Consider the following 46220-nt stretch of genomic DNA (forward strand, 5'->3'; position numbering starts at 1 on the left):
AGTGTGGGGTTTCCCCATGTGAGAGTAGGTCATCGTCAAGATTAAATTCCAGAAACCCTCATCGCTTACGCGTTGAGGGTTTTTGTTTTTCTGCTGCACAAAAACTGCCATGAAAATACGTTTTCGTTTCTATGCAGCATGCCTCTGCGTGGCTATTATGCGCGCCTCATTGCCGGGCGACTCCAAATGCTGACCTTGTTAAAGCTTCTTGCCGATGGTGCATTTCATTCTGGACAGGTATTAGGCAATGCCCTTGGCATAAGCCGCAGTGCGGTCTGGAAGCAGCTTCAGCAGCTTGAAGCTGACCTGGGCATAGAGGTGCATAAAGTGCGCGGACGGGGATATCGACTGGCAACGCCTATTTCGCTTTTAAGCCCCGCTGGCATAGCTCAGTGCGGATTCCCCGCCAGCTGGTCTGTACGCACTTACGACACTATCGACTCAACCAATGCAGAGGCCACGCGTCTGATTGCTCACGGGGCTCCCATGCCTTTACTGGTGGTGGCCGAGCAGCAAACCTCGGGAAGGGGGAGGCGGGGTCGAAAGTGGGTAAGTCCATTTGCCGAGAACCTTTATTACAGTCTGGTCCTGCGCATTGATGGTGGAATGCGTCAGCTGGAAGGTCTCAGCCTTTTGGTCGGATTGGCTGTGATGAACGTACTGCGCGACATTGGGGTTCAAGGCACGGGCCTGAAATGGCCTAATGATGTGCTGGTCGGAAGACAGAAGATTGCTGGCATTTTGCTCGAGCTTGTTGGGGATCCGGCAGACGTTTGTCATGTGATCATCGGGATAGGGGTGAACGTGAACATGCGGTCATCGAGCGAAGTGGATCAGCTATGGACGTCGATTCGACTCGAAACGGGCAGCATTGCTGATCGGAATCGGATTGCAGCCCTTATAAGCAGTCAGCTTGAGTCTCTTCTGGCAGTTCATCGCAAAGAAGGCTTCGTGGCTTTTCAGGATGAGTGGGAGCGCGGACATTTGTGGCAGGGAGCTGCTGTCAGATTGCTTTCAGGCGCTGAGGCAGTTGAAGGGGTAGTGTTGGGGGTCGACTCGCTTGGAGCGTTGCGTTTGGAAGTGAATGGGGTAGAAAAGAGCTTTAGTGGTGGCGAGCTCAGCCTGAGGTTGCGAGATGATTCTTGAGCTCGACTGTGGCAACAGCTTCATCAAGTGGCGGATAACGGCGAAGAACGATGCGGCAGTGATTAGCGGCGGCGTTGTGGACTCCGATGCTGCCTTGCTGATGCACTTGAGTAATCTGCCTGACACATCATTCACTGACTGCCGTCTGGTGAGTGTGCGTAGTGCCGAAGAAACGGCGAGGCTTGTCTCTTTGCTGGCTGACACCTTTTCCGTTGCGCCTGTCTGCGCGGAACCTGCTCAAGAGCTTGCTGGCGTGATAAATGGCTATGACGACTTCGCGCGTCTGGGGCTGGACCGCTGGCTGGCTTTCGTAGGTGCTTACCATCTCGCCAGAAGCGCGTGCCTGGTGATTGATCTGGGAACTGCTGTGACGTCTGATTTTGTCGACGCCGGTGGTGCGCATCTCGGTGGCTTTATCTGTCCTGGAATGCCCTTGATGCGCAATCAGTTGCGTACCCATACCCGTCGCATCAGATATGACGACACAGAGGCTGAAAAAGCCCTTGCCCGTCTTGTTCCAGGGCGTGCAACTGCAGAGGCTGTAGAGCGCGGCTGCTCGTTGATGCTTCGTGGGTTTGCATTGACTCAGATTGAGATAGCGCAGGGGTACTGGGGCAACGATTTTGCTATTTTTGTGACTGGCGGGGATGCTGCGCTGGTTGCGGATGTACTGCCGGGGGCTCGTATTGTTCCTGATCTGGTCTTCGTGGGTCTGGCTCTGGCTTGCCCTTTGCGTTGAGGTCTCTATGCGTTGGTTATTTCTTCTGCTGTTGATGCTTAATGCCTTTTATTACCTCTGGCATCAGCAGGAGGCTCCGCTCAGGGCTAAAGAGGTCATGCCATTGTCCTTGCATCGCGCTCCCCAGCAGGATATTCGCCTGCTTAGTGAGTCGGATGCGGGGCGCATGTCGCATGATGCCGACACGAAGTGCCTGTATGTCGGTGGCTTTGCGAGGCAAGAGGATGCTCGCCTGGTGGAGCAGCGCTTGAACAGTCTGGATATCCAGTCTCAATTTCAGTCGCTGCAAACGAATGGGGCGACGGCCTACTGGTTAAGGATTGCCCCGGAAAGCCGACGTCTTGTGGAGGCAGGTGTGATCAATCAATTGAGTCAGGATTTCCCACAATTAAAAAATCAAATAATGTCGTGCGAGGGCATTGCAACTGCTGAGTAGTTTACATAGAATGGCGCCCGCTTCGCAGCGAGGTGAAAGTCTCGCGAACGGGGTGGTAGTAGTCAGCGCATGTAACCTCAGGTTTTTACTGAGAAAAAGGTTGACAGAAGGGCAGCATGAGTTGAGAATGCTGCCTCGCTTAGGAGGGGTTCCCGAGCGGCCAAAGGGATCAGACTGTAAATCTGACGTCTACGACTTCGAAGGTTCGAATCCTTCCCCCTCCACCAGATTTAGCGCGATCTGCAAATTGCGCGGGTATAGTTTAGTGGTAGAACCTCAGCCTTCCAAGCTGATGATGCGGGTTCGATTCCCGCTACCCGCTCCAGGTTTGTGGTTCATGTATTGTGTTTTGCTCTTGTAGCTCAGTTGGTAGAGCACACCCTTGGTAAGGGTGAGGTCAGCGGTTCAAATCCGCTCAAGAGCTCCATTGCTAAAGGCGGATATGAAAATATCTGCCTTTGTTTTAGGTGGTTGCGCTGTGCGTGATCTGCTTGAAGCTTGTTCGGAGTGCGTCACCTGTAAGGCGCTCCCTGAATAAGGTGTTGAAAAACTCTCGTCAGGTCCGCATAATGGTCGGCCTGATTTTGCTTTTAGGTCAGTAGCTCAATTGGCAGAGCGACGGTCTCCAAAACCGTAGGTTGGGGGTTCGATTCCCTCCTGACCTGCCAGATTTCCTATATGTAATCTGGCTTTCTTTTCACAGGATCTCCGTAGATGAATCCCAAGGCTGAAGCATCAGACTCTCGCTTTGATATGCTGAAGTGGCTCCTGGTAGTCGTTTTGGTTGTCGTGGGTGTTGTCGGTAATCAGTATTATTCTGCTGAGCCGATCCTGTACCGCGTTCTTGCTCTCCTTGTGATTGCTGCTGCAGCTGCATTTGTCGCGCTGCAGACCGGTAAGGGTAAAGCCTTCTTTGTTTTGGCGAAAGAAGCTCGCGCTGAGATTCGTAAAGTCGTATGGCCTACTCGCCAAGAAACCACTCAAACCACGTTGATCGTTGTGGCAGTTGTGCTGGTTATGGCGTTGCTGTTGTGGGGGCTTGATTCCCTGCTCGGCTGGCTTGTTTCCTTGATAGTTGGCTAAGGGTGTCCCGTGGCTAAGCGTTGGTACGTAGTGCATGCTTACTCGGGTTACGAGAAGCATGTCATGCGCTCGTTGATCGAGCGTGTGAAGCTGGCAGGTATGGAAGATGGCTTCGGCGAAATTCTGGTTCCCACTGAAGAAGTGGTTGAAATGCGTAATGGCCAGAAACGCAAAAGCGAACGCAAGTTCTTCCCAGGTTATGTGCTTGTTCAGATGGACATGAATGAGGGTACTTGGCACTTGGTCAAGGACACCCCGCGTGTCATGGGTTTCATCGGCGGTACCGCAGATAAGCCTGCTCCGATCACTGACAAAGAAGCAGAAGCAATTCTGCGTCGCGTTGCTGATGGTAGCGACAAGCCGAAGCCGAAAACGCTGTTCGAGCCGGGTGAGGTTGTTCGTGTCACCGACGGTCCGTTCGCCGATTTCAATGGCACGGTTGAAGAAGTTAACTACGAAAAGAGCCGGATTCAAGTGGCGGTGCTCATTTTCGGACGCTCTACCCCGGTAGAGCTAGAGTTCAGTCAGGTCGAAAAGGCATAACTGAGCTGGAATCCCATACCCCGCAGCCCAAGGCTGTGGGGTTTTTTCGTCACTGGGATATACGCGTAAGTAACCGGGGAGCCTTTATTGGCGCTTGAACCCGTAATTGGAGTGCCTCATGGCCAAGAAGATAACCGCATACATCAAGCTGCAAGTGAAAGCCGCTCAGGCTAACCCAAGCCCGCCAGTTGGTCCTGCTCTGGGTCAGCACGGTGTGAACATCATGGAATTCTGCAAAGCGTTCAACGCCCGTACTCAGGGTATTGAGCCAGGCTTGCCGACTCCGGTGATTATCACTGTATACAGCGACCGTAGCTTCACTTTCGAAACAAAAAGTACCCCTGCATCGGTTCTGCTGAAGAAAGCTGCAGGCTTGACCAGCGGCTCGGCTCGCCCGAACACCGTTAAAGTTGGCACCGTGACTCGTGCTCAGCTGGAAGATATCGCTAAAGCAAAAAACGCGGATCTGACTGCAGCTGACATGGAAGCGGCCGTGCGTACTATCGCCGGTTCCGCTCGTAGCATGGGCCTTAACGTGGAGGGTGTGTAATGGCTAAGCTGACCAAGCGTCAAAAGGCAATCGCCAGCAAGATCGAAGCTGGTAAGTCTTACAATTTCGTAGACGCCGCAGCCCTGCTGACCGAGCTGTCGACCGTCAAGTTCAGCGAGTCTGTAGACGTTGCTGTTAACCTGGGTGTCGATCCTCGTAAGTCCGACCAGGTTGTTCGTAGCGCTACCGTACTGCCGCACGGCACTGGTAAAACTGTACGCGTTGCAGTGTTCACCCAGGGCCCTGCTGTTGAAGCTGCTCTGGCTGCCGGTGCTGATCGCGTTGGTATGGACGATCTGGCTGCTGAAATGAAAGCGGGCGATCTGAACTATGACGTCGTTATCGCTTCCCCGGACGCAATGCGCGTTGTGGGTCAGTTGGGTCAGGTTCTCGGTCCTCGTGGTCTGATGCCTAACCCGAAAGTCGGCACCGTTACTCCTGACGTGGCTAACGCCGTCAAGAACGCCAAGGCTGGTCAGGTTCGTTATCGCACCGACAAAAACGGCATCATCCACACTTCCGTTGGCAAGGTCGGTTTCGACGCTGTCAAGCTGAAGGAAAACGTTGAAGCCCTGATCGCTGACCTTAAGCGTATCAAGCCTGCTTCTTCGAAAGGTATTTACGTCAAGCGCATCACCCTGAGCACCACTATGGGCCCAGGCCTGGTCATCGACCAGGGTTCGTTGGAAGCGTAAGACAGAAGCGGTGCGGTTTTGACGCCGTACCGTTTGAAAGATTGGGGTCCCTGCCTGGCGGGGGGCTATCCAAGACCGTAGGCGACGCAAGTCTTAAACCACCAAGCCTACGCAGATGGTGCTCCCGGTTCCTTACCGAATCAGACACCAAAACGACATCTGACTCCGGTCGGATGAAACGGTAACAAGCAGGAGTTAAACCCGTGGCAATTAAACTCGAAGACAAGAAGGCCATCGTCGCTGAAGTCAACGAGGCTGCCAAAGCTGGTCTGTCCGCTGTCGTGGCTGATGCCCGTGGTGTGACGGTCGGCGCTATGACCGGACTCCGTAAAGAGGCTCGTGAAGCTGGCGTTTACGTACGTGTTGTACGTAACACCCTGCTCAAGCGCGCTGTTGCTGACACTGAATTCAGTGTCCTCAACGACGTGTTCACTGGCCCGACCTTGATTGCGTTCTCCAACGAACATCCTGGCGCTGCTGCCCGTCTGTTCAAGGAATTCGCCAAAGGTCAGGACAAGTTCGAGATCAAGGCAGCTGCGTTCGAGGGCAAGTTCCTCGCAGCTAATCAGATCGATGTATTGGCAAGCCTGCCGACCCGTAACGAAGCAATTTCTCAGCTGATGAGCGTGATTCAAGGCGCTACCAGCAAGTTGGCTCGTACTCTGGCGGCTGTTCGCGACCAAAAAGAAGCAGCTGCAGCCTAAGGCTGAGTCAGATCTTTTCGCGTATTTTTGTTTATTTTGATGGTCGCGTAGGCCGTCCCCCAATTCAGGAAATTGAGTCATGTCCATCTCTCAAGACGATATCCTTAACGCCGTAGCTGAAATGTCCGTTCTGCAGGTTGTAGAGCTGATCAAGGCGTTCGAAGAGAAGTTCGGCGTTACCGCTGCTGCCGGTTCGGCTGGTCCAGCTGTTGCTGCTGCTGTTGTTGAAGAACAAACTGAATTCAACGTCATGCTGCTGGAAGCTGGCGAGAAGAAAGTTAACGTGATCAAGGCAGTACGTGAACTGACCGGTCTGGGCCTGAAAGAAGCCAAGGCAGTCGTTGACGGCGCGCCAGCAATGGTACTGGAAGCTGTTGCCAAAGACGCAGCTGACAAAGCCAAAGCTACTCTGGAAGAAGCAGGCGCTAAAGTCGATCTGAAATAAGCATCGACTTTGAGTGTCCAGCCCACGCGATTAGCGAAAGGCTGATGGCTGGTGGCTTTTGCCACCGGCCTTTTTCCGTTATAGACGATTGGCGCTGTCAACGTTTGTAATGTGCGGTATCCACCGATGGCGGTGGCGCAAACCAAGGGGTTTGCAAGATTTTCTGGCTGCTTCCGTCGGGAGGGAGCCAAACAAGCAGGTGACCAAGCTGGGGAACGCTGATGGCTTACTCATATACTGAGAAAAAACGTATCCGCAAGGACTTTAGCAAGTTGCCGGACGTAATGGATGTGCCGTATCTCTTGGCCATCCAGCTGGATTCGTATCGCGAATTCCTGCAGGCGGGAGCGACCAAAGATCAGTTCCGCGACGTCGGTCTGCATGCAGCCTTCAAATCCGTTTTCCCGATCATCAGCTACTCCGGCAATGCTGCGCTGGAGTATGTAGGTTATCGCTTGGGCGAACCGGCATTTGATGTCAAGGAATGCGTGCTGCGCGGTGTGACTTATGCAGTACCTCTGCGGGTCAAGGTCCGTCTGATCATTTTCGACAAAGAATCGTCGAACAAAGCGATCAAGGACATCAAAGAGCAGGAAGTCTACATGGGTGAAATCCCCCTGATGACTGAAAACGGTACCTTTGTAATCAATGGCACCGAGCGCGTTATCGTGTCTCAGCTTCACCGCTCGCCTGGCGTATTCTTCGACCACGACCGTGGCAAGACGCACAGCTCCGGTAAGCTGCTTTACTCCGCTCGTATCATTCCTTACCGCGGTTCGTGGCTGGACTTCGAGTTCGATCCGAAAGACTGCGTATTCGTCCGTATCGACCGTCGTCGCAAGCTGCCTGCATCCGTACTTCTGCGCGCTCTGGGTTATACCACCGAGCAAGTGCTCGATGCTTTCTACACCACCAACGTATTCCATGTGCGCGGCGAAAACCTGAGCCTGGAACTGGTGCCTCAGCGCCTGCGTGGTGAAATTGCCGTTCTGGATATTCTGGACGACAAGGGCAAGGTCATTGTCGAGCAGGGTCGCCGTATTACCGCTCGTCACATCAACCAGCTGGAAAAAGCCGGGATCAAAGAGCTGGAAGTACCTCTGGACTACGTCCTGGGTCGTACTACTGCCAAGGTCATCGTGCATCCGGCAACCGGTGAGATCATTGCCGAGTGCAACACCGAGCTGAACACTGAAATCCTGGCCAAGATCGCCAAGGCTCAGGTCGTTCGCATCGAAACGTTGTACACCAACGACATCGACTGCGGTCCGTTCGTCTCTGACACGCTGAAGATCGACTCCACCAGCAACCAACTGGAAGCGCTGGTCGAGATCTATCGCATGATGCGTCCTGGCGAGCCGCCAACCAAGGATGCCGCTGAAACACTGTTCAACAACCTGTTCTTCAGTCCTGAGCGTTACGACCTGTCTGCTGTAGGCCGGATGAAGTTCAACCGTCGTATCGGTCGTACCGAAATCGAAGGCTCGGGCGTGCTGTGCAAGGAAGACATCGTAGCGGTCCTCAAGACCCTCGTTGATATCCGTAACGGCAAAGGCATCGTCGATGACATCGACCACCTCGGTAACCGTCGCGTTCGTTGCGTTGGCGAGATGGCCGAGAACCAGTTCCGTGTTGGTTTGGTCCGTGTCGAGCGCGCTGTCAAAGAGCGCCTGTCCATGGCAGAAAGCGAAGGCCTGATGCCTCAGGACCTGATCAACGCCAAGCCTGTTGCGGCGGCGGTCAAGGAATTCTTCGGTTCCAGCCAGCTTTCCCAGTTCATGGACCAGAACAACCCGCTGTCCGAGATCACTCACAAGCGCCGTGTTTCTGCACTCGGCCCTGGCGGTCTGACGCGTGAGCGTGCTGGTTTTGAAGTTCGAGACGTTCACCCGACTCACTACGGCCGTGTTTGCCCGATCGAGACGCCGGAAGGTCCGAACATCGGTCTGATCAACTCCCTGGCGGCCTATGCCCGCACCAACCAGTACGGCTTCCTTGAGAGCCCGTACCGCGTGGTCAAGGAAGGTCTGGTCACCGAAGAGATCGTCTTCCTTTCGGCGATCGAAGAAGCGGACCACGTCATTGCTCAGGCTTCGGCTGCAATGAACGACAAGCAAGAGCTGATCGACGAGCTGGTTGCTGTGCGTCACTTGAACGAATTCACCGTCANGGTTGTGTCGGTAGCCGCATCGCTGATCCCGTTCCTCGAGCACGATGACGCCAACCGCGCATTGATGGGTTCGAACATGCAGCGTCAGGCTGTACCGACCCTGCGTGCCGACAAGCCGCTGGTAGGTACTGGCATGGAGCGCAACGTTGCCCGCGACTCCGGCGTTTGCGTCGTGGCTCGTCGTGGTGGCGTGATCGACTCTGTCGACGCCAGCCGTATCGTTGTTCGCGTTGCTGATGACGAAGTAGAAACAGGTGAAGCAGGTGTAGATATCTACAACCTGACCAAATACACCCGTTCGAACCAGAACACCTGCATCAACCAGCGTCCGCTGGTTAGCAAGGGTGACCGTGTTCAGCGTAGCGACATCATGGCCGACGGTCCGTCCACCGATATGGGTGAGCTGGCTCTGGGTCAGAACATGCGCATCGCGTTCATGGCCTGGAACGGTTTCAACTTCGAAGACTCCATCTGCCTCTCCGAGCGTGTAGTTCAAGAAGACCGCTTCACCACGATCCACATTCAGGAACTGACCTGTGTGGCTCGCGACACCAAGCTTGGGCCTGAAGAGATCACCGCCGACATCCCGAACGTGGGTGAAGCGGCTCTGAACAAGCTGGACGAAGCCGGTATCGTTTATGTAGGTGCCGAAGTTGGCGCTGGTGACATCCTGGTGGGCAAGGTCACTCCGAAAGGCGAGACCCAGCTGACTCCGGAAGAAAAACTGTTGCGCGCGATTTTCGGTGAGAAAGCAAGCGACGTTAAAGATACTTCCCTGCGCGTGCCGACCGGCACCAAGGGTACTGTCATTGACGTTCAGGTCTTCACCCGTGATGGCGTCGAGCGTGATGCGCGTGCCCTGTCCATCGAGAAGTCGCAACTCGACGAGATCCGTAAGGATCTGAACGAAGAGTTCCGTATTGTCGAAGGCGCTACTTTCGAACGTCTGCGCTCTGCGCTGGTGGGTCGTGTAGCCGAAGGCGGTGCTGGCCTCAAGAAAGGTCAGGAAATCACCAACGAAGTGCTTGATGGTCTTGAGCATGGTCAGTGGTTCAAACTGCGCATGGCTGAAGATGCTCTGAATGAGCAGCTTGAGAAAGCTCAGGCCTACATCGTTGATCGTCGCCGTCTTCTGGATGACAAGTTCGAAGACAAGAAACGCAAACTGCAGCAAGGCGATGACCTGGCTCCAGGCGTTCTGAAAATCGTCAAGGTCTACCTGGCAATCCGTCGTCGCATCCAGCCGGGCGACAAGATGGCCGGTCGTCACGGTAACAAGGGTGTGGTCTCCGTGATCATGCCGGTTGAAGACATGCCGCACGATGCCAATGGCACGCCGGTCGATATCGTCCTCAACCCGCTGGGCGTACCTTCGCGTATGAACGTTGGTCAGATTCTCGAAACTCACCTGGGCCTCGCGGCCAAAGGTCTGGGCGAGAAGATCAACCGCATGCTTGAAGAGCAGCGTAAAGTTGCTGAGCTGCGTAAGTTCCTCAACGAGATCTATAACGAAATCGGCGGTCGTCAGGAGTCTCTGGAAGACCTCACCGACAACGAGATTCTGGACCTCGCGAAGAACCTGCGTAACGGCGTACCGATGGCTACCCCGGTTTTCGACGGTGCCAAGGAAAGCGAAATCAAGGCAATGCTCAAGCTGGCAGATATGCCGGAAAGCGGCCAGATGCAGCTGTTCGACGGTCGTACCGGCAACAAGTTTGAACGTGCTGTAACGGTTGGCTACATGTACATGCTGAAGCTGAACCACTTGGTGGACGACAAGATGCACGCGCGTTCCACTGGTTCGTACAGCCTGGTTACCCAGCAGCCGCTGGGTGGTAAGGCACAGTTCGGTGGTCAGCGTTTCGGGGAGATGGAAGTGTGGGCGCTGGAAGCATACGGCGCGGCGTACACTCTGCAGGAAATGCTCACAGTGAAGTCGGACGATGTGAACGGTCGTACCAAGATGTACAAAAACATCGTGGACGGCGATCACCGTATGGAGCCGGGCATGCCCGAGTCTTTCAACGTGTTGATCAAAGAAATCCGTTCGCTCGGAATCGATATCGATCTGGAAACCGAATAACACGTGACGCGAATCGGGGGCAGGGCGGTATTGCCTGCTCCCTGCTCCGCCAGGAGGAAAAGCCTTGAAAGACCTACTGAATTTGCTGAAAAACCAGGGTCAAGTCGAAGAGTTCGACGCAATCCGTATCGGACTTGCATCGCCTGAGATGATCCGCTCTTGGTCGTTTGGTGAAGTTAAAAAGCCGGAAACCATCAACTACCGTACGTTCAAGCCTGAGCGTGACGGTCTGTTCTGCGCCAAGATCTTTGGCCCGGTAAAAGATTACGAGTGCCTGTGCGGTAAGTACAAGCGCCTGAAGCACCGTGGTGTCATCTGCGAAAAATGCGGTGTTGAAGTAGCACTGGCCAAGGTTCGTCGCGAGCGCATGGCTCACATCGAGCTGGCTTCGCCGGTTGCTCACATCTGGTTCCTGAAATCGCTGCCGTCCCGTATCGGTTTGCTGATGGACATGACCCTGCGTGATATCGAACGTGTTCTCTACTTCGAGAGCTATGTCGTTATCGATCCAGGCATGACTACCCTTGAAAAAGGTCAGCTGCTGAACGACGAGCAATACTTCGAAGCCCTCGAAGAGTTCGGTGATGACTTCGACGCCCGCATGGGTGCCGAGGCTGTCCGCGAACTGCTGCACGCTATTGATCTGGAGCACGAAATTGGCCGTCTGCGTGAAGAAATTCCGCAAACCAATTCCGAAACCAAAATCAAGAAGCTGTCCAAGCGTCTGAAATTGATGGAAGCCTTCCAGGGTTCCGGCAACCTCCCTGAGTGGATGGTGCTGACCGTTCTGCCGGTTCTACCGCCAGATCTGCGTCCTCTGGTTCCGCTTGACGGTGGCCGTTTCGCGACGTCCGACCTCAACGATCTGTATCGTCGAGTGATCAACCGTAACAACCGTCTGAAGCGTCTGCTGGATCTGTCTGCTCCCGACATCATCGTGCGCAACGAAAAGCGCATGCTGCAGGAAGCGGTCGATGCGCTGCTCGACAACGGTCGTCGCGGTCGTGCGATCACGGGTTCGAACAAGCGTCCTCTGAAGTCCCTGGCTGACATGATCAAGGGTAAGCAGGGTCGTTTCCGTCAGAACTTGCTCGGTAAGCGCGTTGACTACTCGGGCCGTTCGGTAATTACCGTAGGTCCGACCCTGCGTCTGCACCAGTGCGGTCTGCCGAAAAAAATGGCTCTCGAGCTGTTCAAGCCGTTCATCTTCGGCAAGCTGGAAATGCGTGGCCTGGCCACGACTATCAAAGCTGCCAAGAAGATGGTCGAGCGCGAGCTGCCAGAGGTCTGGGACGTTCTTGCTGAAGTAATTCGCGAACACCCGGTGCTTCTGAACCGCGCGCCAACGCTTCACCGTCTGGGCATCCAGGCGTTTGAACCAGTACTGATCGAAGGTAAGGCTATTCAGCTGCACCCGCTGGTCTGTGCTGCGTACAACGCCGACTTCGACGGCGACCAGATGGCCGTTCACGTACCTTTGACGCTGGAAGCCCAGCTCGAAGCGCGTGCACTGATGATGTCGACCAACAACATTCTGTCGCCAGCCAACGGTGAGCCAATCATCGTCCCTTCGCAGGACGTTGTACTGGGTCTGTATTACATGACTCGTGAAGCGATCAACGCCAAGGGCGAAGGTCGTGTGTTTGCGGACCTGCAGGAAGTCGACCGCGTATTCCGCGCCGGCGAAGCGGCTCTGCATGCCAAGGTCAAGGTTCGTATCCACGAAACGGTCAACGACCGTGACGGTGGCAGCGTCAAGAACACCCGTATCGTCGACACCACTGTCGGCCGTGCGCTGCTGTTCCAGGTGGTTCCGGCCGGCCTGTCCTACGACGTCGTCAACCAGCCTATGAAGAAGAAGGCGATCTCCAAGCTGATCAACCAGTGCTACCGCGTGGTTGGTTTGAAAGAGACCGTGATCTTCGCTGACCAGTTGATGTACACCGGTTTTGCCTACTCGACCATTTCGGGTGTTTCCATCGGCGTTAACGACTTCGTTATCCCGGATGAAAAAGCTCGCATCATCGACGCGGCCACCGAAGAAGTTAAAGAGATCGAAAGTCAGTACGCCTCCGGCCTGGTAACCCAGGGCGAGAAGTACAACAAGGTGATCGACCTCTGGTCCAAGGCCAACGACGAAGTGTCCAAGGCAATGATGTCGAACCTCTCGAAAGAGAAGGTCATCGATCGTCATGGCGTCGAAGTTGACCAGGAATCCTTCAACTCGATGTACATGATGGCTGACTCCGGTGCGCGTGGTTCTGCTGCCCAGATTCGTCAGTTGGCTGGTATGCGTGGTCTGATGGCCAAGCCTGACGGCTCCATCATCGAAACGCCGATTACTGCGAACTTCCGTGAAGGTTTGAGCGTACTTCAGTACTTCATCTCCACTCACGGTGCTCGTAAGGGTCTTGCGGATACCGCACTGAAAACCGCTAACTCCGGTTATCTGACTCGCCGTCTGGTAGACGTTGCTCAGGATCTGGTCGTTACCGAGGTGGATTGCGGTACCGAGCACGGTCTGCTGATGACGCCGCACATTGAAGGCGGTGACGTTGTAGAGCCGCTGGGTGAGCGCGTACTGGGTCGGGTTATCGCCCGTGACGTGTTCAAGCCGGGCACAGAAGACGTCATCGTTCCTGCTGGTACACTGGTAGACGAGAAGTGGGTCGAGTTCATCGAGCTGAACAGCATCGACGAAGTGATCGTTCGCTCGCCAATCAGCTGTGAAACGCGCTACGGCATCTGTGCCAAGTGCTACGGTCGCGACCTGGCTCGCGGTCACCAGGTTAACATCGGTGAAGCTGTCGGCGTAATCGCTGCACAGTCGATCGGTGAGCCGGGTACCCAGCTGACAATGCGTACGTTCCACATTGGTGGTGCGGCAAGCCGGACCTCGGCAGCCGACAGCGTTCAGGTGAAGAATGGCGGTACTGTCCGTCTTCACAACCTGAAGCACGTTGAGCGTGTTGACGGTCACCTGGTTGCGGTATCCCGCTCTGGTGAACTCGCCATCGCTGATGACTTCGGTCGCGAGCGTGAGCGTTACAAGCTGCCATACGGTGCAGTGATTTCGGTGAAGGAAGGCGACAAGGTCGACGCTGGTTCGATCGCGGCCAAGTGGGATCCGCACACTCACCCAATCGTTACCGAGATGAAAGGTACTGTAACCTACGTCGGCATGGAAGAAGGCATCACGATCAAGCGTCAGACAGACGAATTGACCGGTATGACCAACATTGAAGTGCTTGACGCCAAAGACCGTCCGGCTGCCGGCAAGGACATCCGTCCTGCTGTGAAGATGGTCGGTCTGGATGGCAAGGATCTGCTGTTGCCGGGTACTGACGTACCTGCTCAGTACTTCCTGCCGGCAAACGCCCTGGTCGGTGTGGCTGACGGTGCGCAGATCGCGATCGGTGATGTTATCGCACGTATTCCGCAGGAAACTTCGAAGACTCGTGACATCACCGGTGGTCTGCCGCGTGTTGCCGACCTGTTCGAAGCCCGTCGTCCGAAAGAGGCGTCGATCCTTGCAGAAGTCAGCGGTACCATCGCATTCGGTAAAGAGACCAAGGGCAAGCGCCGTCTGGTCATTACCCCGAACGACGGTAGCGATCCGTACGAAGAGCTGATTCCGAAGTGGCGTCACCTGAACGTCTTCGAAGGCGAACAAGTGAACCGCGGCGAAGTTATCTCCGACGGTCCTAGCGATCCACACGACATCCTGCGTCTGCTGGGTGTGAGTGCGCTGGCCAAGTACATCGTCAACGAGATTCAGGATGTATACCGCCTGCAAGGTGTGAAGATCAACGACAAGCACATCGAGACGATTCTGCGTCAGATGTTGCGCAAGGTTGAAATTGCCGAGTCTGGCGATTCCAGTTTCATCAAGGGCGACCAGATGGAATTGACTCACGTACTGGTAGAAAACGAGCGTCTGAGCACGGAAGACAAGTTTGTCTCCAAGTTCACTCGCGTGTTGCTGGGTATCACCAAGGCATCGCTGTCCACCGAGTCGTTCATCTCCGCGGCCTCCTTCCAGGAGACAACCCGCGTGCTGACCGAGGCGGCTGTGACTGGCAAGCGCGATTATCTGCGCGGCCTGAAGGAAAACGTGGTTGTGGGTCGTCTGATCCCGGCCGGTACCGGTCTGGCTTATCACAGCGAGCGCAAGCGTCGTCGTGAAATGGACAAACCGACCCGTGTCAGCGCGAGCGAAGTAGAAGCCGCTCTGACTGAAGCGTTGAACTCCAGCGGTAATTGAGACTAAAGCCTCGGCATTTTCATCTGGCAGACAGCACGTTTTCGTGTTGTTTGCCTCTTGAGGATGTCGGGGTTTTGTCTTGACTGGGGGCGGGATCCTCTTTAGACTCTTGTACCCCTAAATTTGGCTGGGCTTGTGCCCTGTCATTTGCTTTTCTTGTAAGACAATAGCGTCGCAAGACAACAGTGGAGCTAGTAGATGGCAACTATCAACCAGCTGGTACGTCAGCCGCGTAAGCGTATCGTCGAGAAATCCGACGTGCCTGCGCTGCAGAACTGCCCGCAACGTCGCGGTGTGTGCACTCGTGTGTATACCACCACGCCGAAAAAACCTAACTCGGCATTGCGTAAAGTCTGCCGTGTGCGCCTGACCAACGGTTTCGAGGTTTCCTCGTACATCGGTGGTGAAGGTCACAACCTGCAAGAGCACAGCGTGGTACTGATCCGTGGCGGTCGTGTAAAAGACTTGCCAGGTGTTCGTTATCACACCGTTCGTGGTTCTCTGGATACTTCCGGCGTTAAAGGCCGTAACCAGGGTCGCTCGAAATACGGTACCAAGAAGCCTAAGTAGTTTTTGGCTTCTGTGTGAAATTGCAGATTTCTATTTTTCTGAGTCGATAAGAGTAAGGTCGGGCGCATCCCTTGCAGGATGGTGGTCCCGAGCTAACCTGAAGACCGTTTGAGGGCTTATCCATGCCAAGAAGACGCGTAGCAGCCAAGCGCGAAGTGCTTGACGATCCAAAATACGGCAGCCAGATCCTGGCCAAGTTCATGAACCACGTTATGGAAAGCGGCAAGAAAGCCGTTGCCGAGCGTATCGTTTATGGCGCGCTGGAAAAGGTTAAAGAACGCAAGAACAGCGACCCCCTGGAAATCTTCGAGAAAGCTCTCGACGCCATCGCTCCGCTGGTCGAAGTAAAGTCGCGCCGTGTAGGCGGTGCTACTTACCAGGTTCCTGTCGAAGTTCGTCCGTCCCGTCGTAATGCTCTGGCAATGCGTTGGCTGGTAGACTTCGCGCGCAAGCGCGGTGAGAAGTCAATGGCGCTGCGTTTGGCTGGCGAACTGCTGGACGCCGCCGAAGGTAAAGGTGCTGCGGTCAAGAAGCGTGAAGACGTGCACCGTATGGCTGAGGCCAACAAGGCTTTCTCGCACTACCGCTTCTAATTTCAGCGTCACTAATTTTGCGAGGGCTTTATGGCTCGTACTACTCCGATTGGCCGCTACCGTAACATTGGTATCGTTGCTCACGTGGATGCTGGTAAAACCACCACCACCGAGCGCGTCCTTTTTTACACCGGCAAAAGCCACAAAATGGGCGAGGTGCATGACGGCGCCGCGACCACGGACTGGATGGTTCAGGAGCAGGAGCGTGGTATTACCATTACTTCTGCTGCTATTACTGCCTTCTGGCAGGGTTCCGAGAAGCAACACAAAGACCAATACCGTTTCAACGTTATTGACACCCCGGGCCACGTTGACTTCACCATTGAAGTTGAGCGTTCCCTGCGTGTACTCGACGGCGCGGTCGTTGTGTTCTGTGGCACTTCCGGCGTAGAACCGCAGTCCGAAACCGTATGGCGTCAGGCCAACAAGTACGGTGTTCCACGTATCGTTTACGTGAACAAGATGGACCGTGCTGGTGCAAACTTTCTGCGCGTAATCGCTCAGATCAAGCAGCGTCTGGGCCACACCCCGGTGCCGATCCAGTTGGCCATTGGTGCCGAAGACAACTTCCAGGGTCAGATCGATCTGATGTCCATGGAAGCTGTTTACTGGAACGATGCCGACAAGGGTATGGTTCCACGTCGTGAGCCTATCCCTGCTGAACTGCAGGAGCTGGCTGACGAGTGGCGCAGCAACATGGTTGAGGCTGCTGCCGAAGCCAGTGAAGAGCTGATGAACAAGTACCTCGAAGGTGAAGAGCTCACCAACGAGGAAATCAAGGCCGCTCTGCGTCAGCGTACTATCGCTGGTGAGATCGTTCTTGCTGTTTGCGGTTCTTCCTTCAAGAACAAGGGTGTTCCCCTGGTTCTCGACGCCGTGATCGACTACCTGCCGGCTCCTACCGACATTCCAGCTATCAAGGGTTCCGATCCTGATAACGAAGAAGTCCTGATGGAGCGTCATGCAGACGACAACGAGCCGTTCTCGGCTTTGGCGTTCAAGATCGCTACCGACCCATTCGTGGGTACCTTGACTTTCGTCCGCGTTTACTCGGGCGTGTTGGCATCCGGCGACGGCGTGATCAACTCGGTGAAAGGCAAGAAAGAGCGTGTGGGTCGTATGGTGCAAATGCACGCAAACGCCCGCGAAGAAATCAAGGAAGTTCGCGCTGGTGACATCGCGGCCTTGATCGGCATGAAGGACGTCACCACTGGTGAAACCTTGTGCAACGCTGACAAGCCAATCATCCTGGTTCGCATGGACTTCCCGGAGCCGGTTATTTCGGTTGCCGTTGAGCCAAAAACCAAGGATGACCAGGAAAAAATGGGTATCGCTCTGGGCAAACTTGCTCAGGAAGACCCTTCTTTCCGCGTCAAGACTGATGAAGAGACTGGTCAAACGATCATCTCTGGCATGGGCGAGCTGCACCTGGACATCCTGGTTGACCGGATGCGCCGTGAGTTCAACGTCGAAGCCAACATCGGCAAGCCTCAGGTTTCCTATCGTGAGCGCATCACGAAGAATTGTGAAATCGAAGGCAAGTTCGTTCGTCAATCCGGCGGTCGTGGCCAGTTCGGTCACTGCTGGATCCGTTTTGCACCTGCTGACGAAGGTCAGGAAGGTCTGCAATTCGTAAACGAAGTGGTAGGTGGTGTTGTTCCCAAGGAATACATCCCGGCTATCCAGAAGGGTATCGAAGAGCAGATGAAGAACGGCGTTGTTGCCGGCTATCCGCTGATCGGCCTGAAGGCTACCGTGTTTGATGGTTCCTACCATGACGTCGACTCGAACGAGATGGCGTTTAAGGTGGCTGCTTCCATGGCGACCAAGCAACTGGCCCAGAAGGGCGGTGGTGAGTTGCTTGAGCCGATCATGGCGGTAGAGGTTGTTACGCCTGAAGACTATATGGGTGACGTGATGGGCGACCTTAACCGTCGTCGCGGCATGATCCTGGGTATGGAAGATACGGTGTCCGGCAAAGTAATTCGTGCCGAGGTTCCGTTGGGTGAGATGTTCGGTTATGCGACCGACGTTCGCTCCATGTCCCAAGGTCGCGCAAGCTACTCTATGGAATTCAAAAAATACAATACAGCTCCGTCGCACATCGTCGAAACTGTAACCAAAAAACAAGGCTGATTCAGCGCCTTTAGGCTAGGAGTTATTTGTCGTGGCTAAAGAAAAATTTGATCGTTCCCTCCCGCACGTCAACGTTGGCACCATTGGTCACGTTGACCACGGTAAAACCACGCTGACCGCTGCTCTGACTCGCGTCTGCTCCGAAGTTTTCGGTTCGGCTCGTGTTGACTTCGACAAGATCGACAGCGCACCGGAAGAAAAAGCTCGTGGTATCACCATCAATACTGCGCACGTTGAATACAACTCGCTGACCCGTCACTACGCTCACGTTGACTGCCCAGGTCACGCTGACTACGTGAAGAACATGATCACCGGTGCTGCCCAGATGGACGGCGCTATCCTGGTTTGTTCGGCTGCTGATGGTCCGATGCCACAAACTCGTGAGCACATCCTGCTGTCCCGTCAGGTAGGCGTTCCGTACATCGTGGTCTTCCTGAACAAGGCTGACCTGGTAGACGACGCTGAGCTGCTGGAACTGGTTGAGATGGAAGTGCGCGATCTGCTGAGCACTTACGATTTCCCGGGCGACGACACTCCGATCATCATCGGTTCTGCTCGTATGGCTCTGGAAGGCAAAGACGACAACGAAATGGGCACCACTGCCGTTCGTAAACTGGTTGAAACACTGGACAGCTACATCCCAGAGCCAGTTCGTCTGACCGACAAGCCATTCCTGATGCCAATCGAAGACGTGTTCTCGATCTCCGGTCGCGGTACTGTTGTGACCGGTCGTGTTGAGCGCGGTATCGTCAAGGTTCAGGATCCACTGGAAATCGTTGGTCTGCGTGACACTACCGTTACCACCTGCACCGGTGTTGAAATGTTCCGCAAACTGCTCGACGAAGGTCGTGCTGGCGAGAACTGCGGCGTTCTGCTGCGTGGTACCAAGCGTGACGACGTTGAGCGTGGCCAGGTTCTGGTCAAGCCAGGCACCGTCAAGCCGCACACTCAGTTCGAAGCTGAAATCTACGTTCTGAGCAAAGAAGAAGGCGGTCGTCACACTCCGTTCTTCAAAGGCTACCGTCCACAGTTCTACTTCCGTACTACCGACGTAACTGGTAGCTGCGAACTGCCGGAAGGCGTAGAAATGGTTATGCCAGGTGATAACGTTAAAGTTTCCGTTACCCTGATCAAGCCAATCGCAATGGAAGACGGTCTGCGTTTCGCAATCCGTGAAGGCGGTCGTACCGTCGGCGCTGGCGTCGTGGCCAAAATCATCGCGTAAGCGTTGATTCCCCAAAAGAGCCCCCGCAACGCGGGGGCTTTTTTATTGGGTTGACACCTAGTGAGGTCGTCTATAGAATTGCGCCTCCTTTTAACGGGCGTATTGCGCTCGGTGGGAACAGCAATCTGGAGTCTGAATCCAATGCAAAACCAGCAAATCCGTATCAGGTTGAAGGCTTTTGACCATCGCCTGATCGACCAATCAACCCAGGAAATCGTGGAAACCGCGAAACGTACTGGTGCACAGGTGCGTGGTCCGATTCCACTGCCGACTCGTAAAGAGCGGTTCACCGTTCTGGTTTCTCCGCACGTCAACAAAGACGCGCGCGACCAGTATGAGATCCGTACTCACAAGCGTGTTCTGGACATTGTTCAGCCAACGGAAAAAACCGTTGATGCGCTTATGAAGCTTGATCTTGCGGCCGGTGTGGAAGTTCAGATCAGCCTCGGCTAAGACTTGGGTCTTAGTCGTGTAACGCTCTGAAATGGGCGGCCATAGCGGGTGAAAGCCCCGTACACTCATGAGGTTTACAACATGACTATTGGTGTAGTCGGTCGTAAATGCGGTATGACCCGTATTTTCACCGAAGAAGGTGTCTCCATTCCGGTCACGGTCATTGAGATCGAGCCGAATCGCGTCACTCAGTTCAAAACCGAAGAAACCGATGGCTATCGTGCAGTGCAAGTCACTGTCGGCGAGCGTCGTGCTTCGCGTGTTACAGCCGCTCAGGCTGGCCACTTCGCTAAGGCGAACGTTGCCGCCGGTCGTACCGTCATGGAATTCCGTCTTGAAGAGGGCGACTACCAGGCTGGCGATCAGATCAACGCTGAAATCTTCGCCGCTGGTCAACTGGTTGATGTAACCGGTCAGTCCAAGGGTAAAGGCTTCCAGGGTACGATCAAGCGTTGGAATTTCCGTGGTCAAGACAATACCCACGGTAACTCCGTCTCCCACCGCGTCCCAGGCTCTATCGGCCAGTGCCAGACTCCTGGTCGTGTATTCAAGGGCAAAAAAATGTCCGGTCATATGGGCGCTGAGCGCGTGACCGTGCAGTCCCTGGAAGTAGTGCGCGTGTACGCTGAACGCAATCTGTTGTTGGTCAAGGGTGCTGTTCCTGGCGCTACTGGCGGCAACCTGGTTGTACGTCCGGCAGCCAAGGCTCGCGGTTAAGGGGAAGCTGACATGCAATTAAATGTAAATGACGCTCAGGCAATCGAAGTTTCCGAACTGACATTTGGCGGCGAATTCAACGAGACGCTGGTTCACCAGGCGGTCGTGGCCTACATGGCTGGCGGTCGTCAGGGCAGCAAGCAGCAAAAGACCCGTTCCGACGTTCGTGGTGGCGGTAAGCGCCCTTGGCGTCAGAAAGGCACTGGCCGTGCTCGTGCCGGTACTATCCGTAGCCCAATCTGGCGTGGCGGCGGTACCACTTTCGCAGCTCGTCCTCAGGATCACACTCAGAAGCTCAACAAGAAGATGTATCGCGCTGCTTTGCGCTCCATCCTTGCTGAACTGGTTCGTACTGATCGTCTGGTCGTGGTTCAGGACTTCGCTGTTGAAGCACCGAAAACCAAAGATCTGCTGAACAAGCTGACTGGCATGGGCCTGACTGACGTCCTGATCGTGTCTGACGCTGTTGACCAGAATCTGTACCTGGCTGCTCGTAACCTGCCACACGTTGATGTACGTGATGTTCAAGGTTCCGATCCAGTTAGTCTGATCGCATACGACAAGGTGTTGATCACCGTGTCGGCCGTGAAGAAATTCGAGGAGCTGCTGGGATGAACCAGGAACGCGTATTTAAAGTTCTGCTTGGCCCGCACGTTTCCGAAAAGGCTACGGTTCTTGCAGACAAAAAAGGTCAGTTCGTTTTCAAGGTTGCTACTGACGCAACCAAGCTGGAAATCAAGAAGGCCGTCGAAAGCCTGTTCAGCGTGAAAGTAGAGCGTGTTACTACCCTGAACGTTCTGGGTAAGAGCAAGCGCACTGCTCGCGGTCTGGGCAAGCGTAATGACTGGAAGAAGGCAGTTATCTCCCTTCAGCCAGGCCAAGATCTCGATTTCAGCAGCAGTGCTGAGTAAGGAAGGGGTGCATCATGGCAATCGTTAAATGCAAACCGACTTCCCCTGGCCGCCGTTTTGTGGTCAAGGTGGTCAACCAGGAGCTGCATAAAGGCGCTCCTCACGCACCGCTGCTCGAGAAAAAATCGAAGTCTGGTGGTCGTAACAACAATGGTCGTATTACTACCCGTCATATCGGTGGTGGCCATAAGCAGCATTATCGTTTGGTCGACTTCCGTCGCAACGACAAGGATGGCATCGCTGCCACCGTCGAGCGTATCGAATACGATCCAAACCGTACTGCTCACATTGCTCTGCTGCTTTACGCAGACGGCGAGCGCCGCTACATCATCGCCCCTAAAGGCGTGAGTGCTGGCGACCAGCTGATTGCAGGTGCTCTGTCACCAATCAAGCCGGGCAACGCTCTTCAACTGCGCAACATTCCAGTTGGTAGCACCGTACACGGCATCGAACTGAAGCCAGGTAAAGGCGCACAGATCGCTCGTTCCGCTGGTGCCTCGGCACAGCTGATCGCTCGTGAAGGCGTGTACGTAACCCTGCGTCTTCGCTCCGGTGAAATGCGTAAAGTACTGTCTGAGTGCCGTGCAACGCTGGGCGAAGTCTCGAATTCCGAGCACAGCCTTCGTTCGCTGGGTAAAGCGGGTGCCAAACGCTGGCGTGGCGTTCGCCCAACCGTTCGTGGTGTTGCCATGAACCCGGTTGACCACCCACATGGTGGTGGTGAAGGTCGTACCTCTGGTGGTCGTCATCCGGTATCGCCGTGGGGCTTCCCGACTAAGGGCGCGAAGACTCGTGGTAATAAGCGTACCGACAAAATGATCGTCCGTCGTCGCAACTAAATAGAGGGATACGACAGTGCCACGTTCTCTGAAAAAAGGTCCTTTTATTGATCTTCACCTACAGAAGAAGATCGAAGTGGCGGCGGAAAAGAACGATCGCAAACCAGTTAAAACCTGGTCGCGTCGTTCGATGATCCTGCCACAAATGGTCGGTCTGACCATTGCACTGCATAACGGTCGTCAACATGTTCCAGTTCTCGTGAACGAAGACATGGTCGGCCATAAACTAGGCGAGTTTGCCGGTACCCGCACATATCGTGGGCACGTGGCAGACAAGAAAGCCAAGCGTTAAGGGGTAAGGAACGATGGAAGTAGCCGCTAAGTTGTCGGGCGCTCGAATCTCCGCCCAGAAAGCCCGCTTGGTCGCCGACCAGATCCGCGGGAAGAAGGTGGGCGAAGCGCTCAACCTGTTGGCTTTCAGCAGTAAGAAAGCCGCCGAGATCCTGAAGAAAGTGCTGGAGTCGGCTGTAGCCAACGCCGAGCATAACGAAGGCGCAGACGTTGATGACCTTAAGGTCTCCACCGTTTTCGTCAACGAAGGGCGTTCGCTGAAGCGCATCATGCCACGTGCTAAAGGCCGTGCTGATCGCATCGTCAAGCGGTCTTGCCATATCACTGTCAAGGTTGCTGACAAGTAACGGAGTCGAAGAGATGGGTCAGAAAGTACATCCCATTGGCATTCGCCTGGGAATCGTCAAGGAGCACACCTCCGTCTGGTACGCAGACGGTCGGACTTATGCGGACTATTTGTTCGCTGATCTGAAAGTGCGTGAGTACCTCCAAGACAAATTAAAAAGCGCGTCCGTCAGCCGTATCGATATCCATCGTCCGGCTCAGACAGCACGTATCACCATCCACACCGCTCGTCCAGGTATCGTTATCGGGAAGAAAGGTGAAGATGTTGAGAAACTGCGTCAGGACCTGACCAAGCAAATGGGTGTGCCTGTGCACATCAATATCGAAGAGATCCGTAAGCCGGAGCTCGACGGTATGCTGGTTGCGCAGAGCGTAGCTCAGCAGCTGGAGCGTCGTGTAATGTTCCGTCGCGCTATGAAGCGCGCTGTTCAGAACGCCATGCGCATTGGTGCCAAAGGCATCAAAATCCAAGTGAGCGGTCGTCTCGGCGGTGCTGAAATCGCACGTACTGAATGGTATCGCGAAGGTCGTGTGCCACTGCACACCCTGCGTGCCGACATCGACTATGCCAACTACGAAGCTCACACCACTTACGGTGTGATCGGTGTAAAGGTTTGGATCTTCAAAGGCGAAGTAATTGGTGGTCGCCAAGAAGAACTGAAACCACAAGCACCAGCGCCTCGTAAAAAAGCTGCTAAGTAAGGGGTACGCCAAATGTTGCAACCAAAGCGTACGAAGTTCCGCAAGCAGATGACCGGCCACAACCGTGGTCTGGCACTGCGCGGTAGCAAAGTCAGCTTCGGCGAGTTCGCGCTGAAGTCTGTTGCTCGTGGTCGTCTCACCGCTCGTCAGATCGAGTCAGCGCGTCGTGCTCTGACCCGTCACGTTAAACGTGGCGGCAAGATCTGGATCCGTGTGTTCCCGGACAAGCCTGTTACCAAAAAGCCACTCGAAGTTCGGATGGGTAAAGGTAAGGGTAACGTGGAGTACTGGGTTGCCCAGATTCAGCCAGGCAAAGTCCTGTATGAAATCGAGGGTGTTACTGAAGAGCTGGCGCGTGAGGCTTTCGCCCTGGCTGCTGCAAAGCTGCCGCTCGCCACCTCCTTTGTTAAGCGGACGGTGATGTGATGAAAGCGAATGAACTTCGTGAAAAATCAGCACAGCAGCTGAACGAGCAACTGCTCGGCCTGCTGCGCGACCAGTTCAATCTGCGTATGCAGAAAGCAACTGGCCAGTTGGGGCAGTCTCATCTGCTCTCGCAAGTTAAGCGTGACATCGCTCGCGTGAAAACTGTGCTCAACCAGCAGGCAGGTAAGTAATCATGGCTGAAGCCGAAAAAACTGTCCGTACGCTGACTGGCCGTGTTGTCAGCGACAAGATGGACAAGACCATCACCGTTCTGATCGAGCGTCGCGTAAAGCACCCGATCTACGGTAAATACGTTAAGCGTTCGACTAAGCTGCACGCGCACGACGAAACCAACCAATGCCATATCGGCGACAAGGTCACGATTCGTGAAACTCGTCCGGTAGCCAAGACCAAGTCTTGGGCGTTGGTTGATATCCTCGAACGCGCTGTGGAAGTCTAAGGGCTAGGGGTCGGAGAAATTATATGATTCAGACTCAATCCATGCTCGATGTGGCCGATAACAGCGGCGCACGCCGCGTTATGTGCATCAAGGTGCTGGGTGGCTCCCATCGTCGTTACGCTGGTATCGGTGACATCATCAAAGTGACCGTCAAGGAAGCAATTCCGCGCGGTAAGGTGAAAAAAGGCCAGGTGATGACTGCAGTTGTAGTCCGCACTCGCCACGGTGTTCGTCGTGCAGACGGCTCCATCATCCGCTTTGACGGCAACGCTGCTGTTCTGTTGAACAACAAGCAAGAGCCGATCGGTACCCGTATCTTTGGGCCAGTGACCCGGGAACTTCGTACTGAGAAGTTCATGAAGATCGTCTCGCTCGCCCCTGAAGTGCTTTAAGGAGATCCGACATGCAAAAGATTCGTCGTGACGACGAGATCATCGTGATCGCCGGCAAAGACAAAGGTAAGCGCGGTAAGGTGCTCAAGGTTCTCGCTGACGACCGTCTGGTCGTTGGTGGGATCAACCTGGTGAAGCGTCATACCAAACCAAACCCGATGTCGGGCGTACAGGGCGGTATCGTCGAGAAAGAAGCGCCACTGCACGCTTCCAATGTCGCCATTTTCAACGGCGCAACCAACAAGGCTGACCGCGTTGGTTTCAAAGTTGAAGACGGCAAGAAAATTCGTGTCTTCAAGTCGACCCAAAAAGCGGTTGATGCTTGAACACTGCTAGGTAGAAGACCATGGCACGACTAAAAGAGATTTACCGGAAGGAAATCGCTCCGAAACTTAAGGAAGAACTTAAGCTTTCGAACGTGATGGAAGTTCCGCGCGTTACCAAAATCACCCTGAACATGGGTCTGGGCGAAGCGATCGGCGACAAAAAAGTCATCGAGCACGCTGTTGCTGACCTGGAAAAGATCACCGGTCAAAAAGTCGTTGTGACTTACGCTCGGAAATCCATCGCTGGCTTTAAAGTCCGCGAAGGTTGGCCGATCGGCGTCAAAGTGACTCTGCGCCGCGATCGTATGTATGAATTCCTGGATCGTCTGCTGTCGATCTCCCTGCCTCGGGTTCGCGACTTCCGCGGCCTGAATGCCAAGTCCTTCGATGGTCGTGGTAACTACAGCATGGGCGTGAAAGAGCAGATCATTTTCCCGGAAATCGACTACGACAAGATCGATGCTCTCCGCGGTCTGGACATTACCCTGACCACCACTGCCAAGAACGATGACGAAGGCCGCGCATTGCTGCGTGCTTTCAAATTCCCGTTCCGCAACTGATTGGAGTAGGAAAATGGCCAAGAAGAGCATGAAAAACCGTGAGCTGAAGCGTCAGCTCACCGTTGCCAAGTACGCCAAGAAGCGTGCAGAGCTGAAAGCTATCATCGTTGATCTGAACGCAAGTCCAGAAGCACGTTGGGAAGCGACCGTAGCCCTGCAGAAGCAACCACGTGACGCAAGCGCTGCGCGCATGCGTAACCGTTGCCGCATCACTGGTCGTCCACACGGCGTCTACCGCAAGTTCGGCCTCGGCCGTAACAAGCTGCGTGAAGCAGCAATGCGTGGCGACGTTCCAGGTCTGGTTAAAGCCAGCTGGTAAGGCGACACCTCTCGCGCCCTCCCGCCGGCTACGCAAGTCACCGGTCGGGACGGTGCCTGAATTTGAATCAAGCCCCTTTTGGGGCTTGATTCATTTCCGGGGTAGGACTAGAATTGTCGGCTCGCCTGAGCCCGTGTTTTTACTTGCCCGGAAGTTCTCGGCGATCAAGCTGTAGCCGCAAGGCTAATTATTTTGTTTTAGGAGCGTCTAGCCCATGAGTATGCAGGACCCGTTAGCGGACATGCTAACTCGTATCCGTAATGCCCAGATGGCTGAAAAGCCCGTCGTAAGCATGCCATCTTCCACGTTGAAGGTTGCTGTAGCAAAAGTCCTGAAGGACGAAGGCTATATTGCGGGTTATCAGATCAGCAGCGAAGTTAAATCCTCGCTGTCCATCGAGCTTAAGTACTTCGAAGGCCGTCCGGTCATCGAAGAGGTTAAGCGCGTCAGCCGCCCAGGCTTGCGTCAGTACAAGTCCTCCGATGATCTGCCGAAAGTTCGTGGCGGTCTTGGTGTGTCTATCGTCTCCACAAGTAAAGGTGTGATGACGGATCGTGCTGCGCGCGCTGCCGGTGTCGGTGGCGAAGTGCTTTGCACTGTGTTCTAAGGGGGGATAAGCATGTCACGCGTCGCTAAGAACCCCGTTAAGCTGCCATCCGGCGTCGAAGTCAAACTCGTCGGCCAGCTGCTTTCGGTGAAGGGTGCCAAGGGCACTCTAGAACTGAACATCCATTCGTCCGTTGAGATTGTTGAAGAAGCTGGTGAGCTGCGTTTCGCTGCTCGCAATGGCGATCAACAAACCCGCGCAATGGCAGGCACCACTCGTGCACTGGTAAACAACATGGTCCAAGGCGTGAGCCAAGGCTTCGAGCGCAAGCTCCAGCTGGTCGGTGTTGGTTACAAGGCGCAAGCAAAAGGCACGGTACTGAACCTTGCACTTGGCTTCTCGCACCCAGTGGACTACGAATTGCCGAATGGCATCACCGCTGAGACCCCCAGCCAGACCGATATCCTGATTCGCGGTATCGATAAGCAGTTGGTTGGTCAAGTGGCCGCTGAGATCCGCGACTTCCGCCGTCCTGAGCCTTACAAAGGCAAAGGTGTGCGTTACGCAGACGAAGTCGTCCGCCGTAAAGAAGCCAAGAAGAAGTAGGGCATAGCAAATGACCGTCAAAAAAGTTACCCGACTGCGTCGCGCTCGCAAAGCACGCCTGAAAATGCACGAGCTAGAAGTCGTGCGTCTCTGCGTGCACCGCTCTTCGCAGCACATTTATGCCCAGGTCATATCGGCCGACGGCAGCAAAGTCCTGGCAAGCGCCTCGACTTTGGACAATGAACTGCGTGATGGCGCCACTGGCAACATCGACGCGGCCACTAAGGTTGGCAAGCTGGTCGCCGAGCGCGCGAAAGCCGCGGGTGTATCGCAAGTCGCTTTCGACCGTTCTGGCTTCAAGTACCACGGCCGTGTCAAAGCGCTGGCTGATGCTGCTCGTGAAGGCGGGCTGGAGTTCTAAGTTATGTCAAATCACGACCAAAAACGCGACGAAGGCTACATCGAGAAGCTGGTTCAAGTTAACCGCGTGGCCAAAACCGTAAAAGGCGGCCGTATCTTCACTTTCACTGCGTTGACCGTAGTGGGTGATGGTAAAGGGCGCGTTGGCTTCGGTCGTGGCAAGTCACGTGAAGTGCCTGCTGCGATCCAGAAGGCGATGGAAGCTGCTCGTCGCAACATGATTCAGGTTGATCTGAACGGCACTACCCTGCAGTACGCAATGAAGTCTGCTCATGGCGCCTCGAAGGTGTACATGCAGCCTGCTTCTGAAGGTACCGGTATCATCGCTGGCGGCGCTATGCGCGCAGTGCTGGAAGTTGCTGGTGTCCAGAACGTATTGGCCAAGTGCTACGGTTCGACTAATCCGGTAAACGTGGTTCACGCCACTTTCAAGGGTTTGAAGGGCATGCAGTCTCCTGAGTCCATCGCTGCCAAACGTGGCAAGCGTGTTGAGGAGATCATCTGATCATGGCTACCGTTAAAGTAACGCTGATCAAAAGCATGACCGGCCGCATCCCTAATCACAGATTGTGCATTAAGGGTTTGGGTCTGCGTCGCATCGGTCACACTGTAGAAGTCCTGGATACTCCCGAAAATCGCGGGATGATCAACAAGGCTTACTACATGCTGCGAGTCGAGGGTTAATCGATGAAACTCAATGATCTGAGTCCAGCGCCGGGTTCCCGTCGCGAAAAGCATCGTCCGGGCCGTGGTATCGGTAGCGGTTTGGGCAAGACCGGTGGCCGTGGCCACAAAGGTCAAAGCTCCCGCTCCGGTGGCACTATTGCTCCGGGCTTTGAGGGCGGCCAACAGCCGCTGCATCGTCGCCTGCCAAAATTCGGTTTCGTTTCCCTGAAAGCCGTGGACCGCGCAGAAGTGCGTCTGTCCGAGCTGGCTAAAGTGGAAGGCGACATCGTAACTGTGCAGTCCCTGAAAGATGCCAACGTGATTAACCAGAACGTTCAGCGTGTGAAAATCATGCTGTCGGGCGAAGTTACTCGCGCTGTCACTATCAAGGGTATCGCCGCCACCAAAGGTGCGCGTGCGGCTATCGAAGCAGCTGGCGGCAAGTTCGAGGAATAAATGGCTAAGCAAGGTGCTCTCTCTGCGCTCGGCAAAGGCGGTATGTCTGAACTCTGGGCTCGTCTGCGTTTTCTGTTCCTGGCGATTATCGTCTACCGAATAGGCGCACACATCCCGGTTCCAGGTATTAACCCTGACCGACTCGCAGAACTGTTTCGACAGAATGAGGGGACCATTCTTAGCTTGTTCAACATGTTTTCCGGTGGCGCGCTGGAACGGATGAGCATCTTTGCGCTGGGGATCATGCCGTACATTTCGGCATCGATCATCATGCAGTTGATGACCGCCGTCAGCCCGCAACTGGAGCAGTTGAAGAAGGAAGGTGAAGCTGGCCGTCGCAAGATAAGCCAGTACACCCGCTATGGCACCGTTGTCCTGGCTCTTGTTCAAGCTATCGGCATGTCCGTTGGTCTGGCGAGTCAGGGAGTCGCGTTTTCTGGGGACCTGGGTTTCCACTTTGTCGCCGTAACTACCTTCGTGGCAGGTGCGATGTTCATGATGTGGCTGGGCGAGCAGATTACCGAGCGCGGTGTCGGCAACGGTATCTCGATGTTGATCTTCGCAGGTATCGTCGCTGGTCTTCCGAGAGCAATTGGGCAGTCTTTCGAGTCTGCGCGTCAGGGTGATATCAACATCTTCGCTCTGGTTGCTATCGGTTTGCTGGCGGTAGCGATCATCGGTTTCGTGGTGTTTATTGAGCGTGGTCAGCGTCGTATCGCTGTTCACTACGCCAAGCGTCAGCAGGGCCGCAAGGTCTTCGCTGCACAGACAAGCCACTTGCCGCTGAAAGTGAACATGGCTGGCGTTATTCCAGCCATTTTCGCGAGCAGCATTTTGCTGTTTCCGGCTTCGTTGGGGTCCTGGTTTGGTCAGTCTGAAGGTCTGGGCTGGTTGCAGGACATCTCGCAGTCGATCGCTCCTGGTCAGCCGTTGAATATTCTGCTGTTTAGTGCAGGGATTATTTTCTTCTGCTTCTTCTATACGGCGTTGATGTTCAATCCAAAAGACGTAGCGGAAAACCTGAAGAAGTCCGGTGCCTTTATTCCGGGTATTCGTCCAGGCGAGCAGTCGGCGCGCTATATTGATGGCGTTTTGACTCGCTTGACCATGTTCGGTGCTCTATATATGACGGCCGTGTGCCTGCTTCCCCAGTTTCTGGTGGTTGCGGCAAACGTACCGTTCTACCTTGGCGGGACCTCGTTGCTGATCGTGGTCGTGGTTGTGATGGACTTTATGTCGCAAGTGCAATCTCACCTCGTTTCGCACCAGTATGAATCCCTGATGAAGAAAGCCAACCTGAAGGGCTACGGTGGCAGCGGCGGTATGCTGCGCTGAAGCACCCCTAAGGTTCGAGGAGTTGGTGATGAAAGTTCGTGCATCGGTGAAAAAGCTGTGCCGTAACTGCAAGATTATTCGCCGCGAAGGTGTGGTTCGAGTAATTTGCAGCGCGGAACCACGTCATAAGCAGCGCCAAGGCTGATTGTGATTTGTGCTTAAGCCCAGCAGCTAGTGCGCTGCTGGGTTGATTATTTGTTACTACAGCGATATTATCTCGCGCCCTATTTCTTGGCTTCCGGGGCGTATGTAGCTGTCAATTGGAGTCCCACTGAATGGCCCGTATTGCAGGCGTTAACATTCCAGATAACAAGCATACTGTTATCTCGCTGACCTACATCTATGGTGTTGGTCGCACCACTGCACAGAAAATTTGTGCAACCACCGGTGTAAACCCGGCGGTGAAAATCAAAGATCTGAGCGACGAGCAGATTGAACAGCTGCGTGGCGAAGTGGCGAAGTTCACCACTGAAGGTGACCTGCGTCGCGAAATCAACATGAAAATCAAGCGCTTGATGGACCTGGGCTGCTACCGCGGTCTGCGTCATCGTCGTGGTCTTCCAGTACGCGGTCAGCGTACCAAGACCAACGCGCGTACTCGCAAAGGTCCGCGTAAGCCGATCCGCAAGTAATCGCACCAGCGCAACGACAGGAATTTAGTCATGGCAAAACCTGCTGCTCGTCCTCGTAAAAAAGTTAAAAAGACAGTGGTTGATGGCATCGCCCACATCCACGCGTCGTTTAACAACACAATCGTCACCATTACCGATCGTCAAGGTAACGCTCTTTCGTGGGCTACCTCCGGCGGTTCGGGTTTCCGTGGTTCGCGCAAGTCCACCCCGTTCGCTGCTCAAGTAGCTGCTGAGCGTGCTGGTCAAGCTGCGCTGGAGTACGGTCTGAAGAACCTCGACGTCAATGTCAAGGGTCCAGGCCCAGGTCGTGAATCCGCTGTCCGTGCATTGAACGGCTGTGGCTATAAGATCGCCAGCATCACCGACGTGACGCCAATCCCGCACAACGGGTGCCGTCCGCCGAAGAAGCGCCGCGTGTAATCCAGGAGACTGTAAGAAATGGCTCGTTACATTGGTCCAAAATGCAAACTTGCTCGTCGTGAAGGCACCGATCTCTTTCTGAAGAGCGGCGTTCGCGCTATCGAATCCAAGTGCAACATCGAAGCAGCTCCAGGTATCCACGGCCAACGCCGCGGTCGCCAGTCCGATTACGGTACTCAGCTGCGTGAAAAGCAAAAAGTCCGTCGTATCTACGGCGTTCTCGAGCGTCAGTTCAGCGGCTACTACAAAGAAGCCGCCGGCAAGAAAGGTGCAACAGGCGAGAACCTGCTGCAACTGCTCGAATGCCGTCTGGACAACGTTGTATACCGCATGGGCTTCGGCTCGACGCGTGCCGAATCCCGTCAATTGGTTTCGCACAAGTCGGTCAGCGTAAACGGCAAAACCGTTAACGTTCCTTCTTATCAGGTTCGTGCTGGCGACGTTGTTGCTATCCGCGAAAAAGCTAAGAATCAGCTGCGTATTGTCCAGGCTCTCGATCTGTGTGCCCAACGTGGCCGCGTAGAATGGGTAGAAGTAGACACTGAGAAGAAATCGGGCGTTTTCAAGAACGTTCCAGCTCGCAGTGATCTATCCGCCGACATCAACGAAAGCCTGATTGTCGAGCTCTACTCCAAGTAAGGGCTAGAAAATAGGTGCATCCATGCAGATTTCGGTAAATGAGTTCCTGACACCCCGCCATATTGATGTGCAGGTTGTCAGTCCAACCCGCGCCAAGATCACTCTCGAGCCTCTCGAGCGTGGTTTCGGATATACCCTGGGCAACGCGCTTCGCCGCATTTTGTTGTCCTCCATGCCCGGCTGTGCAGTAGTCGAGGCCGAGATTGACGGTGTACTCCATGAGTACAGCGCCATCGAAGGTGTACAGGAAGACGTCATTGAAATCCTGTTGAACCTTAAAGGTCTGGCTATCAAGCTGCACGGTCGAGACGAAGTTACGCTGACCTTGTCGAAGAAGGGTTCGGGGGTGGTTACCGCTGCCGATATTCAGCTGGATCATGATGTCGAGATCGTTAACCCCGATCACGTAATCGCTAACCTGGCGTCTAACGGCGTCTTGAACATGAAGCTCACCGTAGCTCGTGGTCGTGGTTATGAGCCGGCAGACTCGCGTCAAAGCGATGAAGACGAAAGCCGCAGCATTGGTCGCTTGCAGCTTGATTCTTCGTTCAGCCCGGTTCGCCGTATCGCATACGTGGTGGAAAACGCCCGTGTCGAGCAGCGTACTAACCTGGACAAGCTGGTTATTGATCTGGAAACCAACGGTACTCTGGACCCTGAAGAGGCTATCCGTCGCGCTGCAACCATCCTGCAACAGCAGCTGGCTGCGTTCGTGGACCTCAAAGGCGACAGCGAACCAGTGGTAATCGAACAGGAAGACGAGATCGATCCGATCCTGCTTCGTCCGGTTGACGATTTGGAACTGACCGTGCGTTCGGCCAACTGCCTTAAGGCGGAGAACATCTACTACATCGGCGATCTGATTCAGCGCACCGAAGTAGAGCTGTTGAAGACTCCGAACCTGGGCAAGAAATCCTTGACCGAGATCAAGGACGTTCTGGCTTCTCGTGGTCTCTCCCTCGGCATGCGCCTCGACAACTGGCCGCCGGCAAGTCTTAAGAAGGACGACAAGGCTACGGCCTGATCGTCGTAATCACCGAACGCGAGTTTGGTAAGGAATGAACCATGCGTCATCGTAAAAGTGGACGTCACCTGAGCCGTACCAGCTCTCACCGTAAAGCCATGTTTCAAAACATGGCGGTGTCGCTGTTCGAGCACGAGCTGATCAAAACTACCCTGCCGAAAGCCAAGGAACTGCGTCGCGTTGCCGAGCCGCTGATCACCCTGGCCAAGGAAGACAGCGTTGCTAACCGTCGTCTGGCTTTCGACCGTACTCGTTCGAAAGAAATCGTCGGCAAGCTGTTCAACGATCTGGGCAAGCGCTATGCAACCCGTCAGGGCGGCTACCTGCGTATCCTCAAGTGCGGTTTCCGCGCTGGCGACAACGCGCCAATGGCGTACGTCGAGTTGGTTGATCGTCCTGTCGGTGGTTCTGTAGAAGCCGCTGAATAAGACATCAGTTTGAACAAGAAACCGGGCCTTGCGCCCGGTTTTTTGTTGTCTGGGATTTAAAAAACCTATCGATAGTCATGGCTTAATGAATTCGACGCTGCAATAGTTTTCCACAATACTTCCTCTCAAGCCAATCAACCGGCTACACACACCAGAGGAAGACTTACATGAGTCAGAATACCCTTACGACCGCCAGCGGTGCACCAGTCGCCGACAATCAGAATTCTCGCTCGGCAGGCCCGCGTGGTCCTTTACTGCTCGATGATTTCCTCCTGATCGAAAAGCTCGCTCATTTCAACCGTGAAAATATTCCGGAGCGTCGTGTCCACGCCAAAGGATCGGGTGCTCATGGCACGTTCACCGTTACCCGTGATATCAGCCAATACAGCAGCGCCAAGCTGTTCGACACGGTCGGCAAGCAGACCCCGATTTTTCTGCGTTTCTCCACTGTAGGTGGTGAGCGTGGTTCGGCGGATACTGAACGGGATCCGCGCGGCTTTACAATCAAGTTTTACACCGAGGAAGGTAACTGGGACATCGTGGGTAACAACACGCCAGTGTTCTTTATCCGTGACCCTCTGAAATTTCCTGACTTCATCCACACGCAGAAACGTCTTCCGCAAACCAACCTGAAAAGCCCGCAAATGATGTGGGATTTCTGGTCGCATTCACCTGAAGCGCTGCACCAGGTCACTATTCTGTTCTCGGACCGAGGCATTCCGGACGGCTATCGTCACATGCACGGTTTTGGTAGCCATACGTACAGCCTTATCAGCGCAGCAGGTGAGCGTCATTGGGTAAAGTGGCACTACAAGACCCGGCAGGGCATCAAGAACCTCACGCCAGCCGAGGCTGCGCGCATTGCGGGTACTGATCCCGATTACGCCCAGCGCGATCTGTTCACTGCTATCGAGAGGGGTGACTTCCCCAAGTGGCAGGTCTGCATTCAGTTGATGAGCGAAGCCCAGGCTGCGAACCACCACGAGAACCCGTTCGACGTGACCAAGACCTGGTCGCAGAAGGAATATCCGCTGATTGAAGTAGGTGAACTGGAGCTGAACCGTAACCCGCTCAACTACTTTGCCGAGGTTGAGCAAGCAGCGTTTGGTCCCAGCAATATGGTGCCCGGGGTTGGCTTGTCACCGGACCGCATGCTGCAAGGGCGGGTGTTTGCTTACGCCGATGCACATCGCTATCGCGTAGGTACCAATCACCAGCAATTGCCGATCAATGCACCGAGAAACCCAGTGCATAGCTACCAGCGTGACGGGTCGATGGCCTTCGGTACCAATGGCGGGGCGGCTCCGAACTATGAGCCAAACAGCTATTCGGATGCGCCGAAGGAAGATCCCCGCTACGCAGAACCTGCGCTGGCTTTGAGTGGTGCCGCAGGTCGTCATGATCATCGCGTGGACGTCGATTACTACAGTCAGGCGGGCAAGTTGTTCAACCTGATGAGCGCTGATCAAAAAGCGCTGCTGATCAGTAACATTGCCGGCGCGATGGGGGGTGTTTCCAGTGACATCGTGCAGCGTCAGTTGCAGCATTTCTACAAGGCTGACCCGGCCTACGGGGAAGGCATTGCCAACGCTCTGGGTATAAAACTGGGCTGAGTCGAAGTGAGAAACAGAACCGCCCTCATTTGGGCGGTTTTTCGCTTCTTAACGGCGTAATTTCGCCACTTTTCGTCGGTTTATTGCGTTTTTCTCAGTGACCTTGCGCGGCGCTTGGGTCAAACTATCGGCTTTGAAGCAGGAGTCTGGTGCGATGCAAGGCCACCCCGAAGTAATCGATTATCTCAACACGTTGCTCACGGGCGAACTGGCGGCTCGTGAGCAATATTTCGTTCACTCACGCATGTACGAAGACTGGGGCTTTTCGAAGCTCTATGAGCGTATCAACCACGAGATGGAAGAAGAGGCACAACACGCTGATGCGCTGATGCGTCGTATCCTGATGCTTGAAGGCACGCCACGCATGCGTCCGGATGACTTGGATGTCGGCACCACAGTGCCTGAGATGCTCGCCAGCGATCTGCGTCTGGAATACAAGGTTCGTGCTGCGCTGTGCAAGGGCATCGAGCTTTGTGAGCTGCACGGTGACTACGTGACCCGTGAAATCCTGCGTGTGCAACTGGCCGATACGGAAGAAGACCACACTTATTGGCTTGAACAGCAGATGGGCTTGATCAAGTCCATTGGCCTGCAGAACTACCTGCAATCGCAGTTCTGATTCGATAGCCATAAAAAAGCTCCTGCACTTACGTGACAGGAGCTTTTTTATACCTGGGTCTGACCGAAGCCAGACCCGTTTTCGCAACGCCGGTTAAGCCCTGTCTCTGATCAACAGAGGCTTCAGGTAATGCCCGGTGTACGACTGCTCCATCTCGGCGACCTGTTCAGGTGTGCCGGTCGCAATGATCTGCCCGCCTCTTGAACCGCCTTCCGGCCCCAGGTCCACCAGCCAGTCCGCCGTCTTGATGACATCCAGGTTGTGCTCGATCACCACCACTGTGTTGCCGTGGTCGCGTAGGCGATGCAATACATCCAGCAACTGCTGAATATCCGCGAAGTGCAGGCCCGTGGTCGGCTCGTCGAGGATGTACAGCGTTTTGCCAGTGTCACGCTTGGACAGCTCACGCGACAGCTTGACCCGCTGCGCCTCGCCGCCTGACAGGGTTGTCGCCGATTGCCCCAGCTTGATATAGGAAAGTCCTACATCCATCAGGGTTTGCAGCTTGCGCGCCAGTGCAGGAACGGCGTCGAAGAACTCACGCGCTTCCTCGATGGTCATCTCCAGCACTTCGTGTACGTTCTTGCCTTTGTACTTGATCTCAAGCGTTTCGCGGTTGTAACGCTTGCTCTTACACACATCGCAGGGCACGTAGATGTCCGGCAGAAAGTGCATCTCAACCTTGATCAGCCCGTCGCCCTGGCACGCCTCGCAGCGTCCGCCCTTGACGTTGAACGAGAACCGTCCCGGACCGTAGCCCCGTGAACGCGATTCCGGTACACCGGCAAACAGTTCACGAATCGGCGTGAACAGTCCGGTATAGGTCGCTGGGTTGGAGCGCGGCGTACGACCAATAGGGCTCTGGTCAATGTCGACGACCTTGTCCAGATGCTGCAGGCCATTGATGCTGTCGTGGGCGGCCGCCTCAAGCGTCGTGGCACCGTTCAACGCCGTAGCGCTCAGCGGAAACAGTGTGTTGTTGATCAGCGTCGACTTGCCCGACCCGGAAACACCCGTCACGCAGGTCAGCAGACCAATCGGAATATCGAGATTGACGTTCTGCAGGTTGTTGCCACGCGCACCTTTGAGCGTCAGCGAGAGCTTTTTGTTACGCGGCGTTCGCTTGGCGGGTACAGCAATCTTCACACGGCCCGACAGGTACTTGCCGGTCAGTGAGTCGGGATGCGACATCACTTCGTCCGGCGTACCTTCGGCAACGATATGACCACCATGTACACCCGCGCCCGGGCCGATGTCGACCACATAGTCGGCCAGGCGAATCGCATCTTCATCGTGCTCGACCACAATCACGGTGTTGCCTATGTCGCGCAGGTGCTTGAGCGTGCCCAGCAAACGATCGTTATCGCGCTGGTGCAGGCCAATGGACGGCTCATCGAGGATGTACATCACCCCGACCAGGCCCGCACCGATCTGGCTGGCCAGGCGGATACGCTGAGCCTCACCGCCGGACAGGGTGTCCGCGCTGCGATCCAGTGTCAGGTAATCCAAGCCCACGTTGACCAGAAACTGCAGACGCTCACGGATTTCCTTGAGAATCTTGTCGGCAATTTCGCCGCGCCGTCCGGTCAGCTTGAGCGTTTCGAAGTAATGCGTGGCATCGCCAATCGGCAGATTGGTCACCGCAGGCAAGGTCTTTTCACCTACCCACACATGGCGCGCCTCACGACGCAAGCGGGTACCTCGGCAATCAGGGCAGGGCTGCGTGCCCAGAAACTTGGCCAGCTCTTCACGCACAGTCGCTGATTCGGTTTCCCGGTAGCGACGTTCCAGATTCGGCACGATGCCTTCGAACGGGTGCGCGCGCTTGACGATATCGCCGCGGTCGTTCAGATAGCGGAAGTCGACACTCTGCGAGCCGCTGCCGTTGAGCAGAACTTTCTGCATGTCGGCCGGGATTTCTTTGAACGGCACTTCCAGACTAAAACCGTAGTGCTTGGATAGCGACCCCAGCATCTGGAAGTAATAGACGTTACGCCTGTCCCAGCCTCGTATCGCGCCTTCGGCAAGCGTCAACTCGGCATTTACCAGCCGCTTGATATCAAAGAACTGCTTTACGCCCAGACCGTCGCAGGTCGGGCATGCGCCGGCCGGGTTGTTGAAGGAGAACAGCTTCGGTTCCAGCTCGCTGATCGCATGGCCACAGATCGGGCAGGCGAAGCGGGCAGAGAAAATCACTTCTTCGCCCGGTTCATCGTCCATGGGCGCGACCAGCGCAATGCCGTCGGCCAGCTTCAAGGCGGTTTCAAAGGATTCCGCCAGGCGCTGCTGCAGATCGGCGCGGACCTTGAAACGGTCCACTACCACATCAATCGAGTGCTTCTTCTGCTTGTCCAGCTTCGGCAGCTCATCCAGCTCACACAGCTTGCCGTTGACCCGCGCGCGAACAAAGCCCTGCGCGCGCAGCTCTTCAAAAACCGACAGATGTTCACCCTTGCGCTCACGGATAACCGGCGCAAGCAGCATCAACTTGCTGCCTTCGGGCTGGGTCAACACGAGATCGACCATCTGGCTGACGGTCTGCGCTTCCAGCGGGATATCGTGGTCCGGGCAGCGAGGCTGGCCGACGCGCGCATACAAAAGACGCAGGTAGTCGTAGATTTCGGTGATCGTACCCACGGTCGAGCGCGGATTATGAGAAGTAGACTTCTGCTCGATAGAAATCGCCGGCGACAGACCTTCGATCGTGTCGACGTCCGGTTTTTCCATCATCGACAGGAACTGCCGGGCGTAGGCAGACAGCGACTCGACATAACGGCGTTGCCCTTCGGCGTACAGCGTATCGAAAGCCAGTGAAGACTTGCCTGAGCCAGAGAGCCCGGTGATAACGATCAGTTTGTCGCGGGGAAGTGTCAGGTCAATATTTTTCAGGTTGTGGGTTCGTGCCCCACGTATCAGGATCTTGTCCACTGCGGCCTCGCTTGGCGGGCATAAACGACGGAGTATAAGGCTCCGAGCCATTACGCGGCAAAGCGTCGCGTATGTGCTGTACAACGATGGGACTGGTAGAATCGCCGCCGGTTCACACGAGGTTATTCCATGCACGATACCCACAGCGAGCGTATGAGTAGCGGCGAGACCCGCGCAGCAGGCGGTCTGGCCCTGGTGTTCGCGTTCCGCATGCTTGGCATGTTCATGGTTTTGCCGGTTCTGGCAACCTACGGCATGGACCTGGCGGGCGCGAGCCCTGCACTGATCGGTCTGGCGATTGGCGCTTATGGCCTGACCCAGGCAGTGCTGCAGATTCCGTTCGGGATCATTTCCGACCGTATCGGACGGCGACCGGTTATTTACCTTGGGCTGATCATTTTTGCGATTGGCAGCGTGGTGGCGGCAAATGCCGATTCGATCTGGGGAATCATCGCCGGGCGCATCCTGCAGGGTGCCGGCGCGATTTCCGCCGCGGTCATGGCCTTGCTCTCTGACCTGACCCGCGAACAGCATCGCACCAAGGCCATGGCCATGATCGGCATGACCATTGGTCTGTCGTTCGCCATCGCCATGGTGGTGGGCCCGGTGATCACCGGTATGTTTGGCCTTTCGGGATTGTTCCTGGCCACAGGCGGTATGGCCTTGCTGGGTCTTCTGATCGTCGCATTTGTGGTGCCCAAGGCCAATGGCCCGTTGATGCACCGCGAATCCGGCGTTGCCAGACAGGCCCTTGGGGCAACCTTGCGTCATCCCGACCTGCTACGCCTGGATTTGGGTATCTTTGTGTTGCACGCCATGCTCATGTCCAGCTTCGTGGCCTTGCCGCTGGCGCTGGTCGAAAAAGCCGGTTTGCCCAAGGAAGAGCACTGGTGGGTCTACCTGACCGCCTTGCTGGTTTCCTTCTTCGCGATGATCCCGTTCATCATCTATGGCGAGAAGAAACGTCAAATGAAGCGCGTTCTGCTGGGCGCCGTCACAGTTTTAATGCTGGCTGAGCTATTCTTCTGGGCATACGGCGACACGTTGCGGGCACTGGTCATCGGGACAGTGGTATTCTTCACGGCGTTCAACCTGCTGGAAGCGTCCCTGCCATCACTGATCAGCAAGGTTTCACCGGCTGGCGGAAAAGGCACGGCGATGGGAGTTTATTCAACCAGCCAGTTTCTTGGTTCGGCCGCAGGTGGGATACTGGGCGGCTGGTTGTTCCAGCACGGCGGGCTCGATGTGGTGTTCCTGGGTGGTGCAGCCATGGCCGCCGTCTGGCTCGCCTTTGCAGTGACCATGCGAGAACCGCCTTACGTGACCAGCCTACGTCTGCCGTTGTCGCCGCAGGCGCAGCGTGAAGCAGGCCTGGCAGAGCGTTTGATGTCCGTAGCAGGCGTGACAGATGCAGTGGTGGTTGCTGAAGAGGCAGCCATCTACATAAAACTCGACACAAAATTATTGGATCGCGCCTCTCTCGAAAAGCTGGTAAATCCAGCGTCAGAAGCGTGCGAAGCCTAGGAGAACGTTATGGCCCGTGGGGTTAACAAAGTCATATTGGTCGGTACATGCGGCCAGGATCCCGAAGTTCGCTACTTGCCTAACGGTAACGCCGTGACCAACCTGAGTCTGGCAACCAGCGAACAATGGACTGACAAACAGAGCGGTCAGAAAGTCGAAAAGACCGAGTGGCACCGTGTATCGATGTTCGGCAAGGTCGCCGAAATCGCTGGCGAATACCTGCGCAAGGGTTCGCAGGTGTACATCGAAGGCAAGCTGCAGACCCGCGAATGGGAAAAAGACGGCATCAAGCGTTACACCACTGAAATCGTCGTCGACATGCAGGGCACCATGCAACTGCTGGGCGGCCGTCCACAAGGCGACTCCCAACAAGGTCAGGGCGGCGGCAACTACAACCAGTCCGCACCGCGTCCACAGCAGTCGCGCCCTCAGCAATCGGCGCCGCAGCAGAACTACAACCAGCAGCCGCCACAGCGCGACTCGCGCCCGGCGCCGCAACAACAAGCGCCGCAGCCAGCTGCTGACTTTGATAGCTTTGATGATGATATTCCGTTCTGAAGTGTAGGTTCTTCAGAACAGTAAACATGTGAAGCGAAGCCATTGATTTGGCTTCGCTTTTTTATTGTTTACAGATTTTTGCGGGATAAGAGCTACATTTGTTAAGCGTTTACCTTTAGAAGGTGTAAACAAATGGCCCTCAATCCCTACGCGGTAAAGACACTCGTGTTGACTTCCGGGGAGCGCTTACCGGTGCTGATTGCACTGGCCACGGGTGCTCCCCTATTCGAGCGGTCTGTTTACGTGCTCAGCGAGATTCGGGCTACCAACAGAGCGAGCAATACGATTGGCCAAGTCTTGCGGTCGATCATGGTATTGCAGCTATTCCTCGACTCGAGTGGGATTGATATTGAGCAGCGGATCCGACAGAGCAGAGTTTTTCGTCTAAGCGAGCTCGACGAACTTGTCCGGCACTGCAAGCGGCCTGTCGCTGATCAACTGAAGCGAAATTCAATTCCTCCTTCCCAGAAATCCGTTCGAAGAATCTCCGGGGAAAGTGTGCGCCTTGTTCAACGACAACCTGCACCAACTGAGGTGGCGGGCCATACCGCAGCTAACCGTATTCGGGTCATCCGCGACTATCTTGATTGGCTGGTGAGATACCACATGGCTCGCTATCACTCGGGTGCGGCTGAGGGTGAGCGGCTTTGGAATGAATGGACGTCCTGCAAAGATGCTCTGGACGCGCGGCTGCCACGTCATAAAGGCCGGAATACCGTCGGGCAGCGGGAAGGGCTTCAGCCAAAGGTGGCGGAGCGACTTCTCAATATTACGTCGCCAACATCGCCGGAGAATCCTTGGAAAGGAGAAGGCACATGCATTCGAAACGCTCTGCTGGTGCGGTGGTTCTATGAGCTTGGCCTTCGTCGCGGCGAAGTGTTGAACGTAAAGATTCCCGACATTAACTTTCAGTCGGAGGAGCTGACGGTGGTCAGGCGAGCAGACGATCCGGAAGACCCTCGAAAGGACCAGCCACTGGTCAAGACCCGTGATCGAAAGATTCCGTTGTCCCCCGGCCTTTGCAAACTGACGTACGAATACATAACGAACACACGCCGAACCACTGAGGGCGCAAGACTTCACCCATTCCTGTTCATCGCCATGGGCACAGGTGCGCCTCTGTCGCTCAGTGCCGTAAATGCGATCTTCGCCGAACTTCGGAATGCATTTAATGGCGAGTTCGATGCTGTGACTCCGCATGTTCTTCGCCACACGTGGAATGATCGCTTCTCGGAGATAATGGACATAGCGAAGGTCTCCGAAGCCGAAGAGGAGCGCATGCGTTCGTTCTTGATGGGGTGGGCACCGACCTCGAAGACCTCTGTCAATTACACCCGTCGGCACGTCCGGCTGAAAGCTCAGCAAGTGTCTTTGGCGATGCAAACTAAGCAAGTTGAGGGTGTACTGAGTGATGACTGAAAAACCAGCGATTACCAGCCAACCGTTGGGTAGTCTGACCCTGCCACACACCGTGAAGGCGCTCAGCGGAGCAGTTTTCGATCCGAGAACCAAGCGCTGGACGTTCCATGATGGTCTCCACTCAATCAGTGTGAATTTCGAGAGGCTAAGGGAATGTGCGACAGATGAGTTAATCGCAGCTGCGAAATTTCCCTTGATGTGGTATGCCGAAAACGCGGAGGCGATGACGGTTGTAAACCTGTTTGACCATTTTAGGCGATTGCTGGAATCGATATCTGCTGCTCAGGGTCGGCCGGTCAGCATCATCGATGCGCCGCCGCTCGCTAGCTTTCGAGCTTCCCTAACAAAGGAAACCGAGTGGAAGTTGGGAGCCTTGAGCGCCTTTTTCAAGAAATGGGAGGGTTTGGGCGTCCTTGGCGTGACGAAATCTGCCGTGCACTTTCTGAAAAGTATTCGCCTCAAAGGGAACCGCAAGGGCACTGCAGTCCTGACGATGGACCCGCTCAAAGGACCGCTTACTGAAATTGAGCGCTCGGCCACGCAAGTGGCACTGAACGATGCCTTTGCCGCCAGGACGATTGCTCTGGATGACTATCTTTTGGCCTGGCTTTGTTTGCTCTTGGGACAGAGGAACATCCAATACGCAATGTTGAAGGTAGGCGATGTCAGGGAAATTACGAAGGCTGATGGGGCTACCGAGTATGTACTTCGTGTGCCTAGGGTTAAGCAGGGGCGGGCGGAGGCCCGACGGGAGCAGTTCAAGGAGCGACTGATCACCCCCAGCATCGGAAAAATGCTCATAGACTACGCGAGTAGTGTGCGCACACGATTCGGGGATGGCGACGAGTTCACCATTGGGCCATCGCAAGCGCCGCTGTTTCCCCAAAAGAAGACGACAAAAAAAGTTCGTCCAGGTTTTCAGCAACACACTTCACCTAAGGAAATCGGTAACAGAGTCAGATCGGTTTTTGAGGCTTTGCGGGTGTATTCGGAGCGAACCGGCGAGCACATCAAAATTACCTCGAAACGGCTACGACATACAGTGGCAACGTCTGCGGCAAGAGAAGGCCATGGCGAGCTGATCATCGCTGAATTGCTCGACCACAGCGACACTCAAAATGTCGGAATCTATGTAAAGGCTACGCCGGAAATCATCGAGCGGATTGATCGTGCCGTGGCGCTTCGAATGGCTCCGCTCGCCCACGCCTTTGCGGGCGCCGTCATTATTAGCGAGTCAGCGGCAACCCGTGGCGATGACCCAACGAGCCGCATTGTCGACCCCCGCTTCGACGAAACTATGAAGCCAATGGGAAACTGTGGTCGCGACGGACCGTGTGGTTTTATGGGTCACTTACGTATAAAACCAGACGAAGTTCTTTTTCCTGAGGATTAATTCTATAGATTTGTCAGGTTGTGTCGAAAAGATAGGAATTTAAGCTCGATAGTTGCCACAGTCGACAGCCTTCAGTCGCAATTAATCCTGGTCGGCTGTGCTCGATTGCAGGTCGAAGCGGATGGGGGCAGGTCGAGGCCATTTCGATTGCAGGTCGTTACAACTACGCCCCAGCAGACGAGCAATCTCTCGCTGACTGAGATCTCGGTATTGTCCGATTTGAATGGCGACGCGTTCTTCTATGCTGAGTTCGGTATAAGACATTGCCGCACCTTACCTGAGGTAGGGGTGTTGCACTCAGTTTTTGCGGCCGCCTTTCCTTTTGAGTAGAAAACTATAATTCAATTACCGGGTTTTAGTGGTATCTCATTGGCATGAAATGCGGTATGTGATAGTTTAAATCTGAACGGTTTTTGCTAAAACCTTTGGCTTTAAGGATAATCCAATGTGGAACTTTAACAACTGGAGCAACAATCTAGATGCATACCGGAGACTCCAAGAGGCGCAAATCGGGACTGAAGAACTCCCTCCACTCGATAGCACTTTGACAGTTCATGCCGAGGGTATAGAGTCACAGGACCGGCAGAAAAGTCATCGGCACCTCATTCAGCAAGAAGAATACCGCGGCCGACATCTAGTTGAACAAGCAGAAATACAGGCTTATGCTCAGCACGTGCATTCAAAAACGCCAGAGATAATAGCAGGGATGCATTCTGTTCCCGAACACCTTGAAAATATATCGTTTAGAAATGGCGGCAGAAAAAATCCATATCCGGAGGATGAGGAACTCATCGCAAGGTTTCATATAAGCGCCGACGCTGGTGAGAGTAACGAGAACACCGTGCTAATTTACAAAAAAACCCTGACTAAGTTTAGCACTTGGCTCAGGATGGCCGGCAAGCCTGGTTTGCATGCCCGGCTGTTTGATGATGGACTAGCGGAGGACCTAAAAGAATTTGTAGCGCGGACGCAAAAATGGCATTTTCCATTAACGGTATTGAACTATCTTAGGGAGTCGGTCACTAACAAAAGTGGAGCGGTGACTATCCAGGGCTTCGATCGGGAGTCTATTCAAATTACAAATGAAGATGAATGGCTAATCAGTGAGGCTTTTCCCGAAGATGATGTGACCTCTAAAGGTTACTTAGATCACTTGAAACGCTTTAGCACATGGCTCGGTGAAAGGGGCGAACAAGGGTTGTGCGAAGAGGATAGCCTGCACTCGGGCCATTTGACAGCCCTGGCTAGAATGTACACCAAAGAAGCAACGGGCCGTGACAAGCTGGTTCCGGCACTGAAGCATCTGCGACACTTTGACCTTACAGGAGTTAAGGTGTATGCCGTCAAGAGAAACACCCGTGTGCTTCCAGAGGCCGATCGGCTACTCAGTGAGCGATTTGCAGTTTGGTTGAGAAAGCAGGGATATGGCGGGAAGGTTAACCGTCGCGGTAAAGAAGATGGCGCCTCCGTGCAGGCAAGCTCATTGCGTTCGTTTAGTGCTTGGCTGCAACAGGAAAGGCACGCGCCGATATCCTTGGCGTCCCGTCTTCAAAACAGGGACGAAGGCTTGGATATCGAATTGGATCTCTATACGCATGCAAAGAGCGCGAGCTTTGCCAGGACTATGAGAACAACACTACGTCGAGCTCGGCAAATGGTGGCCGACTCCCAGACTGATTCCATCCACCATGTCTCCGGCTTTACCGGCTTCAGCCAATTGAGCCTGCATCCGTCTTGGCTTGAAAGCCAAGGTGGAGCGGAGCCATCCGCTTCGGGGGGGATCCGTAAACCAGTACCCTGATTCACCAGCGAAATCCTCCTATTCTTCAATGTTTCCGCCCACACCTTTGAGTGGTTGGCCCCTGGTACCTCAAGACTCGTGGTCAGCCCAACTTGAGCACTCATCTGTTACGTTGCCAAATTCAGATTGGTCAGGTTGGGGCTGGGATCCAGATACGCCGCAGGCAATAACCGGGCCTTTACAGCAGCCTGATACAGAAATGTCGGACTCTATATTTGGCGATCTTTCTTCAATCAATTCCTTATCTTACCAGGACGTCACAGGTCCCTCTCAACAGCATGAAGTTTTAGATGTGGACAGTTCATCGTCTAGGGCTACCATTGACATTATCCAACGTTTGGCTAACGATCCTTGGCTTTGGGACAGTGACATCGTTAGATACACTAGATACGTTGAGGCAGAATTGCAAGGTCACCCTCTGGCGGCTCTACTGAATTTCGTTGATCCTCAACAAGTTCGACTTTTGGTAGAAGGAGACCAACGGCTACGCAATGAAGTTCTTCCTCATCTCACAGGCCGCAATACGCCACCGATTCTGCTAATGCCTGTAAATAATAATAATCAGCACTGGTCGCTGCTTTGCGTCAATAGACAAACAGGACAAGCCTTTCACTATGACTCAATGGTTTCCCCCGAGACAGCCCATCTCGCCACTAATACATCTCAGTACTTCTTGGCAAGACGAATAGCAATGAGTATGGGTGTAGCAAATGCCCCAATGGGCATGCCGATTGCTCGGCAGAGAGACACATACTCGTGCGCTGACCATGTTCTCACTGGAATTGAGGCATTAGCGCGCAGGACGGTTAGCGGCCAGATATTTCAACCTGAAGGTATGGACCTCAAAGGAGTTAGACCAAATCGGGATCATGTCGTCGAGATATTGAAACGAACCGAATAGTGCGCTGTGGAGGAAGATTTCGACCATTACGACGACTGAAATCAGCTTAAAGTACTTTAAAATCCGTTTTCTCAGGCGTCCCCTTGTATGCTCCCGGTTTTACGTTGAGTTCCAACGCGGACGATTGACCTAGGGTTTGTCTGAAAAGTCGCCTTGGTTAAAATGATGTCCTCTGGTTGCCAAGAGGGCCATCATGACTGACCGTTATGAAATTTCATCTGATCGTTG

The 46220-nt window shown here is 54.7% G+C and carries 52 protein-coding genes, 4 tRNA genes and 1 pseudogene; 55 read left to right on the forward strand and 2 right to left on the reverse strand.

Going from position 1 to position 46220, the window contains the following annotated elements:
• Nucleotides 1-186: 186 nt before the first annotated feature.
• From birA to bfr, 49 genes are all read left to right on the forward strand, one after another.
• On the forward strand, nt 187-1146 hold the full coding sequence (gene birA, locus AO277_RS15430) for a bifunctional biotin--[acetyl-CoA-carboxylase] ligase/biotin operon repressor BirA (protein WP_044317560.1): 960 nt from the start codon (nt 187-189) through the stop codon (nt 1144-1146).
• Nucleotides 1136-1885 carry a pantothenate kinase gene (locus tag AO277_RS15435; protein ID WP_044317530.1) on the forward strand — a complete coding sequence of 250 codons (750 nt, stop codon included), beginning with the start codon at nt 1136-1138 and terminating at the stop codon, nt 1883-1885. Before birA ends, AO277_RS15435 begins: the two co-directional genes overlap by 11 nt.
• Before the next feature lie 7 nt (nt 1886-1892).
• Nucleotides 1893-2321, forward strand: coding sequence for a hypothetical protein (locus AO277_RS15440; protein ID WP_005745989.1), 429 nt, complete (start codon nt 1893-1895; stop codon nt 2319-2321).
• A gap of 142 nt (nt 2322-2463) precedes the next feature.
• Nucleotides 2464-2548: transfer RNA gene (locus tag AO277_RS15445), tRNA-Tyr, on the forward strand.
• A 24-nt stretch (nt 2549-2572) separates the two neighbouring features.
• Nucleotides 2573-2646 (forward strand) — tRNA-Gly (locus tag AO277_RS15450).
• 26 nt (nt 2647-2672) lie between these two features.
• Nucleotides 2673-2748, forward strand: a tRNA-Thr gene (locus AO277_RS15455).
• A gap of 165 nt (nt 2749-2913) precedes the next feature.
• Nucleotides 2914-2989 (forward strand) — tRNA-Trp (locus AO277_RS15460).
• Nucleotides 2990-3035: 46 nt separating this feature from the next.
• Entirely contained in the window at nt 3036-3404 is a 369-nt protein-coding gene (gene secE / locus AO277_RS15465) for a preprotein translocase subunit SecE (RefSeq protein WP_002555502.1), read from the forward strand.
• A gap of 9 nt (nt 3405-3413) precedes the next feature.
• Nucleotides 3414-3947, forward strand: a complete 534-nt coding sequence (nusG, locus tag AO277_RS15470) for a transcription termination/antitermination protein NusG (RefSeq protein ID WP_002555501.1) — start codon at nt 3414-3416, stop codon at nt 3945-3947.
• A gap of 118 nt (nt 3948-4065) precedes the next feature.
• Nucleotides 4066-4497, forward strand: coding sequence for a 50S ribosomal protein L11 (gene rplK / locus AO277_RS15475; RefSeq protein WP_002555500.1), 432 nt, complete (start codon nt 4066-4068; stop codon nt 4495-4497).
• The gene (gene rplA / locus AO277_RS15480) at nt 4497-5192 is read left to right on the forward strand and encodes a 50S ribosomal protein L1 (protein WP_044317529.1); all 696 of its coding nucleotides are present in this window, start codon (nt 4497-4499) and stop codon (nt 5190-5192) included. Before rplK ends, rplA begins: the two co-directional genes overlap by 1 nt.
• 203 nt (nt 5193-5395) lie before the next feature.
• The gene (gene rplJ, locus AO277_RS15485) at nt 5396-5896 is read left to right on the forward strand and encodes a 50S ribosomal protein L10 (RefSeq protein ID WP_002555498.1); all 501 of its coding nucleotides are present in this window, start codon (nt 5396-5398) and stop codon (nt 5894-5896) included.
• A gap of 79 nt (nt 5897-5975) precedes the next feature.
• On the forward strand, nt 5976-6341 hold the full coding sequence (gene rplL, locus AO277_RS15490; protein WP_044317528.1) for a 50S ribosomal protein L7/L12: 366 nt from the start codon (nt 5976-5978) through the stop codon (nt 6339-6341).
• Between the two features lie 221 nt (nt 6342-6562).
• Nucleotides 6563-10594: a DNA-directed RNA polymerase subunit beta gene (rpoB, locus tag AO277_RS15495; RefSeq protein WP_099259065.1), complete on the forward strand. Its 4032-nt coding sequence runs from the start codon at nt 6563-6565 to the stop codon at nt 10592-10594.
• Nucleotides 10595-10658: 64 nt separating this feature from the next.
• Nucleotides 10659-14858 carry a DNA-directed RNA polymerase subunit beta' gene (rpoC, locus tag AO277_RS15500; protein WP_044317527.1) on the forward strand — a complete coding sequence of 1400 codons (4200 nt, stop codon included), beginning with the start codon at nt 10659-10661 and terminating at the stop codon, nt 14856-14858.
• Nucleotides 14859-15056: 198 nt separating this feature from the next.
• Entirely contained in the window at nt 15057-15428 is a 372-nt protein-coding gene (gene rpsL, locus AO277_RS15505) for a 30S ribosomal protein S12 (protein WP_002555494.1), read from the forward strand.
• Nucleotides 15429-15550: 122 nt separating this feature from the next.
• On the forward strand, nt 15551-16021 hold the full coding sequence (gene rpsG / locus AO277_RS15510; RefSeq protein WP_002555493.1) for a 30S ribosomal protein S7: 471 nt from the start codon (nt 15551-15553) through the stop codon (nt 16019-16021).
• 30 nt (nt 16022-16051) lie between these two features.
• Complete coding sequence (fusA, locus tag AO277_RS15515) at nt 16052-18157, forward strand: elongation factor G (RefSeq protein WP_004666356.1); 2106 nt, start codon at nt 16052-16054, stop codon at nt 18155-18157.
• A 31-nt stretch (nt 18158-18188) separates the two neighbouring features.
• Nucleotides 18189-19382: an elongation factor Tu gene (gene tuf, locus AO277_RS15520; protein WP_004658287.1), complete on the forward strand. Its 1194-nt coding sequence runs from the start codon at nt 18189-18191 to the stop codon at nt 19380-19382.
• A gap of 141 nt (nt 19383-19523) precedes the next feature.
• Nucleotides 19524-19835, forward strand: a complete 312-nt coding sequence (gene rpsJ / locus AO277_RS15525; protein ID WP_002555491.1) for a 30S ribosomal protein S10 — start codon at nt 19524-19526, stop codon at nt 19833-19835.
• Nucleotides 19836-19916: 81 nt separating this feature from the next.
• Complete coding sequence (rplC, locus tag AO277_RS15530; protein WP_044317526.1) at nt 19917-20552, forward strand: 50S ribosomal protein L3; 636 nt, start codon at nt 19917-19919, stop codon at nt 20550-20552.
• A gap of 12 nt (nt 20553-20564) precedes the next feature.
• Nucleotides 20565-21167, forward strand: a complete 603-nt coding sequence (gene rplD, locus AO277_RS15535) for a 50S ribosomal protein L4 (RefSeq protein ID WP_002555489.1) — start codon at nt 20565-20567, stop codon at nt 21165-21167.
• A complete protein-coding gene (gene rplW, locus AO277_RS15540; protein WP_002555488.1) occupies nt 21164-21463 on the forward strand; it encodes a 50S ribosomal protein L23 in 300 nt (99 codons plus the stop codon). The genes rplD and rplW overlap by 4 nt, the downstream gene beginning before the upstream one ends.
• A gap of 14 nt (nt 21464-21477) precedes the next feature.
• Nucleotides 21478-22302, forward strand: a complete 825-nt coding sequence (gene rplB / locus AO277_RS15545; protein ID WP_044317525.1) for a 50S ribosomal protein L2 — start codon at nt 21478-21480, stop codon at nt 22300-22302.
• Nucleotides 22303-22318: 16 nt separating this feature from the next.
• A complete protein-coding gene (gene rpsS, locus AO277_RS15550) occupies nt 22319-22594 on the forward strand; it encodes a 30S ribosomal protein S19 (RefSeq protein ID WP_044317524.1) in 276 nt (91 codons plus the stop codon).
• Nucleotides 22595-22607: 13 nt separating this feature from the next.
• Nucleotides 22608-22940, forward strand: coding sequence for a 50S ribosomal protein L22 (gene rplV, locus AO277_RS15555; RefSeq protein ID WP_002555485.1), 333 nt, complete (start codon nt 22608-22610; stop codon nt 22938-22940).
• 13 nt (nt 22941-22953) lie between these two features.
• Nucleotides 22954-23640 carry a 30S ribosomal protein S3 gene (rpsC, locus tag AO277_RS15560; protein WP_003176422.1) on the forward strand — a complete coding sequence of 229 codons (687 nt, stop codon included), beginning with the start codon at nt 22954-22956 and terminating at the stop codon, nt 23638-23640.
• A gap of 12 nt (nt 23641-23652) precedes the next feature.
• Nucleotides 23653-24066: a 50S ribosomal protein L16 gene (gene rplP, locus AO277_RS15565; RefSeq protein WP_002555482.1), complete on the forward strand. Its 414-nt coding sequence runs from the start codon at nt 23653-23655 to the stop codon at nt 24064-24066.
• Complete coding sequence (gene rpmC / locus AO277_RS15570) at nt 24066-24257, forward strand: 50S ribosomal protein L29 (protein ID WP_002555481.1); 192 nt, start codon at nt 24066-24068, stop codon at nt 24255-24257. Before rplP ends, rpmC begins: the two co-directional genes overlap by 1 nt.
• A gap of 2 nt (nt 24258-24259) precedes the next feature.
• Nucleotides 24260-24526, forward strand: a complete 267-nt coding sequence (gene rpsQ / locus AO277_RS15575; RefSeq protein ID WP_002555480.1) for a 30S ribosomal protein S17 — start codon at nt 24260-24262, stop codon at nt 24524-24526.
• 23 nt (nt 24527-24549) lie between these two features.
• Nucleotides 24550-24918 (forward strand): 50S ribosomal protein L14, encoded by a 369-nt coding sequence (gene rplN, locus AO277_RS15580; protein ID WP_002555479.1) that lies wholly within the window; start codon nt 24550-24552, stop codon nt 24916-24918.
• An 11-nt stretch (nt 24919-24929) separates the two neighbouring features.
• Nucleotides 24930-25244: a 50S ribosomal protein L24 gene (gene rplX, locus AO277_RS15585; RefSeq protein ID WP_002555478.1), complete on the forward strand. Its 315-nt coding sequence runs from the start codon at nt 24930-24932 to the stop codon at nt 25242-25244.
• Between the two features lie 20 nt (nt 25245-25264).
• Complete coding sequence (gene rplE / locus AO277_RS15590; protein WP_002555477.1) at nt 25265-25804, forward strand: 50S ribosomal protein L5; 540 nt, start codon at nt 25265-25267, stop codon at nt 25802-25804.
• Nucleotides 25805-25817: 13 nt separating this feature from the next.
• The gene (gene rpsN / locus AO277_RS15595; protein ID WP_002555476.1) at nt 25818-26123 is read left to right on the forward strand and encodes a 30S ribosomal protein S14; all 306 of its coding nucleotides are present in this window, start codon (nt 25818-25820) and stop codon (nt 26121-26123) included.
• A gap of 214 nt (nt 26124-26337) precedes the next feature.
• Nucleotides 26338-26730, forward strand: a complete 393-nt coding sequence (rpsH, locus tag AO277_RS15600; protein ID WP_002555475.1) for a 30S ribosomal protein S8 — start codon at nt 26338-26340, stop codon at nt 26728-26730.
• Between the two features lie 12 nt (nt 26731-26742).
• Nucleotides 26743-27276, forward strand: a complete 534-nt coding sequence (gene rplF / locus AO277_RS15605; protein ID WP_002555474.1) for a 50S ribosomal protein L6 — start codon at nt 26743-26745, stop codon at nt 27274-27276.
• A gap of 10 nt (nt 27277-27286) precedes the next feature.
• A complete protein-coding gene (gene rplR, locus AO277_RS15610) occupies nt 27287-27637 on the forward strand; it encodes a 50S ribosomal protein L18 (protein ID WP_044317523.1) in 351 nt (116 codons plus the stop codon).
• A 3-nt stretch (nt 27638-27640) separates the two neighbouring features.
• Complete coding sequence (gene rpsE, locus AO277_RS15615; protein ID WP_003317099.1) at nt 27641-28141, forward strand: 30S ribosomal protein S5; 501 nt, start codon at nt 27641-27643, stop codon at nt 28139-28141.
• A gap of 2 nt (nt 28142-28143) precedes the next feature.
• Nucleotides 28144-28320 (forward strand): 50S ribosomal protein L30, encoded by a 177-nt coding sequence (rpmD, locus tag AO277_RS15620; protein WP_002555471.1) that lies wholly within the window; start codon nt 28144-28146, stop codon nt 28318-28320.
• A 3-nt stretch (nt 28321-28323) separates the two neighbouring features.
• Nucleotides 28324-28758: a 50S ribosomal protein L15 gene (gene rplO, locus AO277_RS15625; RefSeq protein WP_044317522.1), complete on the forward strand. Its 435-nt coding sequence runs from the start codon at nt 28324-28326 to the stop codon at nt 28756-28758.
• Nucleotides 28759-30093 carry a preprotein translocase subunit SecY gene (secY, locus tag AO277_RS15630; RefSeq protein WP_002555469.1) on the forward strand — a complete coding sequence of 445 codons (1335 nt, stop codon included), beginning with the start codon at nt 28759-28761 and terminating at the stop codon, nt 30091-30093.
• Between the two features lie 28 nt (nt 30094-30121).
• A complete protein-coding gene (gene rpmJ, locus AO277_RS15635; protein WP_002555468.1) occupies nt 30122-30238 on the forward strand; it encodes a 50S ribosomal protein L36 in 117 nt (38 codons plus the stop codon).
• A gap of 130 nt (nt 30239-30368) precedes the next feature.
• Complete coding sequence (gene rpsM, locus AO277_RS15640; RefSeq protein ID WP_002555467.1) at nt 30369-30725, forward strand: 30S ribosomal protein S13; 357 nt, start codon at nt 30369-30371, stop codon at nt 30723-30725.
• A gap of 30 nt (nt 30726-30755) precedes the next feature.
• Nucleotides 30756-31145 carry a 30S ribosomal protein S11 gene (rpsK, locus tag AO277_RS15645; RefSeq protein WP_002555466.1) on the forward strand — a complete coding sequence of 130 codons (390 nt, stop codon included), beginning with the start codon at nt 30756-30758 and terminating at the stop codon, nt 31143-31145.
• 18 nt (nt 31146-31163) lie between these two features.
• Nucleotides 31164-31784, forward strand: coding sequence for a 30S ribosomal protein S4 (rpsD, locus tag AO277_RS15650; protein ID WP_002555465.1), 621 nt, complete (start codon nt 31164-31166; stop codon nt 31782-31784).
• A 22-nt stretch (nt 31785-31806) separates the two neighbouring features.
• Nucleotides 31807-32808 carry a DNA-directed RNA polymerase subunit alpha gene (locus AO277_RS15655; protein ID WP_044317521.1) on the forward strand — a complete coding sequence of 334 codons (1002 nt, stop codon included), beginning with the start codon at nt 31807-31809 and terminating at the stop codon, nt 32806-32808.
• Between the two features lie 41 nt (nt 32809-32849).
• Nucleotides 32850-33236: a 50S ribosomal protein L17 gene (rplQ, locus tag AO277_RS15660; protein WP_002555463.1), complete on the forward strand. Its 387-nt coding sequence runs from the start codon at nt 32850-32852 to the stop codon at nt 33234-33236.
• Nucleotides 33237-33403: 167 nt separating this feature from the next.
• Nucleotides 33404-34849, forward strand: coding sequence for a catalase (locus tag AO277_RS15665; RefSeq protein WP_044317520.1), 1446 nt, complete (start codon nt 33404-33406; stop codon nt 34847-34849).
• 154 nt (nt 34850-35003) lie between these two features.
• Complete coding sequence (bfr, locus tag AO277_RS15670; protein ID WP_044317519.1) at nt 35004-35468, forward strand: bacterioferritin; 465 nt, start codon at nt 35004-35006, stop codon at nt 35466-35468.
• Nucleotides 35469-35561: 93 nt separating this feature from the next.
• Here bfr and uvrA read toward each other — a convergent pair whose 3' ends face one another.
• On the reverse strand, nt 35562-38396 hold the full coding sequence (gene uvrA, locus AO277_RS15675) for an excinuclease ABC subunit UvrA (RefSeq protein WP_002555460.1): 2835 nt from the start codon (nt 38394-38396) through the stop codon (nt 35562-35564).
• Nucleotides 38397-38525: 129 nt separating this feature from the next.
• Between uvrA and AO277_RS15680 the strand changes: the two genes are divergently transcribed.
• From AO277_RS15680 to AO277_RS15695, 4 genes are all read left to right on the forward strand, one after another.
• Complete coding sequence (locus AO277_RS15680) at nt 38526-39920, forward strand: MFS transporter (protein WP_002555459.1); 1395 nt, start codon at nt 38526-38528, stop codon at nt 39918-39920.
• A 9-nt stretch (nt 39921-39929) separates the two neighbouring features.
• Nucleotides 39930-40478: a single-stranded DNA-binding protein gene (locus AO277_RS15685; protein WP_044317518.1), complete on the forward strand. Its 549-nt coding sequence runs from the start codon at nt 39930-39932 to the stop codon at nt 40476-40478.
• A gap of 132 nt (nt 40479-40610) precedes the next feature.
• Nucleotides 40611-41897, forward strand: coding sequence for a tyrosine-type recombinase/integrase (locus tag AO277_RS15690; RefSeq protein ID WP_044317517.1), 1287 nt, complete (start codon nt 40611-40613; stop codon nt 41895-41897).
• On the forward strand, nt 41890-43290 hold the full coding sequence (locus tag AO277_RS15695) for a site-specific integrase (protein ID WP_044317516.1): 1401 nt from the start codon (nt 41890-41892) through the stop codon (nt 43288-43290). Before AO277_RS15690 ends, AO277_RS15695 begins: the two co-directional genes overlap by 8 nt.
• Nucleotides 43291-43452: 162 nt before the next feature.
• Here AO277_RS15695 and AO277_RS15705 read toward each other — a convergent pair.
• Nucleotides 43453-43554, reverse strand: a pseudogene (locus AO277_RS15705) (helix-turn-helix domain-containing protein); the annotation flags it as partial.
• Between the two features lie 181 nt (nt 43555-43735).
• Between AO277_RS15705 and AO277_RS29185 the strand changes: the two are divergent.
• Nucleotides 43736-45091, forward strand: a complete 1356-nt coding sequence (locus tag AO277_RS29185) for a hypothetical protein (protein WP_257214235.1) — start codon at nt 43736-43738, stop codon at nt 45089-45091.
• A gap of 541 nt (nt 45092-45632) precedes the next feature.
• Nucleotides 45633-45992: a Ulp1 family isopeptidase gene (locus AO277_RS29190; protein WP_236691321.1), complete on the forward strand. Its 360-nt coding sequence runs from the start codon at nt 45633-45635 to the stop codon at nt 45990-45992.
• The last annotated feature ends 228 nt before the right edge of the window (nt 45993-46220 follow it).

Source organism: Pseudomonas amygdali (assembly GCF_002699855.1).
GTDB lineage: Bacteria > Pseudomonadota > Gammaproteobacteria > Pseudomonadales > Pseudomonadaceae > Aquipseudomonas > Aquipseudomonas amygdali.

Excerpts from the sequence above, each read along its gene's own strand:
- rpsJ (WP_002555491.1), top strand. The coding sequence starts at position 19,524 with ATGCAAAACCAGCAAATCCGTATCAGGTTGAAGGCTTTTGACCATCGC.
- rplF (WP_002555474.1), top strand. The coding sequence starts at position 26,743 with ATGTCACGCGTCGCTAAGAACCCCGTTAAGCTGCCATCCGGCGTCGAA.
- rpsK (WP_002555466.1), top strand. The coding sequence starts at position 30,756 with ATGGCAAAACCTGCTGCTCGTCCTCGTAAAAAAGTTAAAAAGACAGTG.
- AO277_RS15680 (WP_002555459.1), top strand. The coding sequence starts at position 38,526 with ATGCACGATACCCACAGCGAGCGTATGAGTAGCGGCGAGACCCGCGCA.
- rpmD (WP_002555471.1), top strand. The coding sequence starts at position 28,144 with ATGGCTACCGTTAAAGTAACGCTGATCAAAAGCATGACCGGCCGCATC.
- rplX (WP_002555478.1), top strand. The coding sequence starts at position 24,930 with ATGCAAAAGATTCGTCGTGACGACGAGATCATCGTGATCGCCGGCAAA.
- rpsH (WP_002555475.1), top strand. The coding sequence starts at position 26,338 with ATGAGTATGCAGGACCCGTTAGCGGACATGCTAACTCGTATCCGTAAT.
- AO277_RS15690 (WP_044317517.1), top strand. The coding sequence starts at position 40,611 with ATGGCCCTCAATCCCTACGCGGTAAAGACACTCGTGTTGACTTCCGGG.
- AO277_RS15440 (WP_005745989.1), top strand. The coding sequence starts at position 1,893 with ATGCGTTGGTTATTTCTTCTGCTGTTGATGCTTAATGCCTTTTATTAC.
- secE (WP_002555502.1), top strand. The coding sequence starts at position 3,036 with ATGAATCCCAAGGCTGAAGCATCAGACTCTCGCTTTGATATGCTGAAG.
- rplV (WP_002555485.1), top strand. The coding sequence starts at position 22,608 with ATGGAAGTAGCCGCTAAGTTGTCGGGCGCTCGAATCTCCGCCCAGAAA.
- rplN (WP_002555479.1), top strand. The coding sequence starts at position 24,550 with ATGATTCAGACTCAATCCATGCTCGATGTGGCCGATAACAGCGGCGCA.
- rpsM (WP_002555467.1), top strand. The coding sequence starts at position 30,369 with ATGGCCCGTATTGCAGGCGTTAACATTCCAGATAACAAGCATACTGTT.
- AO277_RS15665 (WP_044317520.1), top strand. The coding sequence starts at position 33,404 with ATGAGTCAGAATACCCTTACGACCGCCAGCGGTGCACCAGTCGCCGAC.
- rpsQ (WP_002555480.1), top strand. The coding sequence starts at position 24,260 with ATGGCTGAAGCCGAAAAAACTGTCCGTACGCTGACTGGCCGTGTTGTC.
- bfr (WP_044317519.1), top strand. The coding sequence starts at position 35,004 with ATGCAAGGCCACCCCGAAGTAATCGATTATCTCAACACGTTGCTCACG.
- rplQ (WP_002555463.1), top strand. The coding sequence starts at position 32,850 with ATGCGTCATCGTAAAAGTGGACGTCACCTGAGCCGTACCAGCTCTCAC.
- rplP (WP_002555482.1), top strand. The coding sequence starts at position 23,653 with ATGTTGCAACCAAAGCGTACGAAGTTCCGCAAGCAGATGACCGGCCAC.
- birA (WP_044317560.1), top strand. The coding sequence starts at position 187 with ATGCTGACCTTGTTAAAGCTTCTTGCCGATGGTGCATTTCATTCTGGA.
- rpsD (WP_002555465.1), top strand. The coding sequence starts at position 31,164 with ATGGCTCGTTACATTGGTCCAAAATGCAAACTTGCTCGTCGTGAAGGC.
- rpsL (WP_002555494.1), top strand. The coding sequence starts at position 15,057 with ATGGCAACTATCAACCAGCTGGTACGTCAGCCGCGTAAGCGTATCGTC.
- fusA (WP_004666356.1), top strand. The coding sequence starts at position 16,052 with ATGGCTCGTACTACTCCGATTGGCCGCTACCGTAACATTGGTATCGTT.
- AO277_RS29190 (WP_236691321.1), top strand. The coding sequence starts at position 45,633 with ATGCCTGTAAATAATAATAATCAGCACTGGTCGCTGCTTTGCGTCAAT.
- rplW (WP_002555488.1), top strand. The coding sequence starts at position 21,164 with ATGAACCAGGAACGCGTATTTAAAGTTCTGCTTGGCCCGCACGTTTCC.
- rpmJ (WP_002555468.1), top strand. The coding sequence starts at position 30,122 with ATGAAAGTTCGTGCATCGGTGAAAAAGCTGTGCCGTAACTGCAAGATT.
- rplE (WP_002555477.1), top strand. The coding sequence starts at position 25,265 with ATGGCACGACTAAAAGAGATTTACCGGAAGGAAATCGCTCCGAAACTT.
- rplC (WP_044317526.1), top strand. The coding sequence starts at position 19,917 with ATGACTATTGGTGTAGTCGGTCGTAAATGCGGTATGACCCGTATTTTC.
- rplL (WP_044317528.1), top strand. The coding sequence starts at position 5,976 with ATGTCCATCTCTCAAGACGATATCCTTAACGCCGTAGCTGAAATGTCC.
- rpmC (WP_002555481.1), top strand. The coding sequence starts at position 24,066 with ATGAAAGCGAATGAACTTCGTGAAAAATCAGCACAGCAGCTGAACGAG.
- rpsG (WP_002555493.1), top strand. The coding sequence starts at position 15,551 with ATGCCAAGAAGACGCGTAGCAGCCAAGCGCGAAGTGCTTGACGATCCA.
- rplB (WP_044317525.1), top strand. The coding sequence starts at position 21,478 with ATGGCAATCGTTAAATGCAAACCGACTTCCCCTGGCCGCCGTTTTGTG.
- rplA (WP_044317529.1), top strand. The coding sequence starts at position 4,497 with ATGGCTAAGCTGACCAAGCGTCAAAAGGCAATCGCCAGCAAGATCGAA.
- rplK (WP_002555500.1), top strand. The coding sequence starts at position 4,066 with ATGGCCAAGAAGATAACCGCATACATCAAGCTGCAAGTGAAAGCCGCT.
- AO277_RS15655 (WP_044317521.1), top strand. The coding sequence starts at position 31,807 with ATGCAGATTTCGGTAAATGAGTTCCTGACACCCCGCCATATTGATGTG.
- AO277_RS15435 (WP_044317530.1), top strand. The coding sequence starts at position 1,136 with ATGATTCTTGAGCTCGACTGTGGCAACAGCTTCATCAAGTGGCGGATA.
- rplD (WP_002555489.1), top strand. The coding sequence starts at position 20,565 with ATGCAATTAAATGTAAATGACGCTCAGGCAATCGAAGTTTCCGAACTG.
- rpsN (WP_002555476.1), top strand. The coding sequence starts at position 25,818 with ATGGCCAAGAAGAGCATGAAAAACCGTGAGCTGAAGCGTCAGCTCACC.
- rplO (WP_044317522.1), top strand. The coding sequence starts at position 28,324 with ATGAAACTCAATGATCTGAGTCCAGCGCCGGGTTCCCGTCGCGAAAAG.
- rpsC (WP_003176422.1), top strand. The coding sequence starts at position 22,954 with ATGGGTCAGAAAGTACATCCCATTGGCATTCGCCTGGGAATCGTCAAG.
- secY (WP_002555469.1), top strand. The coding sequence starts at position 28,759 with ATGGCTAAGCAAGGTGCTCTCTCTGCGCTCGGCAAAGGCGGTATGTCT.
- AO277_RS15685 (WP_044317518.1), top strand. The coding sequence starts at position 39,930 with ATGGCCCGTGGGGTTAACAAAGTCATATTGGTCGGTACATGCGGCCAG.
- AO277_RS29185 (WP_257214235.1), top strand. The coding sequence starts at position 43,736 with ATGTGGAACTTTAACAACTGGAGCAACAATCTAGATGCATACCGGAGA.
- AO277_RS15695 (WP_044317516.1), top strand. The coding sequence starts at position 41,890 with ATGACTGAAAAACCAGCGATTACCAGCCAACCGTTGGGTAGTCTGACC.
- rplR (WP_044317523.1), top strand. The coding sequence starts at position 27,287 with ATGACCGTCAAAAAAGTTACCCGACTGCGTCGCGCTCGCAAAGCACGC.
- rpsE (WP_003317099.1), top strand. The coding sequence starts at position 27,641 with ATGTCAAATCACGACCAAAAACGCGACGAAGGCTACATCGAGAAGCTG.